Genomic DNA, 56,618 nt, shown 5'->3' with positions numbered 1-56,618 from the left:
ATGACTTGCTCGGTTCCCTCGACGTCGCCGCAGCTCAAGTAAGGCGTGACCGCGATGGTTCTGCGATCATGGTCGCCGGCTGCCTGGCTGAACCGGCCGATCTCCGCTTCGCCGGCGTTCGGCGATATCGTGCAGCGGTTATTGCCCCAGAACGAAGGCTTCTCGGCGAGGAGCTCGGCCGGCGTGTCCTTGCAGCGCCATTCCAATCCCGCTATGCCCGCGTCCGCCGCGGCTTGGCAAAGCTCTTCCGGCGTCAAATCCGGCGCGGCCACGGTAAATATCGATAATTTCGGCATGATCTCCTCGTTCAGCTCCTTGTCTTGGATAATGCTTCCCAAATCCCGTTCAAATACGCGGCGCCAAGCGCCCGGTCGAAGAGACCGTAGCCCGGCCGGCCTTGCTCGCCCCAGATCATTCTGCCATGATCCGGACGAAGCGGGCCTTCGAATCCGGTGTCATGCAGCGCTTCGAGCACGCGCGTCATATCGATGGAGCCGTCCGAAGACAGATGCGCCGATTCCTGGAACGAACGCGGCCCTGTCCGTAAAATGTTCCGCGTGTGCGCGAAATGCAGCTTGCCGAGCGAACCGAAGTGGCGGATGATCGCGGTCAGGTCGTTCGCCTCGTTCGCGCCGAGCGAGCCGGAGCAGAACGTGATGCCGTTCGCGGGACTGTCGACATGCTCCGTGAGGCGGCGCAGCTGCGCCATGCTGCTGACGATGCGCGGCAATCCGAAGATCGGCCACGGCGGATCGTCGGGATGAATCGCCATCACGACGCCGGCTTCCTCCGCGACGGGAATGATCCGCTCCAAGAAGTAAGCGAGATTGTCGAACAGCACGTCCTCCGTTACGTCGGCATAAGCCGCGATCAGTTGCCCCATCTCGTCCTTCGTGTAGCTGGCATCCCAGCCCGGCAGGGACAAATCGCCGTTTACCGGATCCATGCGGGAAATCGTCTCGTCCTCGAAGGTAAGCGCCGTAGAGCCGTCGGGCAGCACATGCGCCAATTTCGAGCGCGTCCAATCGAACACCGGCATAAAGTTGTAGCAAATGACGGGAACGCCGGCCGCGCCCAACCTGCGTATGGTTTGACTGTAATTTTCAATCAAGCGGTCGCGCGAAGGACGTCCCAGCTTGATGTCCTCGTGCACGGGAACGCTCTCGACCACGGCGAGCCGAAGCCCTGCCGATTCGATCGTTTCTTTCAGCGCCAGAATCGATGCCATCGGCCACGCTTCGCCGACGGGCACGTCGTACAAGGCGGTGACGATACCGTGCATCCCAGGTATTTGGCGGATATTTTGCAGCGTGACGGGATCTTCTTGGCCAAACCACCGGAACGTCATTTTCATGCGGGCAGCACCTCTTATTTCGATATTGTGAAGGCTTTCATTTCCTCGCTACGTATAAGATCAGACTCATTGTAGCATAGCCTTGCCGGAATGCATTCGACTCCCGTAATGAGATTAACCACAGTTAAATGAATAGGAAGATTCGGTTGTTTGAATCAAGGCGGTCCGCTCCGACGACGAAAAGCCGTCCGCGAATCATTGCGATTCGGCGGACAGCCTGTTTGCTTCGGCATCTTCAAGCCTTAGAGGATGATGAGCCCTTCAGGGGACTTCGTTAATGCGCGGCAGCCGTCGTCCGTGATCAGATAGCTATTCTCGATACCGACGACGCCGCGGCCCGGGAACGTAAACTTCGGTTCGACGGCGAGCACCATGCCCGACTCCAGCGGATTGCCGAATCCGTTGGCCAATACGGGCCATTCGTCGACCTCGAGCCCGATGCCGTGCCCGAGGAATTTGACTTGATTGCTGCCGAAGCCCATAAAGTGGTCAGCCAATCCGGCATGCGCGGCGTCTTCCAGCGAAGCCGCGTATATCGCGTCGCATGCCGTTCCGGGCCGCATCATCCGTTCGGCATGCCGGACGATGCGCTCCGAAAGGGCATATGCGTTTGCCAGCTCATCCGCGAGGCTGCCGATAACGGCCGTCCGCGTCTGATCGATGACGTAGCCGTCGATGCAGCAGCCGATGTCGATCAGGATCGGTTCGTCGCGCCTAATCGCCCGCCGGCTGGTGCTCTGCGGAGCTGCCGGGCCCAGGCCGAGCCCGCCGGCCGGTCCGTCGAATGCGCTCGGCACGGCCGCCGCCGCGCCCGATCCCAGCATGCCGGTCATGATCTCCATATTATAGCTGCGCGTCCGCATGAGACCGATATGTCCGCGAATGCGCATCTCGTATTCGAGACGGGCCATCAGCTCCAGCTCGGATACGCCTTCCTTCAGCATGGGAAGCGACGCTTCCAGAGCTTCCGCCACGACCCGCGCGGCCGCTTCGATCCGGCTGACTTCCCAGGGCGACTTGATCATCCGCACGCCGCGCATCAACGCGGATCCGTCGGTTAACGCGGTGCCCGCGACACCGCCCGAGACGGCTTCGGCCAATCTTGCATACGTCGAGGCCGGCAGGACATCCATCTCCGTGGCGATGTTTAACCCGCTGCCAGTGCCGTTGCCTCCGCCGAATACAGCCGGATAATCGCTTGCCAGCTGCGCGCGGAAACCGCGCAACGACGTCAGCGCGGCTACCGCGATCGCCGACTCCCGTCTCGCCCGCTCCAGGCTGCGTCTTACATAGAATACAGGTTCGCCGGCAGCGGGAACGAACGCGTATCCCGCCTGCATCGAGCCCGTGAAATAATAAAGGTCCACATGCTGCGTCACGAGAAAGGCGTCGATGCCCGCCTCGAGCATTCGAGCCTGCAGCCTGCCTATCCGCGCCAAAACTTCTTCGCTCGCAATCGTTCCGATCTCCATGTCCTGCACCGCTCTCGCCCCTCGCTTCTGGTTCTGCTTTCACCATTACAACAAATGACGACGGACCCGTCAACCAGGACGACGGATACCTCCGCTCCGTCCAAGGGCGTTCCGATCGCCTGCGAAGAAGCCAAGCGCCGAAGCTCGATGGAGAAAGTCCTTGTCAACCCGCACTAGACTATGTATTATCGATAAAGTTGCGCAATTACGGTTACTTGGAGGCTACCAGCACGATGAAACAACGGGAAATCGGCATTAACGAAAGGCCGCCCCTCGGTCAGAGCTTGATGCTCAGCATCCAGCATTTGTTCGCCATGTTCGGCTCGACGGTGCTCGTGCCTAACCTGCTCGGCGTCAATCCGGCGATATGCCTGCTGATGAACGGGATCGGCACGCTGCTTTATCTAGGGATCGTCAAAGGAAAAATACCCGCTTATCTCGGGTCAAGCTTCGCCTTCATCGCCCCGGCCGGCGCCGTGATCGGCAATCATGCCGCGCATGCCGACGGCTATGCCGCGGCGCTCGGCGGCTTTATCGCAGCTGGCGTCGTATTCACCGTGATCGCCTTGATCATCCAGGCGGCAGGGACCGGTTGGATCCATGTTCTGTTCCCGCCGGCCGCGATGGGCGCGATCGTAGCCGTCATCGGGCTCGAGCTCATTCCCGTCGCCGCCGGCATGGCCGGCTGGATCAAGTCCCCCGGCGCGGCGGCTGCGGACGCGTGGACGCCCGATTCGTCCGCGATCACGATCTCGCTCGTTACCCTGCTCGTTACCGTGCTCGGCTCCGTGCTGTTTCGCGGCTTCATGCGCATCATTCCTATCCTGGTCGGGATCGCCTGCGGCTACCTGCTCGCTTATTTGATGGGCTATACCTCGTTTGATGCCGTGGCGGACAGCGGATGGCTCGAAGCGCCGACCTTCACGCTGCCGACCTTTGAATGGGCCGCGATTCTGACGATCGTGCCCGCGTCGCTCGTCGTCATCGCCGAGCACATCGGCCACTTGATCGTGACCGGCAATATCGTGCAGAAAGATCTGTCCAAAGACCCCGGGCTGCATCGCTCCCTGCTGGGCAACGGCGTATCGACCGTCATCTCGGGCTTTCTCGGCTCCACGCCGAACACGACGTACGGCGAAAACATCGGCGTGCTCGCCATCACCCGCGTCTACTCGACCTTCGTGATCGGCGGCGCCGCGGTCTTCGCCGTGCTGCTGTCTTTTCTGGGCAAATTCTCGGCGTTAATCTCCGGGATTCCGCAGCCGGTCATGGGCGGCGTCTCACTGCTCTTGTTCGGCGTCATCGCCGCCTCCGGTCTTCGCATGCTCGTGGAGTCGAAGGTCGATTACAGCAAACCGACGAATTTGTACCTGACGACCGTCGTGCTCGTAACCGGCTTGAGCGGCGCCAAGATCACGATCGGCGACTTCTCCTTGTCGGGCATGGCGCTCGCGACGGTGACCGCGATCGTGCTCAGCTTGCTGTTCAAGTTGTTTGAAATCACGCGGATGTCCAACGATACGGAAGCTTCCGGTCATTGATGCTTAACCTCCTCATCCCGCGGGGAAGAAAGAGGCCGAGCGGTTAATCCGCCGGCCTTTTTCATGCGCTTCGATGACGGCAGTCAATTCGACGTCAGCTCCGCCGTGCCTTTGATCGTCCACTCGATCGGTTCGATGACGGCAAACGCGCGCGGGTACACCATTCTGGCGATGAGAACGACGCCCGGACGATGCAGCGTCACCTCGTAATCGTACGTGTCGTTCCGGTACGTGTACGGAAACGATCGGTCATCGTTGATGACTTGAAAATCCACGATCTCCACCCGTTCCTTCCAATACGTGCCCGGCAGCGGTCGGCCATCCTCGTCGAGCTGCAAATTGCGCTGCAAATACAAGCCCGCTTCCGCGCGGGCGGCCGTTGCGTCGATATGCAGCCTTCCGTCTCCCAATGCGGCGGCATCGACCTGCTGGGCGGCGGCATGGGCAGCCCGGTTGACGGCATGCTTGCCTTGAAACAAAGCCGCCACGGCCATCTCCTCGTCCGTTTGCAGTGCATGCAGCAGCATCCAAACGACGGCCATCAGCATCACGAGCACAAGCTTGTACATGGTCGCGAATTCCTTTCCTGTGGCTCCATCAAACGACTCTATCTGGCCGAATCGGCTAATCGGGCACGAATTCGCTCATCTTCGTGCCCGCCGCCTGCAATCTATCCTCGGCCGATGGCGGTTCCACGCCGATCAACCGGTCGATGTTAAAGAGTCCTTCGACGGGATAACTCGCCGTCACGGACAGCGGCGCTCCCCGGGGAAGCGGCTGAGCCGGGTTCATCGCGTCCGCCCCGTTATCCGAGGTGACCTCGAACGCGATCGATTCGGGCTTCAGGCCGAAGGAGGCCAGCCGCTGCTTCGCTTCCTGCAGCATCGCGTCGTCGATGTAGCCGTAATCGCCGCTTGCCCCGACTTCCAGCAGATAGTCCACTTCTTGCTGGAGAACGGCTTGCCGCACGATGAGCACATGTTTGTAAATAGGTGAAAACAAGAACCAGCACATCATCGCGGCAAGCAGCACGAACACGAGCAGGCTTTTCACGGGCTCATCCTCCGAATGCCGTCGCTCATATGGCCGCCGGACCGCTCCAGCTGCCGGTTCATCCCTTCGTCGCCGCCCGTCACTTCGCTATACACCATGATGGCGACGATAATGAGCAGCAGCGTCATGAGCAGGGAACGCATCGCGTCGCCTCCTTTGTCGAATGCGGATCGGCTTACGGGGTAAGCAGCGTGCTGATCTTCGTGTTGGCGGAATCTCCTTGCGACTGGATCTGGGCCTTCGTTCCCGTCGTATCCTTGGCGACGATGGCATTGAACAGCAGAATGACGACGACCAGCATCATCACGGTAATCAAAATATTGCGCATGCGCGATCACCTCCTTAATTGAGTGATTGGAACAGCTTTTGTCCTTCCCGAACCCAAGGAAAGATAAAAATCTGAAACGTGTACAGAATGGGAATGCCGGCCAGCACGAACAAAAAATACGACGTCGATTCCTTCCGGCTGTCCTTGGCGAGCTCCAGCTTCTCCTTGTAGTCCTGGATGCGCTCGCGAAGCAGCTCGTAATACTGCTCGCTCTCATGCAGGCGAAGCGAATCGACGGTCTCGACGAAGCTCAGCCCTTCTTCCGTGCCGAGCCTCAGCTTGAACCGCCGCAGCGCGCCCTCCGCGTCGTGGTACCATTCGCCGAGCAGCGTCTGCAGATCGCCCCGCATCGTGCGGGTAAACGGCAGGCAGCGCATCAGCTTCGTATGGATGTGAAGCGAAGAGCCCGCCAAATAGAGCAATTGATTGCTGATTGTATAAATCTCCTTGGTCATCCGTTCCGCGCGCGTCCTGCGAATCGCTTCCAGCCATGGTTGATCCCAGAGCAGCAGCAGAACAAGCACGGCCAGGGCCAGCGGAGGCGCGAAAGCCGGCAAAGCCGCGAGATGCAGCTTCATGGCGCCGTATACGACCGCGGTCCAGACCGGCGTTCCCGCGAGGACGATTCTGCGGAACAGCAGGTAGACCGCCGCGTCGCCCGTGAATCCGCAGCCGGCCAGCAGCCGCTCCCGCTCCTTGAAGACGGCGGAGCCGCGGTTCAGTCTCGCTGCGCGAAGCCAGCGGTCGCTTACCGTATGCGTCCGCCATTTCAATAACGCCAAATGCGCGAACCGCGGCCGCTTGAACGACACGGCTTTAAGCAGCGAAGCGACAAGCACGATTCCGAGCGCATACTGAACGGCGAGCGCCGCCCACATCAAGGCGATGCCCAGTTCGTTGTTCATCGGAGGCAGGCTCCTTTCACATTTTTTTGCGGGAAAGCCATAATCCCATGACGAAGGACAGGAAGATCATGACCGCGGCGTTCAGCAGCATGTTCCGCCCCCCGGGATCAAGCACGTAATACTTGTAGGCATTCTCCGGATTGTAGTGAAAATTGATGCCTACGAACAGCAGCAGAAACAGGATCGGCGAGAAATTGGCCAGACGGATTTCCAGGAGCTTGTTGCGATCCTGCTGATTGGTTCTGCGCGCCTTGCGCATATCCGTGATCAGATCCTTCAAGTTAGCGGCGATCGGATGGCCCTCCGCCAAGCCCGCCCGCACGATATTGATAAAATAGTCCGCCCATACATGGCCGAGCGACGCCGCGAATATTCGGAGACTCGCCTCGTCGTCTCCGCGCACCGAGATGTTCCGATATAATTGCTCGAAAACCGCCTGCATGGGGCCGAGCATCCGCTTCTCCTCCACCGTGCGCTGCAGCGCCGTGCGGATCTGCCTGCCCCCGCTCACCAGACAGCATTGGTAGAACAGTTCGATAGCCGGCAGGAAATCGATGCGCGTCTTCATTTGGCGATGCACCTGCATCGTGCGGAGCAGCATATACGGAAGCGCCCCGAGAACGCCGCCCAGCAGCAGCAGGCCCTTCGCGCTTCGGAAAAACATCGCGCCGAACGCCGCGCCGACCAAAAACAGCATCAGGCTGAGCACGACGACCGAGCCCGGCCGCAGGCTGATTTGAAGCGACTCCAGCAGCTCCGACAAATGACGGTACGCCCGGTCGAACCGCTGCAAATATCGGGACAGGCGCTCCTCGAACCGCTGTTCTTTGCGGTAGCTGAGCCTGCCGATTACCTGCTGGCGCTGCAGCCATAGATCCAGCAGGCTGCGAACGGCGACGAACAGCGTGCAGAACAAGGCCGCGGCGAACGTATACAAGCCGAGCTGCATCATGAGGCGCTCCACGCTCCGTTCTCCAGCAAGCCGGAAGCGGCAGCGCCGCCGATGCTTAATCGGCCGTCATGATCTAGTTCCGGCCAGGCAGCCATCCCTTCCTCCCGCGCGCCGGAGTCCAGCCTGGCCAGCGACGCCTCGGAAGGCGGACGGGGATATCGCCATTCCCCAGCTTCTTCATCGAATATCGCCCAATCCCTCACGACCGGCCCTCCGTTCTCCCAGCTGATCTCCGCCAGGCGGACCAAGCGGCGCTTGCCCCCGGTAAAACGCATCTCGATGCCGACTTGCGTGACGTATTCCGCGATCCGCTTCGTTAACCGTTCCGGGTTCATGCCTCGGCCGTCCAGCATGCACATGTCCGCGATGGCTTCCGGCACGTCTTCCAGCGTATTGGCATGCAGCGTCGTCATGCTCCCCGCGTGTCCGCGGGTACAGGCACGGACGTAAATATTCGCGTCCTCGTCCCTTATCTCGGCATGGATAATCCGCTGCGGGGACTGCCGGAGCGCCAGCTTGAACGCTTGGACCGAGCGATGCAGCGCGTCTTCCTCGTCCACCTCGTACTCGATGACGTTCTTCGCCGGAAAATCCCGCTGCAGCATCAGCTCATGCCGGCTTTCGATCGTGACCAGGCGCTCCTCGTCCGGCATCTCGCCGATCAGCGCCTTGATCAGATTCGTCTTCCCGGAGTTCGTCGGACCGATGATGACGACATTGAACCTGGCATGCAGCACCGCCAGCAGCATCATTCGGAGTCTGTCGCTGATCGTGCCGAAGGCGGGTTCGCTCAGCTGCGCCAGCCGAAACCGGCGCACCGTATAGAAGCGCAGCGTAAGCGTCGGCTTCGCCGTAAAGCCGAACCCCGTCATCGTGACCCGCGTACCGTCGCGGAGCATGACCTCCGCCCATCGTTTGCGCGGATTGATGCGGTCGTTGTTATACAGCACGAGATTCTGCTGAATCCGCTCCACCTCGCGGAGGGATTCGAACGCATAGGCGGACGGAAGCGCGACGCCATCCCTCACCTCGAATACCGCCGTGCCCACGACTTGAATCTCCTCCAGCCCTTCCCGCTTGCGCAGCACAAGCTCGAGCACGTTCATCCCGATGACCTCGGCGAACAACGCCTCCGCCAACGTCGCGTAAGGATGGCGATAGTCCGGAAGCTCGTGGATGCGCTGACGCAGCAGCCGGTCGGCGATCACGGCCAATATCCGCTCCCGATCGTCGGTATAGCCCAATACGGCGCGGTTCAAGCATTCGTTGTATTCCCGCCGCTCTTCCTCCGTCTCGCCCCGCGGCTGGGCCAGATAGGTCCTGACGTCCTCCGCCAGATGGCGGAAATCCCTCAGCGGATCGGCGCTCATCGCGGACAGCGGCGCGTCATGCCGCTCTTCCTCCGCCCACAGCTTGGCCGAATAAGCGGCCGGCGAGAAGCGTCCTTCTTTCTTCATTACGAGCTCACCCCGCCGCGATGCGTCAGCAGCTTCTTGTACCAAGGCTGCATCACGATATTCCGCTGACGCTTCAGACCGTATGCTTCGGCGATCGCCTTGGCCGGCCCTTGCATTATTTTCTTCCCGCGCTCGTCGTCCGCCAGCCATTCGTCAAGCGTTCCGCTGTCCAGCTGGGCGAGCAGCGGCTCGGTCAAAGCGAGCTCGCCCAGAAGCGGCACGCCGAGCTCATTGCAAATGTCTTTCACGTGATATCCTCCCTTACCCCAAGGCGGTTGAATGACAAGTCCTTGAAACGATGCCGCCGGTATGCCGTAGAGCGGCGAAAGCTGCTTTACCCACCGCTGGCCGTCCTCTTGAAAGTGGGACAGCGCGCCCGTCGTGACGACGATGCGCATACTCGCCCGCCGCAAAGCGGACAGCGTCGCGGCATTATCCCAGTACGCGCCGACATCGGCCACGACGATGTCGAATGTCTGCGCCGCGACCGCAAACAGGTGATCGATTTCCTCCGTGGCGTAAAATTCCGCTTGGTCGCGCAGCATGTTGCCGAACAGCACGTGCACGCCGGGCAGCCTGCGGGAACGATGCACCGAGCGAAGCAGCTTCTCCGGATACAGCGACTGCGTGGCCAGCTCCGGACGCAGCGAATCCAAAGTCACGGCCGGCTCGTCAACGCCGAGATACCGGTGCGTCTTCGCGCTCTTCAGATTGAGGCAAAGAAAGCCGACGGAACCTCCGCTCTCCTCTGCGATCCGGCAAGCCGCGGCGAAAGCGGCCGCCGACGTTCCGATATTCGGCGTCGTGCCGACGAACGCGATCATCGGCGCTCCCTCCGCGGCGGACTCGTCGGTCCGGCTCATGGCGTTCCCTCCTCCGGCGCAGCGCCGACGTCGAGCGATTCCGGCGAGTACGCGATCACGACCTTGCTTTTGCCGCCCTTGCAGAGGGAGTCCAGCTGCAGCCACTGCTCCTCCGTCAGGTTCAGATTGATATAGTCGATCATGCCGTTGGCATCGCGCCTGGACGCGTACATCGCTTCTTTATCTCCGTTCGCCATCGACTTCAAGCTGGAATCGTTCATATCGTCGATCTCCACGTTGCCCGCCGTCTTGACGGAAGCGACAGTGACGGCTTGCCGGAACAGCCGCTCCGATTGAACGGAATCGCCGGACGCGTAAACCATCACTTTATCGCCGGCCCGAATGCCGTTCGACACCGACAGGACATAGTCGCGCGGGATGCCGAACGTCGATTGGCTATGGGTCGGCAGCAGCCGGAACTTATCGACCTTCCACCGCAGCAGCGGTTCGTCCGCGCCAAGCGGAACGACGACCTCCATGCCGCTCAGCTCGTCACGGCTTAACGCCATGCCCTCGGAATACGACGCTTTGGCGATCGGCTTCATGCCCAGCATATCCGGCGTCAGCCGTTCGCCCGCGGAGACGAACCGCATGGGAACGACCACGTCGACCGTCTCCTGGAACTTCACCTGCCGCAGCTGCAGCACGTAGACGCCGTATACGAGCAGGGCCGAGAGCAGCGCAGCCGTCACGGAAATAAGGATATTTCGTTTTCTGTTCATGCCCATCCCTCCGCAGCAATCATTCACATGAGACAAAAAAAAGAACGCATGCCGGGCATGGTGCCCAAGCTTGCGTTCTTCGCATAGCGGTTGCTATTGATCTGCTCATATAATGTTGACCTCATAATAGCAGACATTATTTTAGCTGTCTACAAGAAAATGTCATTTTCTGTCGTCAGATTCTGACTTCCGCCTGAATCTGCGCGTCCCCGGCGCGCCTCAGCTGCTTGCTGTATTCGACGAGGCCGATCCGGCAGCGCGCGCCGATCGTCACATGCGAGCCGCGCACCACATCGGCCGTCGTATTCTCCAAGTAGACATGCTCCCCTTCGATCAGCTCGGCCGTCAGTGTCACGTCCCCCTGTCCGGAAAACAGCTGCTTCAGCCCGCCCCACTTACTCTGCCTTACCCGGATTCGCTTGCCGCCGATTTCCTTTGCCCTGCAGGGACCCCATGTCCGGATATCCACCTCGCCGGCGTGCAGCAGCCCGTGAATATGAAAACCGCCGCTGGAATCGAACCGCTCGGCCTCGCATTCGCCATGCGCGTCGAGCTGTCCTCTGACCCGTATCGTACGGGCGCGAAGGCTGCCCGAAATATTCAACTGGCCCAGAATATCGACCTGGTTGCCCGTCAAATCGCCATGAACGACGGCTTCCCCGATTTGCCGGTAATGCCCGATTTTCAAGGCGCCCGTTACGTCTATCGTGCCCATGCTGCGCATGGAATCGCTCTCCAGCGGTCCGAAGATCTGCGCCTCGCCCATGATCCGCACGTTATGATAGGTGCCGCCATGCGTGGAACCGCTCCCGGTGATTCTGATGTTGCGCTTCATCGTCGCATGCATGCCGATTCCTCCTTACATTTGGATTTGGCAACTCGTGCGCACCCGCGCCTGCGGATGCACGACCAATTCCGCGCCGTATTCCACGCGGTCGATCTCGCAGCCGGGTCCGATGACGACGGTCCTGCCGCGGACGGTTTCCGCCGACGTCTCCTCGAGGTCGACGATATCCGCTTCGATGACGCGGACGCGCGCATGCGCCTGCCAGCCGTCCGGGAGCAGCGACTCGATCAGGCGTCTCACTCCGCCTTTGCCCGCATGCTTCACCGTAATGCGCTCCGCTTTGATGCCTTCCGCCTGCAGCGGTCCTTCCAGCATCATCTCGATCTGCTCGCCCGTCAGCCAACCGTCGACGATGAGGGCGCCTCTGGCCTTGCTCTGCTTGATCTCGCAGTGCCCCTTCACCCTCACGTAGCCGTTCATTGCGAAGCGATCGGCCTGCAGCGGCCCGTTGACGGTGATCTGTCCTTCCAGGTGGGCATCCCTCGCCTGCAATCCTCCGTGACAGGTCAGCTTGCCGTTCGCGTCCAGCCGTTCCTCCGCGCGGATGCCGCCCGCCGTCGTCATGCCGCTCGCCTCGAAGCCGAAGCAATCGATCGGACCGTTGATTTTGCAGACGCCCTCCATTTTGACATTGTAATATTCTCCGCCGGCAGCATTGCCGATGCCCGCGATTTGCAGATCGGGACGACTTGTCGTTCTCATAGCGCATTCCTCCGATATTGGCGTTCTTATGATTCCATTATGCGCTTCGTACGTATGGGAAGACAGCGGCGGGAGAAGGAACTTGCGCTCCTCCCCCAGACGGATGGAACCGCGCGCCAGTGCCGGACATCGGCAAATGAACACAAAAAAGAGCCCCCGCAAGGGCTCGATTGCCGTTCATTTCGTAAAAGAGCTTAAAAATCGATAAGACCGACGCTGATCTGGAGCGCTTCGTCCACCTTGCGCATCGTTTCGTCGTCGAGGTGCGTGATTTTGTCGGTGAGCCGCTGCTTATCGATCGTCCGGATTTGCTCGAGCAGCAGCACGGAATCCCGGTCGAATCCGTGGGACGCCGCGTCGATCTCGACATGCGTCGGCAGCTTCGCCTTCTGGATCTGGGCCGTGATGGCCGCCACGATGACGGTCGGACTGAAACGGTTGCCGATATCATTTTGAATAACCAGAACAGGACGCACGCCGCCCTGCTCGGAACCTACGACAGGTGACAAATCCGCAAAAAACACATCGCCGCGTTTAACGATCAAGCTTACACCCCGCTTACGAGTCGGCCGAGCGTGTCGCCGGCATCTTCCTCCGCTTGAAAAGCTTCCGAAGCCATTACCAGGTTAATCTTGGCCATCTCCAGATAGCCCCGCTGCATTGAATCCCGAATCTGACGCTTCTTCCGTTCAATCAAATACAGTTTCATAGCCTGACGAATAAATTCGCTTCGGTTCGAGTTTTCTTTGGCGACGATTCCGTCGACTTCCTCCAGCAAATGATCCGGTAAACTGATCATAATCCTTTTGGTATTTTGCAAATTGGCCACCGAACTCGCACCTCCAAAACATTTCCAGCAAGGTGAAACGGCCGCCGCCGTCCTTAAGAAGGCGAAACGCGTTTCATCCCGGAGCAATATAAGCCTACAGACAGGAAAAAAAGGCTTATATTTCAAAAAACAGTAACAGTATGTCATTGTTTGGTCCGTATTATACACCCTCATATGTATGCAACCCGTATATCAAGTATGCTGCATCCACGTGTACCTACGAAGGCCCCAAACAGTATTGGCTAACTTACATTATTCGCGCTTAGACGATAAAATCCTCTTGCTCCAATCAAATCTTGCGCATGAAATTTATTCCTTCGCGCGCAGCAACGGATTCGACGCGGCCGCGATCTCCCCGCCGCGCTTGTAGACGCGCGGCACCCGGGCCGCGATCATGCAGGTCACTTCGTAATTGAGCGTGTCGAGCTTCTCCGCCACTTCTTCCGCCGTCACGACGGCATCGCCCTGCGCGCCGATCAGCACGACTTCCTCGCCGTTCGCGACCGGATGCCCGGCCGATACCGGATCGAGCGCGATCATGCACTGGTCCATGCAAATCGTGCCGAGCACGGGCACGCGCCGCCCGCGAATCAGCACTTCCGCTTTGCCCGTCAGCATGCGGCTGAACCCGTCGGCATACCCGACCGGCAGCGTCCCGATCAGCTCCTTGCCCGAGGTAACATACCGCGTGCCGTAGCTGATGCCCCAGCCCGAAGGCGCTTCCTTGACCATCACGACCTCGGTCTTCAGCGTCATGACCGGCTTGAGCGCGATCCGGCTGTTATTCACTTCCGTTGACGGATAAAGGCCGTACATGCTGATGCCGAGTCGCAGCATGCCGCCGCCCATCTCCGGCGTATCGATGCCCGCCGCGCTGTTCGCCGCGTGGATGATCGGAATCGTTAACCCCTCGGCCTTCAACCGTTCGACAACGGCGCCGAACCGTTCGTGCTGCAACCGCGTATAGCTCTTATCCGCTTCGTCGGCCCGCGCGTAATGCGTGAACAAACCTTCCACATATAAGTTCGGAACCTGCATCGCCGAGCGGATGAAAGGAATCGCCTCGTCCGGCAACCGGCCGAGGCGTCCCATGCCCGTGTCGATCTTCACGTGAACCGCGAGCTTCTTGCCGTTGCCCGGCAGCGCCGCGGCCGCTTCGACGATATCGTCGCGGAACAGCGCGATCGCGATATCCGCCTCGCGCGCGATATCCAGTCCCTCCGGCGGCACGTAGCCCAGCACCAGAATATTCGCTTTCACGCCCGCCTGCCTGAGTTGAAGCGCTTCATCCAGGAAGGCGACGCCGAGGAAATCGACGCCGCAGCGTTCCGCTTCCCTTGCCACTTCGACGGCGCCATGGCCGTAGGCGTTGGCCTTCACGGATGCCATGAGCAGCATGCCCTCCGGAATGGCCGCGCGAAAAGCCATCAAATTATGCTGCAATGCATCCAGCGATATCTCCGCCCGAGTCGGGCGATAATAGTCAGCCGTTGTCAACTTGCCCCACCTTCATTTCCAAAAAGTAAACGCCCCCCAGCGAAGATGGGCAGGCGTTTATCTCAAAATCCAAGCATGCATAAGTTTCACCTTATCTGACGCGCTTGCATTTCTCCGGAATGAAACGGGCCGCGCCGCCGAAAATCGGACAGTGCGGACCGTTTCACCTTGTTTACCCCATAACCTTTATGTTAACCGTTCGCGCAAGGGGCTGTCAATGAATTGACGTTCAATCGCGGCGGGCAAGTGTTGGAAACCCGGTATTCAAGCCGTTATTTGGACATTTCGCCTTGGACGGACTGCGCGACTTTGGTCATCTCTTGTTCGGGCATATTCGCGCTCGTAATCCGGAATTCCGTGCCCTGGTAGGTCCATGTGAGCGTCTTCTGCTCGTCGCCGCTGAGCAAGCCGTAGGTGAAGCCCAAGTCTTTCAGCTCGCCTTTCACCGCGGATACGGCGACGTCCCTCGGCTGCGTCTCGATCAACGTGTAATCGTAGGTTCCGGAGTAGCGGATCATGATGCCCGGGTTGCCGCCGAAGACGATGCTTTGATTGTCTACCTCCGACACGCCGTCCGGGAAGTACGTCGGATCCATGCCCGTGAAAGTGCCTTCGGCATTGTCGGCAGGCGCAATCGCGCCGTCCGAATCGTCGTTCGCCGCATTCTCGTTCGAGGCATCGCTGCCGCCGTTATTCGCGTTCGTGCCGGCGTTTTCATCCGGATTGTCGGCGTTCGCGCCGGCATTGTCCGTATTCCCGCTCGTCGCTTCGTTATCCGGATTATTGGCGTTGCTGCCGTTGTCCGGCGACGCGGATGCATTGTCGCTGCCGGCGTTTGCGTTGCTGCCGCTGTCCGGTGACGCGGATGCGTTGCCGCTGCCGGCGTTTGCGTTATTGTCCGCGGCGTTCGCATTGCTGTTGTCCGGATCCGCCATCGTCGGCTGATCGCCGCCCGCGGCCGGGGTGCCCATGTTCTTTTGCGTATCGAAGACGCTCTTCTCGAGCTTGGAGCCGAATTTGAAGGAATCGAACTTGACGGAAACCATGACCGCGTTGTTGGCGTCGCTGACCTCCACCTTGTTCGGGGCGTAGTCGGATTTGTTCAGCCAAATCTTCTGCCGGGCCAAGGAGCCGTTCTGGTAATTCGCCATGACGTCGAACACATACGCGTCGTTGTCGATCGCGAACTGACGGGAGTTGTCCAGCAGGATGCTTTGCACGAGCGTCTGGTACAGGTACACTTGGCCTTGATTGGCCGGCCAGTCGCTTTGGAAGCGGAACACCTTGTTCAACCGCGGCGTAAGCACGAACACCCCTTCGTCGTTGCGGAGCACGATTTGGGTGATGTCCTTCTTGGCGTTCGTGAGCGCGATCCGGTAGTACGACGGCTTCTGGAAGGAAACTTCCACTTGGTACTCGAGCGGCTGCTGGCCCGTAAACAGCGTCATGGTGCCTTTGCCCGTATAGCTGTCCAGACCGCTTAACGTTTTGTCCAATTCTTTGACAACCGATTCCGCGTCCTTAGTCCCGCAGCCTGCGAGCACCGCCGTGAGGCAAAGCAAGATCGCTGCAATGAAACTGAATCGACGACGCATGAGATCAACCCCTCATCACAATTTTTAAACGTATCCGGAGGTGTACGGAGCCGGGTGCGGATATCGCGCACGGGCCGCGTACGGGGACAAGAGCCGTTTACGCTTGACTTGTACAATGTTTATGAGGGGACTTGGCCGAATATGCAGACAAGTTGCGGCTTGGACGATTTTGCTTCGCAATCGGACGTTCCGCGCTCGGGCATGGCCTGTTATGCTAAGAGGAGCCGTCATACGACCAAAAAGGAGCGTGCCTTCCCGATGTACGACTTCATTGAAACGTTCAGATCCGATTTAGAGACTTATTCGCCGGACAGGCTGAAGCGCGTCGCCAAACCGGGCGGCTGGTCGCTCGGGCAGCTGATGGACCATATCGTTGCCGTGGCGGACGAGTATTTGGGCCACGTCGCGACTTGCGCCAGGACGACGGAGCCGCAGACTTCCGGCAAAACGGAAGCCGGGGAAGACGTGTTTCGGCGCCGCGCGTTTCCTCCCATTCGCATCAAGCTGCCGGATACGCCGGAATTTTGGCCGAGCAACGATCGGAGCAAGGAATTGCTGCTGGCCGAGCTGGATCGTATCGGACGCGAGATGGCGGCTTGGGAGCCGCGGCTTGGCGCGATCGATCCGGAGATGAAAGTGCGGCATGGCGGCTTCGGGTGGCTGAACGCCCGCGAATGGTTCGACATGATCGGTTTCCATTCCCGCCATCACTTCAGGCAGAAGGCCGAACTGGAAGCATGGACCGAAGAGATGGACGCCTAGAAAAAAAGCCTCCTTGCTCACGCGTACGGCGTGGTCAAGGAGGCTTTTTTCTACTTCATGGCCGCGGCCGTTCCGCGCGAAGTCCGGCTTGTTAGATACCGGCTTCTACGGAATCCGAAGACGCGGGCAGATGCGTCACGACGACCTGGTAGGTCGTGACTTTGCTGCTGATGATCGGTCCCTTTCCCGCGCCGGGACCTGGAGAAGGGCTTCCATGGCCGCCGCCGTGAGCGGGCTCCGCTGCAGCCGCATGCGAGCTTGCACCGTGCGCCGGGTTCTGCGCCGTCTGTTCTCCCTTGGCTTCCGCTCCGTCACCCCTGCGGGCGTGGGCATGGCGGAAGGAATCGCTGTTCGTCCATGCTTGGAATGCTTCTTCGTTCTCCCAAGCCGTGCACACACGCACTTCCTCCGTTTCTTCCGTCAACGGGGCATGCAGCACGTCCATGCGCACGAATCCCGGGAACGTGTGCACGCTCTTCGGCGAGCGGAATCGTTCCAAGATGGCGTCCGCGGCGCCGGCCCTGATTTCAAATCGGTTCTCTACAATAATCATCGTCGATAGCCTCCTTAAGTACTGCTCTGCTACGCGCTCTCTGCCGCGCTCACGCGTTTGGCGATGCCGCACGGCAAATAAACCGGTACGCCGTCATCGTAATACACTTTCGCCTCAATGCCAAATACCTCGCGAAAGAACTCGGCGCGAAACAGCTCGGATGGAGCGCCTTCCCGCACGATCGCGCCCTGCTTCATCGCCACGATGCGATCGCAATAGCGAGCTGCCTGATTCAAGTCGTGCAGCACCATCACGACCGTGATGCCTTGATCTTGGTTCAGCCCGCGGATGAGCTCCATCAATTCCAGCTGATGCGCGATATCGAGGTACGTCGTCGGCTCGTCGAGCAGCAACAGCTTAGGCGTCTGCGCCATGCACATGGCAAGCCACGCGCGCTGCCGTTCGCCGCCGGAGAGCTCCTGCAAGTGACGATGCTGAAGCAGATCCATGCTCGTGACCCGCAGCGCCCAATCGACCACGTCCTCGTGCTTGCCCCGGCATTCCTCGTACCATTTCAGATGGGGATTGCGCCCTCTGCGCACGAGCTCGCGCACCGTGATATCCGTAACCGGCTCCTGCGTCTGCGTCAACATGGTCATCTGACGGGCGATCGTCTTACTGTCCAAGCCGGCCATGTCCCGGCCGTCCATCTCGACGGTTCCGCCATGCGGCGCCGACAATCTGGACAACATCCGGAGAACGGTCGATTTGCCCGATCCGTTAGGCCCGACGATGCCCAGCCATTCGCCGGCGGCCACCTCGAGGTTGAAGCCGTTCACGACGGAGTTTTCCCGTCCGTAGCCGTACTTGAGATCCGAAGCCGTCAATGCCGGAATCGCCGTCATCGCTTGATCCCCCTTCGCAGCAAGTAGAGAAAGAAAGGCGCGCCGAGCAGCGCCAGCAGAATGCCGACGGGGAATTCGATCGGGTCGAACCAGCTGCGCGCAGCCGTGTCCGCCGCAATGACGAGCGCCCCGCCGCCGATCGCGGAGATCGGCAGGAAAATCCGGTAATCGTTGCCGACGAGCAGCCGTACGATGTGCGGTACGACCAAGCCGACGAAGCCGACCATCCCGACGATACTGATCGCGGCGCCCGCAAGGAACGTCGACAGCAGAATAATCAGCAGCCTCCCGGCTTCGACCCTCCCACCGAGCAGCTTCGCGGCATCGTCGCCCAGCACGAGCAGATTTGCCGTTTTGATCAGAAACGCGGAGGCGAGCATACCTACGACCGTATACGGAAGCAGCGTGTCGAAATGCGGCCAGCTTCTGCCGTTCAAGCTTCCGGACATCCATGGCAGCACGGACTGCACCTTCTCGCTGTTCAGAATCATGAGCGCGGTCATCCCCGCGCCGAGCAGCGAGTTGACGGCGACGCCGGCCAGTATGAGCCGAAGCGGCGAAGCGCCGCCCTTCCAAGCGAGCGCATAGACCGCCGCCGCCGCCGCTAACGCGCCGAGAAACGCGGAGATCGGCAGGTAGGCGATATGCTCCGGAAACAAAATCATGATGACGACCGCCGCAAGGCCGCCGCCGGACGAAACGCCGATAATGCCGGGATCGGCAAGCGGGTTGCGAAACACGCCCTGCAGGAACGCGCCGGCGACCGCAAGGCAGACGCCCGCCAAGAGGCCGGTCAAGACGCGAGGCAGCCGCAAATTCCAGACGATCTGCCTCGCTTCCGAATCGGAAGCGTGCAGCAGCGACGTCCATACATCCCGCGCCGGAATCGAGATCGCGCCGGACATCAAGCCCGCGAGCATCGCGGCCAGCAGCAAGGCGAGCATGCCGACCAGCACCGCGACCCTGCGGGCATTGCGAGAGAGCGCAGCTTGCAGCGCTCTCTCTTTGCCAGTAACGAGTGTCGTCATCGATTTACTTGACCTGCATCAGCAGGCTGTTGATCGTCTGGATCGCCTGCGGTGCCCGGATGCCGGGGTTCGCGGCGAACAGATCGGAAGGCAACACCTCGAAACGGTCGTTCTTCACGGCTGACAAACTCTTCCAAGCCGGGTTGGTCTCGAACTGTTTCTTGAAGCTTTCTTTCACTTCCGCGGCATCGCCATGGGTGATGAACAGGATCAGGTCCGGGTTGGCCGCTACGATGCGCTCCAAGCTAAGATCCGCGTATTGAGGCATGGAGTCGATGCCTTTGAAGCCCGAAGCGACGTTCTTGCCGCCGGCCAGCTCCAGGAAATTGCCCGGATAGCTCGCAGGCAGCGCTACGACGAAGCTGCCCGGAGCGCCGTAAACGATCAGCGTCTTCGGCTGCGCGCTCGGCTTCTTGAGCGACGCGACGTCGGCGTTCATCTTGGCGATCAGCTGCTCGGCCTTCGTCTCTTGGCCGAGAATGCGGCCGTACAAGCGAACGGAGGCCTGAATTTCCGTGAACGTATTATGCGAGTTGAACATGACCTGAGGACCGAGCTTCTCGATCGTCGCTTGCTGGGTTTTGAGCGCCGGGCTCGCGATGACGAGGTCCGCTTTCAACGTCGCCAGCTTCTCGAATTCGATGCCGTGGGTGCTTCCGACTTCAGGCACGGATGCGGCGGCCGGCGGGTAGACCGCGCCGAGCGCGGTCGAACGGCCGACGACCTTGCTGCCGAGCGCGTAGATGATTTCCGTGTCGGACGAGGAAAGCGTCACGATCCGTTTCGGTTTCTTCTTGAGCGTGAACGGCCCCGTGCTCGTATTCACCGTCAGCGTGCTGCTGATGGCCACCGTCGCGGAGGGCTTGCTGTAAGTCACCCATTTGCCGAAGGCTTCGGAAACGAGCCGCAGCGGCACGTAGGTTTTGCCGTTCACGATGACCGGAGCGGCCTCGAGCGTTTGAGCCGCTCCGTCTATGTAGGCCGTGCGCGAGCCGACCGTCAGCTTGACGGATACGCCGCCTTGCGCCGCGGATACCGCTTTGTTCGCGGCATCCCAGCTTGCTTTGCCCCCGAGCGCGGCGACGATGCCGCCGTAAGGAACGAGCGTGCGCCCGTTGACGATCGACGGAGCGGCGTCCAGCGATACGCTTTTGCCGTCCAGCGTTACTTTGATCGGCGCGCTTGCCGCGCTTGCCGTATAACCCAAGCTGGCAGCCGGCGCCGCTAGCACCGCGGCCGCCAACAGCCCTTTAGATAAACCTTTCCATAACACAATACCAGCCCCCTGAACGATAATGAGAATCAATATCAATTAGTACATGCACAATATTAATCGATAATGATTCTCATTGTCAATGATAAAATGGTAAAAAGATCCGCGGCCTTTTTCGCCCTGGTTGGCTCAAGGAAATCCGTGCGCCCGCGAACGTGCCTAACCTGCATAAAACATTCATGAAAATGCATAATTATAAATTGACTTCTGCATATCCGGTGTATAATATGAATATTAATATCACTATTACGAATAATTATTCATATCTGCGAGGTGCTTGAATTGAACCATTTTCTATCGCTGCAAGAACTGAACCGAGACGAACTGACGACGATCATCCAGACCGGCATCGCCATCAAACAACATCCCGAGCGCTATGCGAACGCCTGCGACCGCAAAGGCGTCTTGATGCTCTTCCAGAAGACGTCGACCCGGACGAATCTCTCGTTCCAATCCGGCATCAACCAGATGGGCGGCTATGCCGTGCCGATGGATTGGAATTCCAGCAACTTCAGCATTTCGCCGATTCGCTACGAGGCCCGTTACGTGTCGCGCAACATCGATTTCATCGTCGCCCGCCTGAAGAAGCATTCCGAGCTGCAGGAGCTGGCCGCTTACGCGACCGTACCGGTCATTAACGGCTGCTGCGAACGCTACCATCCTTGCCAGGCGCTGGCGGATCTCATGACGATCTACGAGGTGTCCGGCACCTTCTCGAACATCACGGTCACCTATGTCGGCATTCTGAACAACGTGGCGAACTCCTTGATCGCAGGCTGCCTGACGCTCGGCATTCGCCTGCTGCTCGTCGCCCCGATCGTGAACGAAGCATCATGGGACGGCGAGCTGATGGACCGCGCCATCGGAAGCGGCCTCGTCGAGCGCATGGATTCGCTGCCCGAGGCGGCCGCCCAATCGGACTACGTCTATACGGACACGTGGATCGACATGGAGCATTTCCATAGCGCGGACTATCAAGCGGTCAAAGACTTCCGCATGAAAACGATGCTCCCGTATCAACTGAACAGACGCGCGCTGAACGGCAGCACGCCTTACATCATGCACGACATGCCCATTCACCCCGGCTTCGAGATCGAGGAAGAATTGATCGAATCCGCAAGCTCGGTCATCTACCAGCAGGCGGAGAACCGGATGCACGCGCAGAAGGCGCTGCTGCTTCACTTAATGGCGCAATAACGGGCTGGCGCGGGTACGGAAGATGACGATATCGCAAAGGTCGACGGCGGCGCCCGCGGAATAATCGAATGCGTACGTACCGCTCTTGACGCGGGTTCGGTTTGCCGCTATAGTATTCGTAACCATTACCAAAAAACGATATTCCCAAGGCTATGAATGGAAAGAGTAATTGCGAACTTCGATGGTCCAAGCGAGCCGGCGATTGGTGAAAGGTCCGGTACGATCGAACGCAATGAATGGCTCCGTTCGCTTCGATCCGAACGCCGATCCGAGGACCGGCCAGTAGGCGTTGACGGCAAGTCCCTCCGTTATCCAGGGGACGCATGTTAGTCGTTTTGACATGTGCGAGTCGCGACTTAACCGTCGAATTCGGGTGGTACCGCGGAGTCCAACACTTCGTCCCTTTTGGGGATGGAGTGTTTTTTGTTTGGTCTGCAACCAACCATTCGAGGAGGTTAGGCGTATGAAAAGAGTCATATCGGGCATCAAGCCGAGCGGGGAACTCAACATCGGCGGCTACGGCGGCGCGCTGCATCAATACGCGAGGATGCAGGACGACTGCGAATGTTATTTCTTCGTGCCGGACCTGCACGCGGTCACCGTGCCGCAGGATCCGCGCCAGTTATACCAGCGGTCAAAGGAAATCGCCGCTTTCTACGTCGCCGCCGGCGTCGATCCCGCGAAAGCGACGATCTTCGTCCAATCGCATGTCGCCGCGCATGCCGAGCTGAACTGGCTGCTGGAGACGCAGGCGCATTTCGGCGAGCTCGGCCGCATGACGCAGTTCAAGGACAAATCGCACGGGAAGGACGCCGTCAGCTCGGCGCTGTTTACCTATCCGGTGCTGATGGCGGCCGACATCCTGCTCTATCGGGCGACGCACGTGCCGGTCGGCGACGATCAGAAGCAGCATCTGGAGCTGACGCGGGATCTCGCCGAACGGTTCAACAACCGGTTCTCTCCCGTATTCGCTCTCCCCGAGCCGATCATCCCGGAGATCGGCTCCCGCATCATGGGTCTCGACGATCCGTCCAAGAAGATGAGCAAGAGCAATCCGAACCCGAACAGCTGCGTGCTGCTGCAGGACGATCCGGACGTCATCCGCAGGAAGTTCGCCAAAGCCGTCACGGACTCCGAGGGCGTCGTTCGGTACGACTGGGAGCGTAAGCCGGAGATCAGCAACCTGATCGAAATCTACGCTGTCTTCTCCGGAGAAGGCGTCGCGGCGATCGAACGGCGCTTCGAAGGCGTCGGCTACGGCCAATTCAAGCGGGAGCTTGCCGAAGCCGTCATCGCCAAACTGGTGCCGATCCATCGGCGGTTCCTCGAGCTTGTCGACTCGGATGAGCTTGTCGGGATATTGAAGGACGGCGCGGAGAAGGCGGCGGCAACCGCGAACGAAACGCTCTTGAAAGCCAAACGGGCGATGGGGCTGTACACGATCGGCTGAAACCCCTTCGCGCAGCTTAGCCGGATTGCTCAACCTCCGGCATTCGCGCCGCTCGCCCGGAGCTATCCGCGCGACACGTACTGCGCACGTCCATCCTTGGTTGTAATCCCATCTCTTCGCTGACTATAATTGTCAGTCGAACTTTGGTAGGATGAAAGAAATTCACGAAGACAGGATGTGTGCATATGAGCAATTTCGGCCTTTCCGGCAAAATGATCGCGCAGCCCGGCAAACGGGACGAACTGGCGGCAATTCTGATGGAGGCGGCGTCCGGAATGGATGCCGTCGCGGATTGCCAGGTCTATATCGTCAGCGTGCTGCCCGAGGAACCGGACGCGATCTGGATTACCGAGGTTTGGGACAATGCCGAGGCGCACCAAGCCTCGCTCGCGCTGGAAGCGACGCAGGCAATGATCCGGCGCGCCAAGCCGCTTATCGCCGGCTTCGAACAGCAGATAAAGCATGTTCCTCTCGGCGGCAAAGGGATGACCGCGCGATAATCGCGATTTGCGTCTCTTCTGTTCGATGGCCAGCCCAAAAAACGAAGAACCGCCCTGCTTCCGAATTCGGAGGCAGGGCGGTTTGAATTGAAGCGCCGCTAATCTTGAAGTGCCGCTAACGGTTTACCTACCACGGCCGGTTAAACATCGATCTGTGTTCGTCGCAGAATACGCGGAATTTGGCCAACAGCTTGACCATCCATTCCGGGGCGGACGATTCGTCCATTCCCTCCATGCTGCGCAGGATTCGCGCAAAGGAGTAAAGTCCGTTGAAGCGCCCGAACTTCGCAAACGACGCTTCCGCTTCCGCACCGACCGGCCGGACCGACTCGTAGCCGGCGAGGAAGGCGTGCAAGATCCGCTTCGACTCGGGCGCCGTGAAATCCTCGAGGTCGCCCAGCGCCGCGGATATATCCGCCGCGTACCAATGCATCATCGCATCGTCGAAGTCGATGGCGCTGAACCCGGCCTCCCCGCCCCGGTCGAAGACGTTGTCCGGCTGGAAGTCAAAATGAATCAATCCGGCGAGCCGCCCGTCCTGCGGCAGCGTCTCCAGCCAAGCCCGCACCCGGTCGCATTCGAGAAGCGCCGCTTCCTCCTCCGGATACCGATCCAACACATCGCGTATCCAGTCCAGCACATCCCGCCAGCTCCACCGGACCGGCGAGTCCGCTGCCGGCACGTAACGCGCCGAAAGCTCGTGCAGCCTGGCAAGCGACCGGCCCCAGCTTGCGCATTGCTCGTCCGTCATCCGGTCCAGCGGCACATGAACGCCTTCCGCTTGCTCGAACGCGACGGCGTAATAGATGCCCTGCGTTTCGTCCTCGATCGTTTCGATCCATTGCCCGTCCGCGGACATCACCGGCGCCGCGACGGGATACCCGTTCGCCGCCAAATACCGAACGTAGTCGAGCTCGGCTTCGATCTGAGGCCCCGAATGGTCGCTCGCATGAATAAACCGCAAGAACCGTCTCCGGCCTTCGCATGCGAATGCATATACAAAATTGCTGCTCGCCCGCCAGTAGCGGAGCGAGCCTTCGTCGTGCTCCCATCTCGTCATAAGCTTCCGCGCAGGGCGATCGTCTTGCAGCCCCCGCAGCATATTGGTCAACTTCATCATGCGTTGCTCAGCCTCCCGCGGTTTGCCCGGCGAGAGGTCCGTTCCTGTTATCGGATCGTCCGACCTCTCACCGGCATTTGGATTTGCGTGTACATAGACAAACATCATCACTCCTTCGCTTGGAATTGGTCGTAACGGATTTGGGATCTTGTCGCTCGGACGCGTTTCGCGCCCGAACAAAGTATACCAGCATCTGGAATCTGCCGCCAGCCAAATAAGCGCAGCCGCGAACGAATCGAACGTTCGTCGGGACTGCGCTTCTCATTTGCGGCTGTCGGTTCTGGCCGAGCCGGCTCCATGGCGGATGGACATGCGAGCGTCGATGCGTCGTCCCGAATCGCCGCTGGCGATAAGGGAATGCATACCGCAGTCCGGCAACCTTCGGCGAAGACTACTCGCGGCCTGCAGCCCGGCACCCCCATAGAAGCTACTCGCGGCCCTCAGCCCGGAATCTCCAGCCGAGCCTACTCGCGGCCCGCAGCCGGAAGCAGCCTGCGCAGCGCTTCGGTGATTTCCTCGCTCCGCCCAGGCTCCATGTGAAACCGCGCCGGCGTATTCTGGAACAAGACGATGGACCAAGCCCCGTCCCGCTTCACCGCCGTCAGCGCGTGCTGCGCGTTCAGCTTCGGATCGATGTCGTCCGCCCCGTCCGGAACGAGGCCGGAATAGGCGCGCAGGATTGCCGCGCCCGGCGCGACCAGCTTAACGGACTTGACGATTGCATAATAAGCGGGCGTCTTGTGATGCGCGAATATCGGCGCGAGATGCGCGGCCACGCCATGCCGGCCGTAAGCCTCGCTCCCGTCGAACCCGATCAGCTCGCAATCCTCCGCGAACGGGGCCGCCATTCCTTCCGCGCTGCGCTCGTTCCAGCCAGCCAGCATCGTTTGGTACAAGCCGACGACCTCGATTTCATCCGGCTGCAGCAAATCGTCATGCGCGCCGCTCATTTCCGCATAATGTTGTAAGATGTAAGCCAATTTCGAGGATGACATTCGCATTCACTCCCGTACGTTTGATTTTGTGTTACGCTGTCAGTACTGATTCTAGCAAGGAGAGCCGATTATGCCAAATGATGCCTTACCTCGTCCGCGGGGCGAGAAACCGCGCCGGATCCTGTTTACCGGCGGCGGATCGGCGGGTCACGTCACCGTCAATCTGGCGCTGATCCCCATGCTGCAGTCCCAAGGCTGGAATGCCGTCTACATGGGCTCCGACGCCGGCATCGAGAAACAGCTCATCGCCAGGTTGGACGATGTCGATTATTACCCCATCTCGACGGGCAAGCTTCGCCGCTACCTCGATCCGCAGAACGTGAAGGATCCGTTCCGCGTCGCGAAGGGCGTCTTCCAAGCGTTCCGGTTGATTCGGAAGCTGCGTCCGGACGTCGTGTTCTCCAAGGGCGGATTCGTCTCCGTGCCCGTCGTGCTCGGCGCTTGGCTGAACCGCGTGCCCGTCATCATCCACGAATCGGATCTGACGCCCGGGCTGGCGAACCGCATCGCGAATCCGTTCGCGCGAAAGGTCTGCGTGACGTTCGGCGAAACCGTCGAGCATATCAAGGGGGACAAAGCGGTCCACGTCGGGCCGATCGTCCGCCGCGAATTGCTTCGCGGCAGCGCGCTGAAGGGACTGCAGTGGAGCAAGCTGCTTCCGGGCAAGCCCGTGGTGCTCGTCATGGGCGGCAGCTTGGGGTCGCGGCGCATCAACGAAGCGGTGCGGCGCAACCTGCCGGAGCTGACCAAGACGTACCAGCTCATCCACCTCTGCGGCAAAGGCGAGCTGGACAAGAGATACGACGGCGTTCGCGGCTACCGGCAATACGAGTACGTGCACGAGGAGCTGCCCGATCTCATTGCCTGCTCGGAGCTCGTGATCTCGCGCGCGGGCTCCAACTCGATCTTCGAATTTCTGACCCTGCGCAAGCCGATGCTGCTCATACCGCTGTCGAAAGGAGCCAGCCGCGGAGATCAGATCCTGAATGCGGAATCGTTCCGGAAAGCCGGCTACTGCGAGGTGCTGCAGGAAGAGGAATTGACGGATGAAGCTTTCCTCGGCGCGCTCGCCCGCCTGTACGCGGAGCGGGAAACCATTCGAAGCCGCATGCGGCAAAATGAATTCAAAGATCCCGCGGGGAGCATCGCCGCGCTGATTCAAGAAGCCAGCCGTAAATAAGCTGCCGCTTATGAATAACGCCGTCCTCGCCGCATGCAAGCGGCGAGGACGGCGTTTTTTGCATGCGCGGATTGCCGGTCGGACGGCCGGATCATCCAACGTATTCGAATCGGGACGCTACAGCCCTTCCTGCGGTCTCGTGTTGGTTCTTGATAAAGAACGTCACAGACCGGAAGAGAAAGTACGCGTCGCATGAATCGCGCCAGGAACCTTCGCGAGACCGAACGCTTTCGCGCGCCGACGCATCGCGATGAAAAGTCCGGCGGCCCGTCCGCGCGCTTGCTTCCATTTGTCCCGTTGGCTGGAAATAGAACCCGTTTACACCATCGAACATAATGTGGTAATGTGATAGCAAGAGGCACTTTATTGCGTAGAAGCGTCTAAGTGCGAAATTCATGCGGGGAGTGTTTCACATGGCAGACTTGGCCGAACTGAGAGCGAACATCGACGAGATCGACCGGCAAATGATCACGCTGCTGGCCGAGCGGTTCAAATACACCGAAGAGGTCGGTATCTACAAAGACCAGCATGGGCTGAGCGCCCAGGATCCGTCCCGCGAAGCGCAGCAGTTCCAGAAGCTCGCGCTGTATGCCGAGCAAAGCGGACTGAACCCCAGGTATGCGGAACAAATCTACCGGCATATCATGGACCTCGTCATCTCCAGGCATCTGGAGCTGAAGGCGGTTCAGAAGTAATTGCATTCCATATTTTGTATTCATGCTCGCACGACGTAATCTTCAATCCATCATCTCGCTGTGTCCGAACAGGGCAAAAAGGGCCGTTTTCGAAGCTTGTTGGCTGCGGAAACGGTCCTTCTGCGTCTAACCGAACGTGCGGAATTGTTGAAACCGCTGTCATGTAGTATCCTATTCGCGAGTCCGATAATTCGGGAACACGCTCCGTTCCCCCGCAAGGAGCATGAGCCAAGCATGAAAATGACCATCACCTACGAGCATGACGTGCCGATCAACGCCTTTCAATGGACGCCCAAAACGTACCGGCAGCCGCTCCATGCCCATGCCAGCCTGGAGATGGGCCTTTGCTTGTCGGGCACGGGGACGTTCTATTTCGGCCGCAAGCAGTATCAGGTGCGGCAGGGAGACCTGTTCCTGGTCAACAACGAGGAGCTCCATATCGCCCAGTCGGATCCGGGCGATCCGAGCCGTTACCTCTTCCTGAATTTCGACAGCTCGCTCCTGATGGCGGAGGATCCCGCCCTGCTGCTGCCGTTCTCCTACCGTTCGGCGAATTTCGATAACCTGATACCCGCGGATTCGCCGCTCGCGGCGGCCGCCGCCGCGTGGATGCTGACGGTCGAACGGGAGCTGCTAGGCGGCGAACCCGGATATAAAGCGATGGCCAAGAGCGCCCTTATCCAGCTGTGCGGCCTGCTGCTGCGGCATTACCACGGCGGGCTCAGCGCCTCGCGACAGCTCTCGATGACGCAGTCGGCGAACCAGACCAAGGCGCTGGCGCAGCTGGTGGAGCAGCGCTATCGCGACCCGATCAGCCTGCGGGATGTCGCGGATGAGCTCGGAATCAGCGTGTCCCGCGCAAGCCGCGTGTTCCACGAGACGACGGGACGGCGCTTCGCCGATTACGTCGCGATGCTGCGGGTGCAGGAAGCGATGCGGCTGCTCGCAGGAAGCGACAGGCAGGTGGCGCATATCGGCTTCGAATGCGGCTTTCAGAGCCTGGCGACGTTTTACCGCGTGTTCAAGGAATCGACGGGCATCTCGCCGGTGCATTACCGCCAGACGCTCGGGCTGGAAGCGCCTGATTCCGGCCGCGGCCCCGATCCCGCAAATAGTGAGAGCTTCGCGGCGCGTTCCTGAGAAGATCGGCGCCCCGTTGTCCCTTACAATGAAAGCATCATGTACGGGAGAGGACTGTTGCAGTGATGGCAGGCTGGGATTCGTTGTTTCAATTGGTCAAGGAAGAAGTCAAGCAGCGCGGTGAAGAAGGCTGCGACGTGACCGGTTACGCGGAACGCGTGGAAGCGGCGGGAAGCGACGAGGCGGAATTGATGCGGCTGTACGGGGAATTGACGGCGCTTCCGATCGCCGCGGATTATCCGTACGCAGAACCTTCGGAGCTGGACGAGATCCGGGCGCAGCGGCCGCCGGCGGTCGCCGGCGCCTCGCCGGATCTGACGGTCGCCGAATGGCTGGACAAGTTCAACGGCGCATGGCTCGGAAGATCCGCGGGCTGCGCGCTCGGCAAGCCGCTGGAGTCTTCGCCGTTCATGGGCGGCTCGGGCGGCAGATCGGGCTGCGCGAACGTAAAGCTGTGGTTCGAAGGCGCGCAGGCCTGGCCGATCCAAGGCTACACGCCTCTGGAATCGGACAGCGTCCGGGCGCATCCGGATCTGCACATATCCGAGTGGTGCAAAGCAAGCACGCGCGAACATATTCAATTCATGGAGACCGACGACGATATCCGGTATACCGTCCTCGGACTGATCATGCTGGAAGAGAAAGGCCCCGCCTTCGACTCCTGGGACGTCGGCAGGCTGTGGCATGAGCGGCTCAGCTATAATCAGGTATGCACCGCGGAAACGCAAGCCTATCTGAATTTCGCGCAGATCACCGCGCATATGCGGCGCCATGAGACGGATGGACTGACGCCGGAAGCCAAGGATTGGGTGCGCACCTACCTCAATCCGTACCGCGAATGGATCGGCGCGCAGATCCGCGTCGACGGCTACGCCTACGGCGCGGCCGGGAACCCCGAGCTGGCCGCGGAGCTGGCTTGGAAGGACGCATCCTTCTCCCACGTCAAGAACGGCATCTACGGCGCGATGTTCTGCGCGGCCATGATCGCCGCGGCGTTCGCGGAAACCGACGTCCGCCGCATCGTCGAGATCGGGCTCGGCGCGATTCCGGCGAACAGCCGGCTGGCCCATGACATCAAACTCGCGGTCGGCATCGCCGACTCGGCGGACGATCAGGTCGAGCTCACGCAGCGCATCTGGGATGCATTCAGCCATTACCATCCCGTGCATACGAACAACAACGCGGCTTTGTGCGCGGCTGCGCTCATTCACTCCGGCGGCGACTTCGAGAAAGGCATTACGACCGCCGTGCTCGGCGGCTGGGATACGGATTGCAACGGCGCGACCGTCGGCTCCGTGCTCGGCGCGATGCTTGGCGGCAGCGCCCTGCCCGCCTCTTGGACGGCGCCGCTGAACGACCGGCTGTACGCCGCCGTGAACGGCTTCCATCCGATCGCGATCTCCGAATGCGCGCGACGCAGCTACGAGACGTTCCGCAAGCTGCAGGCCGTGACGGTCTAAAGCCCGCGATCGCGAAAGTGAAACCGTAATCGATAAATAATAATCCGGAGTCAACCGATGGCATCCGTGCCGTGTCCGGACTCCCCGCGACACGAAAAAGCAGCAGTCGGGCATTAGGCGGTAGATCGCCGCATGCTCGCTGCTGCTTTATTGTCTATATCCTTGGCGGTTGCTAGGATTGCGATTTCGCGTCCGCCGGCGACTTCGCGCCCTTTTCCTTAATCATGCGGTTCTTGCACATCTCGCGGATTTCCTCGTGCAGCTGTCTCGCGGATTTGCCTTCCGTCGAGATACCCAGACGCTTGGCCGTGTCTTGAAGGCGCGCCATGCGCTGGGCCTTCTTCGCCGCCATGAATTTGTCCCATTTGGCCGGATTCGCTTCTTTCGCGGCCTTCAGTTCCTTGTGCAGCTGTTCGGCGGATTTGCCTTCCGTGGCGATGCCGAAATACTGCGCCGCTTCCTGCATGAACTCCAGCCTGCGGGCTTTGCGTTCCTCGCCTTTATGGCCATGGCCGTTGCCGAAACGCCAGTGATCGCGCTCTTGTTCATGCTGCGCCTGCAGCTGCTCCGACGAAGGCGTGGACGCCTGGGCAACTACGGGCATCGCGGTCAGCAGAAGCGCCGCGGCCGTGCCGAGCGCTGCCAATTGCTTGCGCCATGATGGTTTGTTCATCTTCTGTCAGCTCCCTTCGAGGGCCGTGGTTCGACCCATTCTGAGGTAGCTTGTCCATCCTTGCGCGTTTTTATCCAACAAAACCCAATTTATTATCGTTCCAGCCGGGCGAGCTTGGCCAGCAGCTCGTCCTTGTCGAAATGCTCGCCGATGAACACCGCCACGTCGTGCACGTTCCCTTGCGGCGTGATCCGGATAAACTCGGTTTCGCGGTAAGCGAATTGGAACAGGAACCGGCTGTTGGTATCGGTGAACGTCACGATGCCCTTGGCGCGGTATACGTCCTGAGGAAGCCCGTTCAGTAATTCCTCGAAGTCGTGGCTGTCGATCGGACCGGCAAAATAATGCGTCAGCGTCATGACATGCGCATGCGAATCGTGGGCAGCGTGATGGTGACCACGGCCATGCTCATGGTTCGCGCGGTCCTGCGAATGGCCCCCGTCATGATCATGGACTTCGTGATCATGCTTATGATCATGCGTGTGATCCCCGTGGTCATGAGCGTGGTCGCGGCCGCCATGATCATGCTCGTGATGGCGGCAGTTGGCGCCGCATACATGGCTGCCTTGAGCGGCCGCCGAGGCCGGGCTCGATTCGAGCGCCGGCTTTGCTTTGCCGTCTCCCGGATCGAAAATCGCAAGATCGATCACGCTGCGAACCGTCACCGTCAGCGGCGCGAAGGCGTTCAGCTCCCGCACGAGCTGCTGCACCTCGACGAGCTCGTCGGGCGACAGCTTGTCCGCCTTGTTCACGACCAGATCGGTCGCGCAGCGAATCTGATCCTGCATCAGCTTGTACGTCCGTCCGCCGCGCTTGCTGCGCGCCAGCAGCTCCGGACCGTCGACGACGGTCGCGATCGTGCGCAGATCGATGCGCATGATCAGCGCCGCTTCCGTCACGGCGTCGATGATTTCCATCGGATTCGCCGCGCCCGTCGATTCGATCAGCACCACGTCCGGCGCGTGCTCGTCGATCAGCTCCTTCAGCTCCAGGCCGAGATCGCCGCGGATCGTGCAGCAGATACAGCCGCCCAGCATCTCGGCCATCGGCACGTCGCCGTCGATGAACTGCCCGTCCAGGTTGACGTCGCCGAGTTCGTTCATGACGACCGCGACCTTGACGTCCTGCGCTTTATAATAATCGACGACCTGATTCAGGAGCGTCGTTTTGCCGCTTCCAAGAAAGCCGGACAACAGGTGCACGGTAACCGCGCGTTCGTTTGCCAATGTCATTTCGATCCTTCCTCCCTCGTTCTACCATGCGGCCAAAGACACGACCGCAGCTCGTATTCTTCAACGCAAGTTAAACTTGCCCCATTATACCGTCCTCGCCGCGATTTTAACAGATGCGCCGAAAAGGGTGTTATTTCCCGGCCGGGCCGCATATTGTTCATGGAATGTGAACCTTGGAGGGAGGGCGTGGCCAACATGGAGCAACGTGCAATACCGGTGGTGGTCTTGAGCGGCTTTCTGGGCAGCGGCAAAACCACGCTGCTGCTAAGGCTGCTGCGGCAGGCCAAAGCAAGCGGTCTGCGCGCGTCCGTGCTGATGAACGAGATCGGCGCGGTCGACGTCGACGGCAAGCAGGTGAGCGGCGAGGCCGCCTATCAGCTGATGGAGCGCATCACGGAAGGCTGCCTCTGCTGCAGCAAGAAGAGCGAGCTCGCGGAGTGCCTGGAGCGGCTCGCGCTGATGCGGCCCGACGTCATCGTCATGGAGCTGACGGGCGTCGCGAATCCCGAAGAAATCGTGGACGCCATGACCGAGCCGGCCATCATCGACAAAGTCGCGCTGCACCGCATCGTCACGGTGCTGGATGCGGAGCATGCGCTCGATTACAATAGCATCTTCTCCTCGGACCGCGAGCTGATCCGTACGCTGCGCCGGCAAATCGAGGTCGCCGATATCATCGTCGCCAACAAATTCGACTTGATCTCGAACCGCACCGCCGACAAGATCCGCGGGCTCGCGCAGAGCCGCAACGCCTCCGCCCGGTTCGTCAGCGCCGTGCGGTGCGAGCTGGACGCCGCCGTCATCCTGGACGGCATCGCCGCCGCGGGAGAGCGCCGCCAGCCCGTGATCTCGGGCATGCGGGCTTCGGCCGCCGGCATGCGCGGCCCGGCCGGCACGGCAAGGGCGGCAAGCGCTTCGCCGCAAGCGATGAGCGGGCCGGCCGGCCCCCGGCCGCGCACGGAGGCGGCTGTCCCGCCGACCGGCAGCGAGCGGGGAACCGCGCCGCACGCCGCGCGCGTCTCCGTCAAGCCCGCGACCGGCGGCTTGACGGAGACCAGGAGCGACTCGCCGGCGTCAGCAGTCAAAGCCGAGGACGCCTCGGCCGCCGCAATCGCGAACAAACCCGTTGCAGGCTCGTCGTTCTCCCGCATCCGGACCGCCGCCATCTATCCGGATACGGACGGCGGCGCCGTTACCCGCCGCCAATTCGAAGCCTTCGTCGGCGGGCGCGGCAACGGCTGCCTGCGCGCCAAGGGCTATATGCCGTACGGCAAGGACGGCTCCCTGATGCTGTTCCAGCTGGCGGGCAAGCGGCTGGAGTGGTCGCCGAGCGCGTATGGCGGCGCGCCGTACTTCGTGATGATCGGAATCGATCTCGACGAGGCGAAGATCAAGCAGGAGTGGGAGCGGCTTGCGCGCAATAGAGGCGAGTCGAATCGGTTTTTGGAATAATGGACGTTCTTGCCCATAGACAATATAGCGAGATAGCGAGGTCGACCGCCGGTTGGCCTCTTTTCGTTTTTCGCTGATCGGCAGCGCCTCCAAGCCCGAAAATTTCATGGACGATGCATCCGCGCCGCGGTCCGATCCGCCCCATTATTTCAAGCCTAGCCATACCGTCCCGCGCCGCCTGCTCCCGTCAGGCCGACGGCGATACGGAATTTGATGGAGGATTTGGCCGAGCCGCATGGAACTACTTATAGAACGACAACAGCCACGAGCTGCACGAAGGAAGGTTCATATGCCGGTCAAACTCGTTTATTTCCTGTTCTTCTATGTGTTTTTCTACATGGGCAACGCCGTCTACGGCACATTCATTCCGCTCTACTTTCAACATGTCGGCTTCACGCAATCGCAGATCGGCACCCTGCTCGGGCTCGGGCCGCTGATCGCGATCCTGGCTCAGCCGCTCTGGGGCTTGTACAGCGACCGCGCCAAAACGAAAAACAGCGTCCTGCTGCTCTTGCTCGCCTGCACGGGACTTTCGGTGCTGCTTTACCCGCTGACCAACCAGTTCGTGCTCCTGCTCGTGTTCATCTGCATCTTCACGTTCTTCCAGTCGTCCATCTTCGCGCTGAGCGACGCGGTCACGCTGGAGGCGCTGGACAAGCGCGGCAGGGGGAATTTCAGCCTCATCCGGCTTGGCGGAACGGTCGGTTTCGCGATCATGTCGATCGTGTTCGGCGTCATTGCCGAGAATCGGATCGATCTGCTGTTCGCCATTTATGCCGCCATTCTGGCGGTCTGCTTCCTGCTTGCCCTCCGTTTTCCCGCGATCGAAGGCCACCAGGCAAGCAGCCGCAAAATGTCGGTCTGGGTGCTGTTCAAAAACCGGAGGCTGATGCTGTACATCGGGGCGAATTTCGTTTTCCAGGTCACGCTGGGCTATTATTACGCCTTCTTCCCGCTCTACTTCAAGGAGCTTGGAGGAGACAGCGCCTGGCTCGGCTGGTCGATGGTCATCTCGTCCATCAGCGAGGTGCCGTTCCTGCTGCTGTCGAGCCGGATCTTCAAGCGCGTGCAGACATGGCATATTCTGCTCGGCGCCGGAGCGGCCGCGGCGCTTCGCTGGTACCTGTTCTCGGCGATCCACAGCGCTGCCTGGCTGCTGCCCGCCCAAGCGCTGCACGGGCTGATCTTCATCGTCTTGTCGGTGACGTTGGCCAACGTCATCAACAAGGAGGTCCCGAACGAGCTGAAAGCGAGCGGACAAACCTTGAACGGCCTGTTGACCTTGGGCGTCGCCCGCATCATCGGGAGCTTGGCCGGCGGCGTGGCCAGCGAAGCTTTCGGCATGCGCAGCATGTTTTTGTACAATTCGATACTCGCCTTGGTCTGCATTCTCGTATTCGGGATCGTCTTTCAATTACAGCAGGGCAAAGACGCGGCGATGTCGCGCATCTGAGTCGCGACCGGAGATCACAACCGCATGCCAGGCAAAACGCCCCGTTCGATAACAATCCAAAGAACCCCCGTCTCCGCATGAGCGGAGCGGGGGTTTCTTCGTCTATCGCCGCGAATCGCGATCGCTTGATCCGCCTCCTTATCCCTTCAGGCGGGCAAACAATACATACGAGTAAACGACCGGAATGAGCGACGTAACGAGGATGGCCGCGAGGAACACGACGATCGGGACGGCGCCGTCGAAGAAGGCGGCGATCAGCGATACGAAGCCTCCGAGTATCATGAGCGGACCGGCGACCCGGCGGGTTCTCCGCCACGCTTCCTCATTGGCCGGCGTCAATCAAAACCTGAAGTACGCCTTCGCGTTCTCGTAACAGACGCCCTCCACGATCTCGCGAAGCAATTCTTCGTCGTCCGGCGCCTCGCCCTGTTCGACCCATTCGCCGAGCAGGTTGCAGAGGATGCGGCGGAAATATTCGTGCCGCGTGTACGACAGGAAGCTGCGGGAATCCGTCAGCATGCCGACGAAACGGGGCAGCAGACCCATGTTGCCGAGCGACTTCAGCTGCTCCAGCATGCCGTCCTTCGTATCGTTGAACCACCAGGCGGAGCCAAGCTGGATTTTGCCCGGAACGCCGCCACCCTGGAAGCTGCCGATGAGCGCCGCCAGCACGTTGTTGTCCGTCGGATTGATCGAATAGACGATCGTGCGGGGAAGCCGGTCCGACTCGTCCATCCGGTCCAGCAGGCGGACGAGCGGTCCCGCGACGGGGCTGTCGCCGATGGAATCGAAGCCCGTATCCGGGCCGAGCGCCGCGAACAGACGGGCGTTGTTGTTGCGCTGCGCGTTGATGTGGTACTGCATCGACCAGCCCAACTCCGCGTAGAGGCGGCCCAGGAACAGCAGCGTATACGTTTTGTACTTGCGCTCTTCTTCGAGCGTCACGCCTTTCCCGAGCAGCGCTTTCCCGTAGATGGTCGCCGCTTCCTCGCGCGTCGTCTCCGCCCACGGCACGTAATCCAGCGCGTGATCGGATACGCGTCCGCCGACGGCGTGGAAATGTCTCGCCCGCGATTCCAGCGCTTGCAGCAGATCGTCGTACGACGCCAGGTTGCGCTGCGCCGATTCGCCGAGCTTCTGCAGATAACCGAGAAACGCCGGACGGTTGATTTCGAGCGCCTTGTCCGGACGGAAGGAAGGCAGCACGCGGAAGCCGAGCTCGGACGCCTGCGACGCAAGCAGCACGTGATGCTCCAGCGAATCCGCCGGATCGTCCGTCGTGCAGACGACTTCCACCCCCGCGCCGCGGATGAAGTCCTGCACGGCGAAGCCGCCGCCCTGCAGCTTGGCATTGGCCTTCTCCCAAATCGCGGGCGCGTTCCGCTCGTTGATCAGCTCCTCGATGCCGAACAATCGCCGCAGCTCCAGATGCGACCAGTGGTAGAGCGGATTGCCGACCGTCATCGGCACGGTGCGGGCATACGCCAGGAAGCGGTCGTAGTCGCTGACGCCTTCGCCGCCGGTAATGTATTTCTCCTCGACGCCGTTCGCCCGCATCGCCCGCCATTTGTAATGATCGCCGTACAGCCATACTTCGGTCAGGTTGGCATACGTGCGGTTCTCGTAAATCTCCTGCTGGCTCAAATGACAGTGATAATCGATGATGGGCATGGCGGCCGCATAATCGTGGTACAACCGTTTGGCCGTCTCGTTGCGCAGCATGAAATCGCGATCCATAAACGCTTTCATAATCGGGCAGACACCGTCCTTTTTCCGGAATATTCACTCTCAGCATACCGCAACATTTGCGTGCATTCTCGGCTTTTCTTGCCGAATGCCATTTATAATTCACCTATTTTGCGCTAAACTCGACCTATCGGGAAACGGAGGCGCAGCCATGAAGCTCAGACCGGACCAGCCCGTCACCTTCGGCGACGAGGACCGCGATTTCTATATCCAGCAGGTTCACCGGACCAAGCCGTTCGGGCGAACCAACCATTATCATCCGACCTACGAAATTTATTATTTGGCGTCGGGAGAGCGGGTTCACTTCATCGATCAACGGACCGTGCGCCTGAGCGCGGGCGATCTCGTGCTCGTCAGCAAGCATGTCGTCCACAACTCGTCGGACATCGGCCCGCCGGAGCATGAGCGCGTCGTCATTAATTTCAGCGACGCCTTTCTCGGCGCCGGCCATCCGCTCCATGATCCGCTGCTGTTCGAGGCATTCGCGCGCCGTTCGGTCCTGCTCAAGCTGAATTCGCAGGAACGCGTCTTCGTGGAGCAGCTGCTGGGCAAAATGGTCGCGGAAGCCGCCCTGGAGCGGCCCGGCCGCGAGCTCTACCTGCGCGTGCTGCTCACGGAGCTGCTGCTCTTCGCCGCGCGGCACCCGGTCGACGAACGGCCGGAGACGCCGGACCAGCAGAGCCCGCTCCATCAGAAAATCACCGAGATCGCCGCGTATATCAACGGACATTTCGCGGCGAAGCTGATGCTGCCGGATTTCGCCAGGCGGTTCTTCGTCAGTCCGTATTATCTGAGCCGCTCCTTCAAAGCCGTGACCGGGTTCACGCTGATCGAGTACGTCAACCTGACACGCATCCGCGAGGCGCAGCGGCTGCTTCGGGAGTCGGAGCTGAAGATCATCGCCGTGGCCGAGCGGACGGGCTTCGAGAGCGCCGGGCACTTCGACCGGATGTTCAAGAAGCTGACGGGCACGACGCCGCTTCAGTACCGGAAGCTGAATCGGCTGTAACCGAGCTTCGAAGCTGACAGGATTATGTCATTTAAATTGACATTGGAAACCCTATTCATCTAGCCAAGGCTATGCGATTGCGCTATAATTTTCGAATACGGGCGATTGGTTTGCTGAACGGGGAAGGTCGGGATGCCGTCGCACCAACCGACCTGCCAATGAAAAACACTCCGCCGATGAATCGAGGTGCATCCTAGCATGAGTCCGCGTTTGATGGTAATCGTCAGCATCTTCTTTATCGGATACGGAATCGTCGATATTTTGTTCGTGAACGTTATCCTCGGCGTCGTCCTGCTTCTTGTCGGCGTCTGGATGAACTACAACGCCTACAAGAAACGCAAGGCGGCGCGCCAAACGAAGGAATAGCGCCGTCGCACTCGCGCGAGGTGCCGAAGTCAACGCCAAACAAGCAGTCTCCCTCGTGGAGACTGCTTGTTTGGTTTGCGACGCCGACGCGCCGGCGCTGCGTTCCTAGCCGCCTGCTGCCCTGTTCGGCTGGCTAGTTCAACAGCCGAAGCATCTGCACGACCGGACGTCCGTCGCCGCTCAGCCTGATCTCGCGGCTGCGAAGCTGGGATGATCCGTCCCCGTCGAGGAATATGCCGTTCGCGAGCATGCCCGCGCCGATTCTCTCCACGATCGCGGACCGGAAATCGGCCAGCGTTCCTTTCGTCGTGCTCACGATCAAGTACAGGCTGCCGGCGCTGTCGTATACGGCCGCCGAACGAAGCCGCTCATCCTCGATGTTCGGCGCCCGCTCGGCCTGGACCCGCTGCAGCCAAGCATCGTCCCGGTCCAGGCTCATGCTGATGCCGCCCTGCGCCCAGTACCGGGAACGGTCCGTCACCTGCAGCTCCGCCTCCCGGCTGGCCGTCTGCACGCTCAGCCGATCGGTCGCGCCGTCCCAGACGAGCGTTCCGCGGGCGTATTTGGCATTGACGTCCCCTGCTCCGTAATACCCGGGCGCCGCATTGACGGGCATGCCGTCCGCGACCGCGATGCTGAGCAGCGCGTCCTGGTAGAAGAACCCGCCGTTCACGCCGTAATACGGACCGGTCGTTACATTGTCATGGATTGCAGCCGGCCGGACGTTGCCCGGTTGCGTGACCATGTAATGCAGCTCCATCCCGTTCGTGGCCGTCGCTTGGCCGGACGCATAATCATGCGGCATGTTCAGCTCCTCGTCCCGGGGCTGTCCGCCGAACGGGCGGACGAGCAGGAAAGCCGCCGCGCCCAGCAGGAAGGCAAATGCCAGGCCGCCGCAGATCGCGGGCAGGAGGAGCGATTTTTTCGGTTTTTCCTCCGTGAGGGTCGGTTCATTCGTCATGCCTTCGCAACCTCTTCGCGCTATCGCGTGGAATGGTGTTCCTTTCCTCCATTGTAAAGGAATCGCGCGCGTAAAGGAATTGCGTTCCGATCACGAACGGCCGGCGATTCCGCGAGACGCGTGCTTCTTCACGGCTGCGCATGCAGCAGGCGATAGAGAATCATGCCCGCCTCTGCGCGGTTCAAGGCGGCGCCGGGGTCGAACGAGCCGTCGGCTCTGCCGTCCGCCAGTCCCGCTTGCGCGATCGCCGCGACGGATCCTTTCGCCCATGCCGGAATCGCCGCTTCATCCGAGAATGTCACGCCTTCGCCGGAGCTGCCTGTCGCCTTCGTCGCTTTCGCCAGCATAACGGCCATTTCGGCACGGGTAATCGGTTGGTGCGGACGGAAGCTGCCGTCCGCATAGCCGGTGACGACGCCTGCTTGAACGGCTTTCTCCACTGCATCCGCCGCCCACGCGCCGATCTCGTCCCCATCGGCGAAGTCGACCGCGGCAGCGTCCGGCTGCCGATCGCTCCACAGGAGGTTAGCCAGCATCACCGCAAACTCCGCTCTCGTCACGGCTTTCGCCGGCTCGAACAGCCCTTCCCCCGTGCCCTGCACCAGCTGCTTCGCCGCAAGCTCGGCAATCGCCGAGGCCGCCCAATGGCCGGTCGGCAAGTCTTTGAAGGATGCCATGATTTCAAGTGCCGCGTACGCGCTGAAGTGCGACAGGTCCGCCGTAAAGACGCCGTTCGCATACCGTCCGCCCGCGTATTGAAGACGGCCGTCTTCTCCGATAGCATAGACGCTCGCAAGGCTTTCGTCCATCGGCGTCTTCGCCGCGATCGCGATGCGAACCGGCTTCCCGAACGCCTTCAGCGCGGTCAACGTGCCGTCGGCTTTCTTCACGCCGAGGCTGAACGCGTAGATTCCGCTGAGCGCCGTCATGTCCGCCGAACCGCCGGACTGCTTCGCTTTGTCGAGCAATGCCTTCGCCTGCTCCGCCGACAGCGCCTCGGCCTTGAGGACGATCGTCCCCTGCTTCAGTTCGTCCGCCGTCACCAATGCCGCCAGTTGCTTCAGCACCGCGGACGGAATCGTCACGCCGAGCGCGTCCAATTGCACCGTGAGCTCCGCGCCGTCCGTAAGCCCCGCCGCTTGCGGAGGAAGCTGAATTTCGCTGACGTCGCCTTTCGCGACAATCGTAACGCTGCCATCCGCCGCGCCTCGCATCAAGTCCGAAGGCGAGACGACATAGACGCCGTTATTCGGATTCGGCGCAACCGGAGGCACGTAACCGCTGGCCGGCGGATTCACCGGCGGTTCCTCGGCCGTCTTCACGACGATCGTCCGCTCCTTCAAGCTTGCCCGGCCGCCTTCGTTCCAGACGACGAGCGTCACCCGGTACGTGCCTTCCTTCTCGTACGTATGCGTCGGGCTGACCTCCGTGGAAGGTACGTCCTCGCCGAAATCCCACAGATTCTCGACGATCGTCCCGTTACCTTGGGAGTCGTTTTCGAACGTTACGGCGGTACCCGGCTCCACGGTCTCCGGCGCTGCGAAATCCGCGACCGGCTTCATATCCGCGAAACCCCGGGTTTCCAGCTGCGTGTCCGTGCCGTTGCCGCTGACCGTATTGCCGCTCCATTCCAGGTTCTGCGCGCTGTCCGGGTACGTCTCGATCGTCGGTCCGGCGTTGCCCGTGATGACGTTATTGACGAAGCTGATCCGGTCGACGCCCGGCGCGCCCGTCACGTCGATCGCTTTGCCCTCGTTGTTCACGATCCGATTGCTGTCGAACGTCAGGTTTTGCGAGTTGCCGTGAATCCGTACCCCGTAGCCGTCGTAATCCGTGTAAGCCGCGCGGTCGTCGTCGGCTTGCGTATTCTCGAAGCTGTTCTTATAGAAGTATTGGAACTGCTCGGTCTCGCTCGCCCCGTCTCCCTGCAGCTGCATGCCCCACATGATCATGTTGCGGACGCTGTTATAGCCCCAATATTGGTAGCCCGGACCTGGGGATTGCTGCAGGCCGACCTGCTGACCGCCGTCGACGGTATTGTCGCTCGTCACCGTATGGTCGGACATGATCTCGAGGCCGATGCCGGCGACGGAATCGTCCGTCGCATGGACGGTGTTGCGGCGGATGGCGTCATAGCTGGAGCGGACCACGCTCAGCCAGTGATCCACCTGATTGTCCTCCACGAGCGCATGGTTGACGTCCGTATGAAGCTCGATGCTGAGTCCGAAGTTGAATTTGCCGGAGCCCGTGACTACGTTATGCCGCACGATCGCGCCTTCGACGCCGTCATTGAGGAAGATTCCGCCGCGTCCCGTATCCGCGATCGTATTGCGTTCGATGACGGGATAGTTCGCGTTCCACCCGTTGCGGATCGCCGCGCCCCATTCGGAGCCCGTTCCGATGTTGCTGAAATCGTTATCCGTGATTTTGACGCGGTCGGTGTGGGCGATCAGGATGCCGAAGGGACCGAAGCCCGTCGTCGCGCCCAGGTTCTTGATGCGGTTGTCGTGAATGTAGTGCCCGCTGTTCTGCACGACTTCCGGTGTCGGATCGGAAGTAATGCCCCCGGCTACGTTGGCGTTGCCGTTGCCGTCGAGCGTCAGGCCCGCCACTTCGACGTTGTCCGTCCCGTTCAGGGACAGCATGTACCCCGCGGCGGCGCTGTCCGCGGCGTACTGGACGATCGTCGCGTCGCGGCCGTCGCCGATCAGCTTGATGCCGGACTTGGCTTTAACCGGCGCGGAGATGATATAGGTCCCCGCCGGAACCTGCACCGTGTCGCCTTCCGCCGCGGCGTCGATGGCCGCTTGGATGCCTGCCGTGTCATCCAGCGCGTCCGTACCGTCCGCGCCATAGTTGTTAACGCTTACAACATTCGGGGCGGCTGAAGCCGGGGCTGCCGGCCATGCGGGAAGCAGCAGCGCCGCGGCGCTCAGCATGCCGACCAGCTTGGCGCTCCGCTTGCGCGCGAGCTTGCTTGTCGTTTTCTTCATAAGTTCCTCCTTGATTGGCGATTGAAATAGGCCTCATGCCTAATGATGCGGAATGCACAGGCGGAAAAACACTGTGTTTAACGAGCATTTGTCCGCTTCGGAACTGTAAAATCCGCGATTTCCTATGAATTCGCCTGTGAATTCGCGTTGTTCGCGACGATGCGTGACCTTGCGGCTCGGATCCCCGGGAAACCGCCGCTTGCCGGACATAACAAAACAGTCCGGATGAACGCGCTCGCGTTCATCCGGACTGCCTTCGCATGCCATTCCTCAATCGTCATCGGGTCGGTTCCGAGAAATGCCAGCATACCCCTGCCGGATCGATCAGATGCACCTCGCGCTTGCCCCACGGATAGACCGTCGGTTCCTTCGTCCGCATGCCGCCGTATGCCCCGCTTTGCTGCATCGCCTGCATTCGTGCCCACCACCCGTCCAGATCGTCGACGACCAGCTCCAGCATGAACTGATCCTGGAACGCTTGATCGTGAAAGTTCTGCAGGAAGAACTCTTGCTCGCCGATGCGGAATATGCTGAGCGAGCCGTCGGCGTACGTCTTGCTGAAGCCCAGCTCCTCGAAGAACCGCTGCGCCAGCTCGTAATCCGCGCCCGACGGAACGAAGGGCCGCAATTTATGCGCGTTCATGCTCCGCCTCCTTGGAGGGCCAGATGTCGCCGAACCACTCGAAGGCGAGCTTGCCCGAGATCTCGTGATCGCCCTCGAAGCGATCGTAGGCCAATTGCGGCTCCGCGGCCAGCAGCGCATAGATGGCCTTGAGCTTCTCGTGCGCCTCGTCGACGGCGTGCAGCGGGAAGATCGGATCCCGCGTGCCCGCTTCGATCAGCAGCGGCCGAGGCGCGATCAAGCCGAGCAGATCCGGCATTTCCGCGAGACGCGACAGTCCGGGAACGAAGTTGTCGATGCAATGCGGAACCGCGAGGATGCTCGCTTGAAAGGTATTCGCGAAGCCGCTCACGGCGGCGGCCTTGATCCGCTCGTCGACCGCCGCCGCGAACGAAGCGACCAAGCCGCCGCCGGATATGCCCATGCAGCCGATCCGGTTCGCGTCCACGTCTCCGCGCGCGAGCAGGTAATCCACGCAACGCAGCGCCTCGAATACGCGGTGGCCGGCCATCGTCTGCCCCATCGCCAGCAGATTCGTCGACAGCCGGTAGCACGAATCCCCGCGTTCGGCGTCTTCGGCAAGCTTGCGGTCGCCGAACCCGAGCAGCTCGGGCGCGACGACGAGATGCCCGCGAAGCGCCAGCTCGACGGCAAAATTTTTCTGGTAGCCGCTATCGCCGGCTTTGTCCGTGCCGTCCGGGTTCAACCCGACGAGATCGCGGCTCCCGTACCCGTGTCCATGCAGGGCGATGACCGCTCCGCGTTCCCGGTCATGGGCTTTCGGCACGAGGACGTAGACGGGCATCGTCAGCGTGCCGAACGTAGCGATGCTCACCCGCTGCCGCGTATAGCTGCCGCAGTCCACGGATTCCAGCAAGACGGGCGACAGCTCGCGGCGATCGGCCGGCACGGCAAGCAGCTCGATGAAACTTTGCCGCAACCGCTTCTGCCAAGATTTCCATTCTTCCAGGGTTCCGGCTTCGAAGCATTCGGCCGGCGGAACGCTTTCATGGAGATGTTTCAGGTAATCGTCGGGATGCCACATCGCGTGATTCCTCCTTGGACGCGTAAATGCGCGTTCTCGTTATGTAGCTTGTTCGCGGCCGGCGGCCGAACTCCTTCCCCATGGCGGGAATAAAAAAGAGCCTTCCCCGGCCCTTGCGGCGGGGAAGGCCTTCTCTCGGACCGCCCGTTATTGAACGGTCTTGTTATACGTCGCGATTTTCTCCGTGATCGCTTTGGCCGCGTCGTCGAGCGCCGCCTTCGGATCCTTCTGTCCGCCGAACGCTTCCTCGATGGCGCCTTCCACGATTTGGCGCGCTTCCGGGAACACGCCCATGACGGCGCCTTGCGTCGCCGGAATCAGCTTCGTCGCGTGCAGTTGATCGACGGCCGTCTTGAACTGCGGATACGCCGTCATGTTGTCCTTGACGATCTGCTCGTCGTAGGCTTTCTTCGTGATCGGGAAGTAACCCGTGTTGATATGCCACTTGGCCTGCGTGTCCGGCTGCGCCAAGTACTTGATGAATTCCCAAGCGGCCTTCTGCTCGTCGGCCGGCTTGTTGTTCATGATCCACAAGCTCGCGCCGCCGACGACGACGCCTCCGTCCCCTGCGCCTTCCGGCTTCGGCAGGAACGCCGTGCCGACTTCGAACTTGCCCTTCGCGCCGTCGACGATGCCGCGCAGCGACGCCGTGGAATCCAGCGTCATGCCGACTTGTCCGGCCAGGAACGCTTTTTTCGTGTCGTCGGTTTTGCGGCCCAGGTTAAGCGCGGCCTTGCTGTCGACCAGGTCTTTCCACCACGTCAGGGTCTTCACGCCCGCATCGGCGTTCACGAGCGATTCGGTCGCCGTATCCGTCCGGCCGTTGCCGTTGTTGTCGTACTCCGCCCCTTGATTGGCGAAGAACTGCTCCATGAACCAGCCGTAGATCGCGAACGAAGCACCCGTCTTGCCGTCCTTCGTCAGCGCCTTGGCGGCGTTCGTCACTTCCTCGTAGGTCGCGGGAGGTTTCTCCGGATCGAGGCCTGCCGCCTTGAACATGTCCTTGTTGTAGTAGAGGATCGGATTGGACGTATTGAACGGCATGGAATACAGCTTGTTGTCGAACGTATAGTAGCCGAGGATGTTTTCTTCCAGATTCGAAACGTCGTAATTCTCCGAATCGATGAAATCCTGTACCGGCGTAATCGCCTTGGAGTCGACCATGAACTTGGAACCGATTTCGTAGACTTGAATGAGCGACGGCCCCGATTTCGAATCCAGGGACGCTTTCATTTTATTCAAGCTGTCGTCGTAGGTGCCTTGGTAGACTTCTTCCACTTGAATGTCGGGGTGCGACGCGTTGAAGTCCGCCACGAGCTGGGTGACCGCTTTGCCAAGCTCGCCGCTCATGGAATGCCACCAAACGACTTTGACCGGCTCCTTTTGCTGATTCGCGGCCGCGTTCGCTTGCTCGTTCGCCGCTGCCGCTTCATTGCCGCCCGCCTGCGTCGTATCGGCGGCTTCCGCGTTGGCGGCCGTATTGGACGGCTTGTCCGCGTTGTTTTCGCCGTTCGCCGCGTTATTGCTGCCGCAAGCAGCCAGCACTGCCATCAAACCTGCCATAGCCACAGGCAACCCCGCTTGTTTCCATGCTTTCATTCTCGTTTCTCACTCCCGTTGTTTCGTATTTTTATATGGATGCACGTCCGAAGACGATTCCCCCAAGCTCTGTTCGAACCAGCCGGTTCGTTCGGCGTACGATCAGCCTTTGACGGCGCCCGCGGTCAAGCCGCGCACGAGCTGTTTCAAGCCCAGCGCGAGCAGGAGCAGCGACGGAAGCAGGACCAGCGTCACGCCCGCCAAGACGAGATTCCATACGGTCACTTCCTGGAATTGCAGCATGCTGATGCCGATTTGAACCGTGCGTTTGGCATCGCTGTTGGTGATCAGGAGCGGCCACAGGTACATGTTCCATGCGCCGAGGAACGCGTACACCGCCAAGGATGCCAGCGCCGGACGGGACAGCGGCAGCACGACGGTCGTAAAATGCCGGAAATGGCCGCAGCCGTCGATCCGCGCCGCCTCGAACAGCTCGCGGGGAAGCTGCAGGAAAAACTGCCGCAGCAGGAATACCCCGAAGCCGGAAGCGAGAAAGGGCACGGTCAACCCCTGGTACGTATCGAGCCATCCCCAGGATTTAACTGTCAAATAATTCGGGATGATCGTTACTTCCCATGGAATCATCATCGTCGAGATGAACGCCGCGAACCAGAAGGCTTTCCCGCGGAAAGCCACGTAGACGAACGCGTAAGCGGCCATGCCCGCGGTCAGCACTTGTCCGATCATGACCGCCGCCGAGATGAGGAGGCTGTTCAACAGAAACGTCTGGAGCGGCACAAGCTCGAGCACCGTCCGAAAGCTGCCGAGGTAAAGCTGAGACGGGAACAATTTCGGCGGGTATTGCGCCGATTCATCCGGCGTCATGAAAGAAGCGAGAATCGTATACGCGACGGGATAGACGACCGCGATCGCGGCAACCAGCAGCACGAGATACTGCGCGAGCCTCCGCGTCATTCGGGGAGCCCGCCCTGAGGTCAGGACGTCAATGGTAGTGCACCTTCCTCTCGAATCGGAATTGCAGCAGCGTAAGCAGCATGATAATGGCGAACAACACCAGCGACAGGGCGCTGCCCGTGCCGAATTGATAGTTGATGAACGCTTCCTTGTAGATGGAATAGACGAACACTTCCGTGGATCCCGCCGGCCCGCCTTTGGTCAAAATATTCATTTGTCCGAAAGACTGAAAAGCGTTCATGACGGATACGACGGACAGGAAAAACACGGTCGGGGACACGAGCGGGACGATGATCTGGAAAAAGGTGCGGAACGGGCCCGAGCCGTCGATACGCGCGCTGTCGAAGACGTCGTCGGCAATGCCCTGCAGGCCGCTCAGCAGCACGATATATTGAAAACCGGAGTTCATCCATACGGTCATGATCGAGATGGAGACGAGCGCCCATGCCGGGTCGGTGAGCCATTGAACGGGCGTCATGCCCAGCTTCGTCAGGAAATAATTGAGCGTGCCGGTCGTCGGATGGTAGAGCATCATCCAGATGACGGAGGCCGTGCTGACGGACAACGCGACCGGCAGCGAGAATACGAATCGGAACGCGCGCATGCCGCGAAGCTTGCCGTAGGTCAATGCCGCGAGCAGCAGTGCCGCGAGCAGGCCGGTCGGCACGGTAAGCGCCGTGAATTTAAGCGTGACGAGCAGGCTGTTCCAAAATGCGTCCGAGCGGAACAGCGCGGTGAAATTATCAAGTCCGACGAATTCGGCCACGCGGCCCCGGGGATCCGTCAGGTAGAAGCTCAAGTAAACCGATTTCAATAGCGGATAGAACAAGAAAACCGCGAACAGCAGCAGCGAAGGAGCAATGAACAAGTATCCGACCGCATTTTCCTTCCATAAGGACGGCAGCATGCGTCTTGCCCGTCGCGTCTGGCTGTCCGTCCGCCGTACGGCGAGACCCGCCTCCGTCGAATTCATTGCAGCCACCCTCTCCGTTTGGTTTCTCCAGTAGCATAAGCATGGCATGTTCGGGAAGTGTTTTCATAAGGTGAAGAAATTGTTATATATATCCAACTTTAGTAGTATTAAGTATTTACGTATTGAAAATTTCCATGAAAATAGGACGCTATCCTTTCATGATCGGTGCTATCCGGCAGGAGGCGGATTGAGGAGCTTGCGCCTGCGGTCGCATTAGAGCTGGGTTGGGGTTGAAGTTGAGTTTTGGAGGTGGGGTTGGGAATTAGCTTAGGTGGGGGGGTTGGGAATTAGTTTTGATGGCGGGGTTTGAGTTTACAGCGGAGCCGGAGCTGACGCTAGGGCACCTCGGCTTGGTTTTAGGCCGGCCTTAACAATTGAAACAGCGACAGCTAAGGACGAGAACGCAACGTCCTTGACTGCCGCTGACCCAACGAACCAACGTTCCGCGTTAATTTAGCGCAGGGATGTAGCTATCCAACTGCCGGCCGAGAAGGTTATTTTCCGCGGATGAAGCGAGCGGTCTCGCGATCGCTTACTGCGTTAAAGGACTCCCCTTTTGCGATGCTGGGGCGGTAGTGTCCGAGTGTCAGATTCGAATGCCGTACAACGAACTACCGGCTTGTTCATACCATGCGCCATACCGATTTTGGGACTCTCCTGGACCGCTGAAGACATGCTCCCGGTATTGGTACCATGTCCAACTGAAGTAGGTATCTAGGCGTTTATCCGCTTGGGTGAAATAAAGGTGCATAGCGCTATCTCTAGCCCTGTATGCGACCGTTCCGTCCGGCCACAAGTGCTCGATGTCAAGGTGCACGTCCCTAGAAAACCACCAAGAAGTTTGAAACACCCGCTTATCCACGCCTTCCGGCGAGCGGACATACAGGGTCCAATTATTTTTGTCTTTTTCATATTTGGTATATGCAATCCAACCATTATTAATGGCGTAGTCGCCTGTATCCGGCCAAGGGTTAATCGCTAATGTGGTACGCTTGCCATCTGAGCCGATCACACGAGTCACCCACTTCAAACTTGAATAATTATTAATCACCATGAGTTCCCGGAAGATGATGTTTTTACCGTCTGCTAAAGGTTGAGATAAACCCAAATTTTGCTGATACCACCGACTTACGAGGCTAGGAGATCTTGACGCGAGCTTTGTCAACGTGCCGTCGGGAAGTGACTTGTACAGATCGTTTCTAGTCGAGTAAATGATGGCTCCATCCGGTGACACCGTATCGTCAAAAATAAGCGGACGCGACTGTCCCGATGCCAAATCCACGACTCGATCGGCTAGCTCCGCAAAATTCCCTTTTACTGCGGTAAGAGCCGCATCGCCAAGCTGTCGAACCTCGCCGTCCTTCCAGTACAGCGAGACAGCTTTGTTGAGCACACGGTCTCTAAAGGAATAAACGATGCCTTCATCGGATAATTGCACTTGACCGATAGCAAAATCGGACGTGGCGGCATCGTACACCTTTACTTCGCTTTTGTCCGTACGATTGTACAGCCAGAGCACCTTATTGCCGGTTTCTTGCCAGACGATACGGGTTTGGTCGAAGTCTAAGATGGTTCCGTTGAATTGGTAAAGCAGCTGTTCGCTCGCCTCGGCAGCGGTTGCTTGGACAGGCAAAAGCAGCATAAGGAGCATAAATCCCGAAGCCAGCAGCATGAATCGTCGTTTCATCACGTTATCCCTCCAAATGGCGATCTACCATTAATCTAGCATAATATTCCAATATGCGATTCTACTGAATGTACTACTACCAATTTACTATTTTATTTACATAAAATGTAATTTTTAGACTAGATACCTATGTTGCTTTTCTATCGTTTGTTTAGAAACTCGTTTTCTGACCGGTCGGTTCATCTGCTCGCCAAACGAAAAAAAGCCGGCAAGATCGCCGGCTGTTCTCGTATTGAATCCCTATTACGCTTCCACCTGATAGGCTGCCTTGAGGTCGGCCAAACCTTTCGCCGCCACGTCCTCCGCCGTCATGCCGCCGAAATCGGCGATGAAAAGCTCCAAGGAGAGGAAGCCTCTGTAGCCCGAATCGTACAGCTGCCTTGCCAGCGCAGAGGACGGGGCGACGCCTTCGCCGGGGAAGACGCGGTCCGCGTCGGTAATCGTTTCCCGCGGCGGATCGGCCGGGTAATCGTTCACGTGGAAGATCCCGATGCCGCTGCCCTCCACCCGCTTCAGATCCTCGATGCTGCTGCCGCCGGTGTACATATGGAACGGATCGACGAGCAGCTTCGATCCGGCGACGCCGCTTTCCCGCTGCACGGTTATGGCTTCGTCCAGCCGCGAGAGCGTACTCGCGCGTCCCCAGAATTCCAGGTACACGTCAATGCCGATCTCGCGTCCGAGCGCCGACAACCGGGCGTAGTGACGTGCCATCTGGCCAAGCGGAACGTTCGCGACGTCTCCGAAGGGAGGCGCGGCCACGGCTTGGCAGCCGATCTCCGCCAGCATGCGCATCTCGCGCTCCGCTTGGGCGAAGCCCTCTTCGCGAACCGATTCGTCGCGGTCCGCCCATTTGAAGAATGCGATGGCGTTCGCCAGGATGATGCCCGATTCCGCCAACGCCTCGCGCAGCCCGCCGGTCGTGCCGCCGTCCCGCAGATAAGCCTCGATGTCTCTCACCCACAGTTCGATGCCTTCGTAGCCGGCCTTGGCCGCTGCGCGCACCTGTTCCAGCACGTTCAATTCGAACGGGAACAAGGTCGACGCGTTTAATGCCGCTTTAAATGGAAACAAGCTTCTCGCTCCTTCTTATACGATTGGCGCCGCTGCGGCAAACGGCACGGGCAGCGCCCGGCCGTCCTCGCTGCTCTGCAGCGCCAGCTCGATCAATTGAATGGCCAGCCGCGCTTCCTCCGGCTTTACTTCCAGCTCCGCTTGTCCTTGAATATGCGCCATGACGTTCCGGTAATAATCGACGTAGGAGCCGGCGATCGTCTCGACGACGCCCTCCACGTGCAGGCCGCCGACGGAGGTATTGATCCTGCCCCACCGCTCCCGGGACTCCTTGCCCCAATTGCGCACGGCCGACGGCTGCGCGCCGGCGATCAGCGCCGCTTCCTGCGGGTCGATGCCGTGCTTGACGAAAGATCCCTTCGAGCCGTAGAGCGTATAGCGCGGGGACGACTCCCGCACGAACTTGGACGACTTCAAGCGCACCTTCAGCCCGCTCTCGTACAGCAGCGCGACGTCGAAATAATCATGCGCCTCCGCGCCTTCGCGCTGCATGCGGACATCGCCGGCAATGGAAGACGGCAGCCCGAACAGGGTAAGCGCCTGATCCATGAGATGCACGCCCAGGTCGTAAAACACGCCCGTTCCCGGCAGATTTCCCTCGCGCCAGTTGGTCGAACGGAGCACCGGATCGAAGCCGTCCCAGCGAAATTCGGCTTCCATGACCTCGCCCAGCAGGCTTTGGCAAAGCAGCTCGCGCAGCGTCAGGAAATCGCCGTCGAAGCGACGGTTATGGAAGACGGAGAGTACCTTGCCCCTCTCCTTCGCGAGCGCGATCAGCTCGTCCGCTTCCTTCGCGGTTGGCGTGAACGGCTTCTCCACGACGACATGCTTGCCGGCCAACAACGCGTCCTTGACGAACGAATAATGATCCGTGCTCGGCGTCGTCACGACCACGAGATCGATCGTTTCATCCGCGTAAAGCTCCTCCGCGCCGTGCACAACCTCCACCTCGGGGTAACGCGCCTTCGACTTGGCGCTCCGGCGTTCGACGACCTTGGTCAGCTCCATGCCGGGAACCGATGTAATGACCGGGGCATGAAACACGCTGCCGGCAAAGCCGTATCCGATCAAGCCGACTCGGATCGTCCCGCTCATTTTGCGACGACCCCCATTCGGCTCAAGTTGTTATAGCTGATGGCGATGCTTTCGAAGGCCGCGCGACGGCATGCATCCTGCTCCACCACGAGCCATTCCGTGCCGATTTCCTCCGCGACCGCAAGGATTTCGCCGAAATCCAGCACGCCTTCCCCGACCTCCGCGAAGAACCGCTCCTCGCCCGGCTCCATGTCCTTCACGTGCAGCACCGGACAGCGTCCGTTCAGCTTGCGCAGGTATTGGGCAGGGTCCTCGCCGCCCTTCTTTGCCCAGTACACGTCGAGCTCCAGCTTGACCAGCTCGGGATCGGTTGCGCCCAGCAAGATATCGAGCGCGGATTCGCCGTCGAACTGCTTGAACTCCCAATCATGATTGTGGTAGAGAAACTGCACGCCACGCTCGCGGCAAGCGGCGCCGATGGCGTTGAACGTTTTCGCCGCTTCCAGCACGGCTTCGCGGGATTCGAACTTGTACGACATGGCCACGTAACGGCCGCCGAACAGGTCCAGAAAATCGATCACCGCATCCAGGTCGTTCGTCAGCTGCTCCAGGCCGGCATGGCAGCCCATCACTCGCAAGCCCAGACGGTCGAAATGCGCCTCCATTTCCTCCACCGTCACGCCTTCCGGCGGCGGTCCCGCTTCCACGGCTTCATAGCCGATCTCGGCAACTTTCGTGTAGCTGCCCAGAAAATCGTTTTTCAGTTCCTCGCGAATGGTATAGGGTTGTAGCGCAATCGGAAATTTCATCGTTCTCGCAACCTTTCTGATTGGAAAGTGGGCGTTGCTGGGTGAATCACGCAACCTACGGTCGATAGGGGTCTCCACTCGCTGCTGTAGATCGGATTTCTTTGATTAGGCAAACCATTTAACGGTTGAAATCCGACTACAAAGGCGATCGCTCACGCTGTTCCGACTCCCTATCGACTCTCCGGTTGCATGATTCACCTGAAATGTACTCACCTCAATGAAGCAGGGTATCTTACTTCCGGCGAATGCTGCATTTCCTTCTCGCGAAGGAAACGCAAACCAATCGCTGAGCCTATGCTCCCGTAGCCGGCGAATGCTGCATTTCCTTCTCGCGAAGGAAACGCAAACCAATCGCTGAGCCTATGCTCCCTAGCCGGCGAATGCTGCATTTCCTTCTCGCGAAGGAAACGCAAACCAATCGCCTTGGGCGAATGCTGCATTTCCTTCTCGCGAAGGAAACGCAAACCAATCGCCTTGGGCGAATGCTGCATTTCCTTCTCGCGAAGGAAACGCAAACCAATCGCCTTCAATCGCCTTAATCCAACAGACCGTACATCAGGCCAAGCGGCAGCGCGGCCGGTTGTTCGCTGCGGGGCTCGATGGGAATATGGCGGCCTTCCTTGGACGAGGCCAGGATGGCCAGCTGGAGATCGAGCACGTCGCTCGCCAACGCTCCGCTTGCGCGATGCTTGCGGCCGGTGCGGATGGCATACGCCATGTCGGCGATGCCGATGCCTCTGCTGTTCTCCGCGAAGCCGTGCGAATACGGGAACGCATGCGTTTCGCCATTCCGCTGCTGAATCGTAATGGCGCCGTGGAACATATTCGGATCCGGTACGTGGAGAATCCCCTCCGTTCCGTAAATCTCCAATCTCGGCGTGTAGCCGAAGCTTTCTTTGGCCGCCTGCAGGGTCGCCGTAGCGCCGTTCGCGAAGTCGAGCATTGCCGACACATGCATCGGCGCTCCGACCGGAACCGTCTCGCCATGGCGCGGAGACCGCGGATTGGTGACCGTATGCTCGCGCTTCACTTGGCCGGCCGATCCGCTTACGCTTCGCACGGGTCCGAGCAGGTGAATGAAAGCGGTTAAATAATAAGGCGCCATATCGAACAACGGATCCCAGCCGAACTGCAGGTAGTTATGGAAATTCGGATGCATGCCGTCATAAGCGTTTCCCATAATGATCAAGCCGCTTGCCGCGTACGGCGTCCCGATCCAACCGTCCTCGATGATCTTCCGGCTCGTTTGCAATCCGGCGCCCAGGAACGTGTCCGGCGCGCAGCCGACCCGAAGTCCCTTCTCCTCGGCCAACGCAAGCACGCGGTCCGCATCTTCGCGGTTCAGCGCAAAGGGCTTCTCCGTATAGACATGCTTGCCGGCGTTCAAAATTTGCAGGTTCACTTCCGCATGCACCTGAGGCGCGGTCAAATTCACGACGATTTCGATCTCGGGGTCGTCCAGCAATTCCTGGACGGTGCAGGCCTTCGGAATCCCGTATTCCTCCGCCCGTTTACGGGCCATCTCCGGCATCAAATCCGCGACGGCGGCAACTTCAAGGATACCGAATGTTTTCGTGCAGTTTTCCAGATAGATCCCGCTGATGACGCCGCAACCGATTATGCCGATTTTCGTCTTCTGCATCACACTCACCTTTCATCTGCGTATTCGTATAAACAATTCCGCTTTCGGACGCTTATTTCCTTCCCGCAAGCGGAAAGTCTTTCCTTCCGATGGCGAGAAACCGCGTCGGCGCTACGAAAATCAGTGAATTTTTTTCTGTGATTAAAGGTTCGTTCGAAAACGAACAGCCCGGCGTCCAAACGGCAATTCCGGCGGCCATCTGACGGAGGACGCGAAAACACCGCCATGGCGCTGGCCCTGACGGTGTTTTGCGGTTGAGCAGTATTCGGTTTGCCTTTAAACGGGACGCGCATGTCGATCACATCTTGCTCGATCGTCGAATCGATGATTTCCGTCCGCAATCGCATCCCTGCCCGCAAGATTCCGTCCCAGGGATTCCTCCACGATGATCGCATGTTCGGAAAAGGTGTTCACGCACCCTTCCACCTCGTGCCGGTTAAAAATGCCTCGATATAAGCTAACACAATCTCTGGCAGCGCCAAGTTAAGGTCACGAAGGCTGGACGGTTGGCCGAATAATCATTTCGTTGATACTCGTATTGTCGGGTTCGTTGATCGCAAAGGCAATCGCTCGGGCTATGCTGTCCGGCGATATTGCGACTTGATTCATTTCGCTCACCCAGCCCTTGACTTCCGGACTCGTGATGGAATCGGTTAATTCCGTAGCCGTGATTCCGGGCGAAATGATCGTCGTCCGAATATTGGAGGCCGGCGATTCTTCCTGACGCAGTCCCTCCGAGATCGCTCTGACGGCAAATTTCGTGGCGCTGTACACGGCGGCGGTCGGGTCAACCCGGTAGCCTGAGACCGAGGAAACGGTAATGATATGTCCCGACTTCTGATCTCTCATCGTCGGCAGCACCGCCGCGATACCGTATAAAACGCCCTTTATGTTCACGTCGATCATGCTGTCCCATTCTTCAATTTTCAATTCGCGCAGATAGGATAACGGCATAATGCCGGCGTTATTGATCAAGACATCGATTTTCCCGAATCGCGCTATCGCGTATTGGGCGAGATGTTGCATCTCCGTCGCCGATGCGACATCCGTTTTGACGTATACGGCACTGCCCCCGGCTTGATTGATATGCTCCGCAATCGTCCGTATCCGCTCTTCTCTCCTCGCCGCCAACACGACCTTTGCGCCGTATTTCCCAAGCAGCAGCGCCGTTGCTTGTCCGATGCCGCTCGACGCCCCGGTAATAATCACGACTTTCGATTTTACGTTCTCCATCCTGCCTCACTCCTAGGTTTTCGATTATTGCCTCTCTATTCGGTCCGCAATCTCAAATTCATTGTACCCCTAGTAATTTGACAACAGCCTGTCATATTATGAATCGGGCCGTGAGTTTTACGGGTTCCAATTTGTTCCCCGTCTCGGCTAAATAGCAAATTAAAAAGCCCCGGCTCAAATCCCAAGCGATCGGAATTTGTACGGAGCCTCGTTCAGTAGTAGAAATAGATCGTTCATTTGGCCGATAACGGGAACGGTCCAGGCTTATCCCCATGAAATACGCGAATATCCCCTGCTATGCGCCTTGTCCAACGAATGTCTCGGATCATATTCATAATGGAATGCGAATTCGAATTCAATATGAAAGGGAGTGCATGCTGGAGATGGCGGTCCGTGCCGTAAAGCTTAGCAAGAATAGATTGCACCATAAGGCCGCGAGAAAGTGTCCGAGTCCCGGCACTAGCATTCAGCTCACCATTCTGCAAACGATTCAGCAAGCTCAGGCACAGTTACAAGCGCAACTGCAAGCCCAGCTGCAATTCCAAGCACAACTGCAGGCGCAATTGAATGCGCAGCTCCAAGCCGAAGTCCAGTTCCAAGCGCAAGTGCAAGCCCAGGTTCTGAACTTCGAGCAGTCCCAACAGCAAACGCAACTGCAATTATTCGCCCTCGTGCAAACCCACATTCAGCAGCAGCAACAGCAATTGCAGCAATTGCAAAATCAACTCGATGCTCAGCAGCAGCAGCAACAACAGCAGCAAGTCGTCAATGTCGATCCGACTCCGCCACCGCCGCCGCCAACGGTAACAGTCTGACGAGCCTGCACTTCAAATTCGCAAAACTTCAGTCAGTTGGCGCAACCGTGCCGGAGAAAAGGAGAAAGTTCGTTTCAGGGCTATTCTTCCGGCAACACCTCTGCAAGCAACGTGGGTTTTTGTTTAAAACGAAAAACGGGGCCGTAACGGTCCCGTTTCCTTGGTATTGCCGGCTTTTGCAAAGCGTCTTGCATCATGCCGCCCATCTTGGAAGTAATTGCATAGGCATTACATTGACTGGCCAAGATATCATTTATTGCTTAACAAAATGTATATAGGAGGTATTGTGACACATGGTTTTATTCGGCAGTCAAGGCGAAGAACTTCTCACGGAGCTCTGGGCGAAAGTCTATAACCTTCCGCAGGACCTCGACGCGATCGACCGTCTCTGTACCGAAGATGTCATCCTCTCGAACCCTGACGGAGACGTAGTGGGCCGATTCGCGTTCAAGGAATGGGCGCGCACCTTTACTTCGAGGATCCGCGATGTAAGCATGAAGAGCCTCGACATGTTCAGCAGCGCGGACGGCACGCGAGTCGTATCGCGCTGGGTCGTTACGGGATTCAATCACGGGATGCTCGGCTCGGAGCCCGATGATCGCCCGATTCAAATCTCCGGCATCGCGGTATGGGAAGTTCGTGATGGCAAGCTCGCGCACAACTGGGTTGAACGAAGCGCATATGAACTCTCGCAGCAGCTTGCGAAGCCTGTTAAGTAACAAGACTACGGAAGCAGCCATAGCTCTCCGTCCAGCATCATGCCCGGCGGCAGCGGTGAATTGTGCAGCTCCCGGAAATTTATGCGTTACGTCGTTCTCGTGTCGTGTACAAAGCCGCAACCCATCCATAGCCCATGCTGCCGTAACGGCGGGCGGTAAATAATACGGTAACCTTGTACTTACTGGACATTAGCCCCTTTCTGACAATAGCCCATACACGATACCCTAATCGACATATACTGCGATGTAC

General features: G+C 59.6%; 57 protein-coding genes (1 of these 57 running past the window's edge). 15 read left to right on the top strand and 42 right to left on the bottom strand.

Annotated elements, in window-relative coordinates:
- The 3 genes from AC50YL_RS26730 to AC50YL_RS26720 form a co-directional block, all read right to left on the bottom strand.
- Nucleotides 1-296 carry the beginning of a sugar phosphate isomerase/epimerase family protein gene (locus AC50YL_RS26730; RefSeq protein ID WP_494835990.1) on the bottom strand. 580 nt of this gene lie to the left of the window's left edge, so 296 of the gene's 876 nt are visible here — the first part of the coding sequence; it begins with the start codon at nucleotides 294-296; its stop codon lies off the left edge, out of view.
- Nucleotides 297-307: 11 nt separating this feature from the next.
- Nucleotides 308-1,354: a mannonate dehydratase gene (uxuA, locus tag AC50YL_RS26725; protein WP_494835989.1), complete on the bottom strand. Its 1,047-nt coding sequence runs from the start codon at nucleotides 1,352-1,354 to the stop codon at nucleotides 308-310.
- A 242-nt stretch (nucleotides 1,355-1,596) separates the two neighbouring features.
- Nucleotides 1,597-2,826 carry a M24 family metallopeptidase gene (locus AC50YL_RS26720; protein WP_494836034.1) on the bottom strand — a complete coding sequence of 410 codons (1,230 nt, stop codon included), beginning with the start codon at nucleotides 2,824-2,826 and terminating at the stop codon, nucleotides 1,597-1,599.
- Nucleotides 2,827-3,059: 233 nt separating this feature from the next.
- Between AC50YL_RS26720 and uraA the strand changes: the two genes are divergently transcribed.
- Nucleotides 3,060-4,367: a uracil permease gene (gene uraA / locus AC50YL_RS26715; RefSeq protein WP_494835988.1), complete on the top strand. Its 1,308-nt coding sequence runs from the start codon at nucleotides 3,060-3,062 to the stop codon at nucleotides 4,365-4,367.
- Nucleotides 4,368-4,450: 83 nt separating this feature from the next.
- On the opposite strand, the gene AC50YL_RS26710 is transcribed toward uraA, so the two are convergent.
- From AC50YL_RS26710 to AC50YL_RS26640, 15 genes are all read right to left on the bottom strand, one after another.
- A complete protein-coding gene (locus tag AC50YL_RS26710; protein ID WP_494835986.1) occupies nucleotides 4,451-4,936 on the bottom strand; it encodes a hypothetical protein in 486 nt (161 codons plus the stop codon).
- A gap of 55 nt (nucleotides 4,937-4,991) precedes the next feature.
- Nucleotides 4,992-5,420: a hypothetical protein gene (locus AC50YL_RS26705; protein WP_494835985.1), complete on the bottom strand. Its 429-nt coding sequence runs from the start codon at nucleotides 5,418-5,420 to the stop codon at nucleotides 4,992-4,994.
- Nucleotides 5,417-5,563, bottom strand: a complete 147-nt coding sequence (locus tag AC50YL_RS26700) for a hypothetical protein (RefSeq protein ID WP_494835983.1) — start codon at nucleotides 5,561-5,563, stop codon at nucleotides 5,417-5,419. The genes AC50YL_RS26705 and AC50YL_RS26700 overlap by 4 nt, the downstream gene beginning before the upstream one ends.
- Before the next feature lie 32 nt (nucleotides 5,564-5,595).
- Nucleotides 5,596-5,748, bottom strand: coding sequence for a hypothetical protein (locus AC50YL_RS26695; RefSeq protein ID WP_494835981.1), 153 nt, complete (start codon nucleotides 5,746-5,748; stop codon nucleotides 5,596-5,598).
- Between the two features lie 14 nt (nucleotides 5,749-5,762).
- On the bottom strand, nucleotides 5,763-6,653 hold the full coding sequence (locus tag AC50YL_RS26690; RefSeq protein ID WP_494835980.1) for a hypothetical protein: 891 nt from the start codon (nucleotides 6,651-6,653) through the stop codon (nucleotides 5,763-5,765).
- Between the two features lie 16 nt (nucleotides 6,654-6,669).
- Complete coding sequence (locus tag AC50YL_RS26685) at nucleotides 6,670-7,617, bottom strand: type II secretion system F family protein (RefSeq protein WP_494835979.1); 948 nt, start codon at nucleotides 7,615-7,617, stop codon at nucleotides 6,670-6,672.
- Complete coding sequence (locus AC50YL_RS26680) at nucleotides 7,602-9,062, bottom strand: ATPase, T2SS/T4P/T4SS family (RefSeq protein WP_494835977.1); 1,461 nt, start codon at nucleotides 9,060-9,062, stop codon at nucleotides 7,602-7,604. The genes AC50YL_RS26685 and AC50YL_RS26680 overlap by 16 nt, the downstream gene beginning before the upstream one ends.
- On the bottom strand, nucleotides 9,062-9,925 hold the full coding sequence (locus AC50YL_RS26675; RefSeq protein ID WP_494835975.1) for a CpaE/TadZ family protein: 864 nt from the start codon (nucleotides 9,923-9,925) through the stop codon (nucleotides 9,062-9,064). The genes AC50YL_RS26680 and AC50YL_RS26675 overlap by 1 nt, the downstream gene beginning before the upstream one ends.
- Entirely contained in the window at nucleotides 9,922-10,647 is a 726-nt protein-coding gene (locus AC50YL_RS26670) for an SAF domain-containing protein (RefSeq protein ID WP_494835974.1), read from the bottom strand. The genes AC50YL_RS26675 and AC50YL_RS26670 overlap by 4 nt, the downstream gene beginning before the upstream one ends.
- 175 nt (nucleotides 10,648-10,822) lie before the next feature.
- The gene (locus tag AC50YL_RS26665; protein WP_494835973.1) at nucleotides 10,823-11,494 is read right to left on the bottom strand and encodes a polymer-forming cytoskeletal protein; all 672 of its coding nucleotides are present in this window, start codon (nucleotides 11,492-11,494) and stop codon (nucleotides 10,823-10,825) included.
- Between the two features lie 12 nt (nucleotides 11,495-11,506).
- Nucleotides 11,507-12,196 (bottom strand): hypothetical protein, encoded by a 690-nt coding sequence (locus tag AC50YL_RS26660; protein ID WP_494835971.1) that lies wholly within the window; start codon nucleotides 12,194-12,196, stop codon nucleotides 11,507-11,509.
- A 194-nt stretch (nucleotides 12,197-12,390) separates the two neighbouring features.
- Nucleotides 12,391-12,741, bottom strand: coding sequence for a type II toxin-antitoxin system PemK/MazF family toxin (locus AC50YL_RS26655; protein WP_125664969.1), 351 nt, complete (start codon nucleotides 12,739-12,741; stop codon nucleotides 12,391-12,393).
- Nucleotides 12,742-12,743: 2 nt separating this feature from the next.
- Entirely contained in the window at nucleotides 12,744-13,025 is a 282-nt protein-coding gene (locus tag AC50YL_RS26650; RefSeq protein ID WP_090644307.1) for a CopG family ribbon-helix-helix protein, read from the bottom strand.
- 309 nt (nucleotides 13,026-13,334) lie between these two features.
- Entirely contained in the window at nucleotides 13,335-14,522 is a 1,188-nt protein-coding gene (gene alr, locus AC50YL_RS26645; protein ID WP_494835968.1) for an alanine racemase, read from the bottom strand.
- A gap of 272 nt (nucleotides 14,523-14,794) precedes the next feature.
- On the bottom strand, nucleotides 14,795-16,117 hold the full coding sequence (locus tag AC50YL_RS26640) for an outer membrane lipoprotein-sorting protein (protein ID WP_494835967.1): 1,323 nt from the start codon (nucleotides 16,115-16,117) through the stop codon (nucleotides 14,795-14,797).
- A gap of 258 nt (nucleotides 16,118-16,375) precedes the next feature.
- On the opposite strand from AC50YL_RS26640, the gene AC50YL_RS26635 reads away from it, so the two are divergent.
- Nucleotides 16,376-16,879 (top strand): DinB family protein, encoded by a 504-nt coding sequence (locus AC50YL_RS26635; RefSeq protein WP_494835966.1) that lies wholly within the window; start codon nucleotides 16,376-16,378, stop codon nucleotides 16,877-16,879.
- A gap of 91 nt (nucleotides 16,880-16,970) precedes the next feature.
- Here AC50YL_RS26635 and AC50YL_RS26630 read toward each other — a convergent pair whose 3' ends face one another.
- The 4 genes from AC50YL_RS26630 to AC50YL_RS26615 are packed head-to-tail and all read right to left on the bottom strand — an operon-like array spanning nucleotide 16,971 to nucleotide 20,578.
- Nucleotides 16,971-17,432 (bottom strand): antibiotic biosynthesis monooxygenase, encoded by a 462-nt coding sequence (locus AC50YL_RS26630; RefSeq protein WP_494835964.1) that lies wholly within the window; start codon nucleotides 17,430-17,432, stop codon nucleotides 16,971-16,973.
- 29 nt (nucleotides 17,433-17,461) lie between these two features.
- A complete protein-coding gene (locus AC50YL_RS26625; RefSeq protein WP_494835963.1) occupies nucleotides 17,462-18,277 on the bottom strand; it encodes an ABC transporter ATP-binding protein in 816 nt (271 codons plus the stop codon).
- Nucleotides 18,274-19,305, bottom strand: a complete 1,032-nt coding sequence (locus tag AC50YL_RS26620; protein ID WP_494835962.1) for a FecCD family ABC transporter permease — start codon at nucleotides 19,303-19,305, stop codon at nucleotides 18,274-18,276. The genes AC50YL_RS26625 and AC50YL_RS26620 overlap by 4 nt, the downstream gene beginning before the upstream one ends.
- Before the next feature lie 4 nt (nucleotides 19,306-19,309).
- Nucleotides 19,310-20,578, bottom strand: a complete 1,269-nt coding sequence (locus AC50YL_RS26615; protein ID WP_494835960.1) for an ABC transporter substrate-binding protein — start codon at nucleotides 20,576-20,578, stop codon at nucleotides 19,310-19,312.
- Nucleotides 20,579-20,851: 273 nt separating this feature from the next.
- Between AC50YL_RS26615 and AC50YL_RS26610 the strand changes: the two genes are divergently transcribed.
- From AC50YL_RS26610 to AC50YL_RS26600, 3 genes are all read left to right on the top strand, one after another.
- Nucleotides 20,852-21,775 carry an ornithine carbamoyltransferase gene (locus AC50YL_RS26610; protein ID WP_494835959.1) on the top strand — a complete coding sequence of 308 codons (924 nt, stop codon included), beginning with the start codon at nucleotides 20,852-20,854 and terminating at the stop codon, nucleotides 21,773-21,775.
- A gap of 463 nt (nucleotides 21,776-22,238) precedes the next feature.
- On the top strand, nucleotides 22,239-23,225 hold the full coding sequence (trpS, locus tag AC50YL_RS26605; RefSeq protein ID WP_494835958.1) for a tryptophan--tRNA ligase: 987 nt from the start codon (nucleotides 22,239-22,241) through the stop codon (nucleotides 23,223-23,225).
- A 185-nt stretch (nucleotides 23,226-23,410) separates the two neighbouring features.
- Nucleotides 23,411-23,725 (top strand): putative quinol monooxygenase, encoded by a 315-nt coding sequence (locus AC50YL_RS26600; protein WP_494835956.1) that lies wholly within the window; start codon nucleotides 23,411-23,413, stop codon nucleotides 23,723-23,725.
- A 127-nt stretch (nucleotides 23,726-23,852) separates the two neighbouring features.
- Here AC50YL_RS26600 and AC50YL_RS26595 read toward each other — a convergent pair whose 3' ends face one another.
- Entirely contained in the window at nucleotides 23,853-24,845 is a 993-nt protein-coding gene (locus AC50YL_RS26595) for a phosphotransferase enzyme family protein (protein WP_494835955.1), read from the bottom strand.
- 464 nt (nucleotides 24,846-25,309) lie between these two features.
- Nucleotides 25,310-25,840, bottom strand: coding sequence for an SgcJ/EcaC family oxidoreductase (locus AC50YL_RS26590; RefSeq protein WP_494835954.1), 531 nt, complete (start codon nucleotides 25,838-25,840; stop codon nucleotides 25,310-25,312).
- 70 nt (nucleotides 25,841-25,910) lie between these two features.
- On the opposite strand from AC50YL_RS26590, the gene murG reads away from it, so the two are divergent.
- The 4 genes from murG to AC50YL_RS26570 all read left to right on the top strand — a co-directional run bounded on the left by murG (nucleotide 25,911) and on the right by AC50YL_RS26570 (nucleotide 30,315).
- Nucleotides 25,911-27,020, top strand: coding sequence for an undecaprenyldiphospho-muramoylpentapeptide beta-N-acetylglucosaminyltransferase (gene murG / locus AC50YL_RS26585; protein WP_494835953.1), 1,110 nt, complete (start codon nucleotides 25,911-25,913; stop codon nucleotides 27,018-27,020).
- A 413-nt stretch (nucleotides 27,021-27,433) separates the two neighbouring features.
- On the top strand, nucleotides 27,434-27,715 hold the full coding sequence (locus AC50YL_RS26580; protein WP_494835952.1) for a chorismate mutase: 282 nt from the start codon (nucleotides 27,434-27,436) through the stop codon (nucleotides 27,713-27,715).
- A 234-nt stretch (nucleotides 27,716-27,949) separates the two neighbouring features.
- Nucleotides 27,950-28,855 carry an AraC family transcriptional regulator gene (locus AC50YL_RS26575; protein WP_494835951.1) on the top strand — a complete coding sequence of 302 codons (906 nt, stop codon included), beginning with the start codon at nucleotides 27,950-27,952 and terminating at the stop codon, nucleotides 28,853-28,855.
- 65 nt (nucleotides 28,856-28,920) lie between these two features.
- Nucleotides 28,921-30,315 (top strand): ADP-ribosylglycohydrolase family protein, encoded by a 1,395-nt coding sequence (locus AC50YL_RS26570; protein WP_494836032.1) that lies wholly within the window; start codon nucleotides 28,921-28,923, stop codon nucleotides 30,313-30,315.
- A 172-nt stretch (nucleotides 30,316-30,487) separates the two neighbouring features.
- On the opposite strand, the gene AC50YL_RS26565 is transcribed toward AC50YL_RS26570, so the two are convergent.
- Nucleotides 30,488-30,988, bottom strand: a complete 501-nt coding sequence (locus AC50YL_RS26565; RefSeq protein ID WP_494835949.1) for a hypothetical protein — start codon at nucleotides 30,986-30,988, stop codon at nucleotides 30,488-30,490.
- A 92-nt stretch (nucleotides 30,989-31,080) separates the two neighbouring features.
- Nucleotides 31,081-32,220, bottom strand: coding sequence for a CobW family GTP-binding protein (locus AC50YL_RS26560; protein ID WP_494835948.1), 1,140 nt, complete (start codon nucleotides 32,218-32,220; stop codon nucleotides 31,081-31,083).
- A gap of 195 nt (nucleotides 32,221-32,415) precedes the next feature.
- Here AC50YL_RS26560 and AC50YL_RS26555 point away from each other — a divergent pair, with 195 nt between their 5' ends.
- Both AC50YL_RS26555 and AC50YL_RS26550 read left to right on the top strand, forming a co-directional pair.
- A complete protein-coding gene (locus AC50YL_RS26555) occupies nucleotides 32,416-33,672 on the top strand; it encodes a CobW family GTP-binding protein (protein ID WP_494835947.1) in 1,257 nt (418 codons plus the stop codon).
- Nucleotides 33,673-33,961: 289 nt separating this feature from the next.
- Nucleotides 33,962-35,125, top strand: coding sequence for an MFS transporter (locus AC50YL_RS26550; RefSeq protein WP_494835946.1), 1,164 nt, complete (start codon nucleotides 33,962-33,964; stop codon nucleotides 35,123-35,125).
- A gap of 138 nt (nucleotides 35,126-35,263) precedes the next feature.
- Here AC50YL_RS26550 and AC50YL_RS26545 read toward each other — a convergent pair whose 3' ends face one another.
- Together AC50YL_RS26545 and uxaC are read right to left on the bottom strand one after the other, a co-directional pair.
- Entirely contained in the window at nucleotides 35,264-35,464 is a 201-nt protein-coding gene (locus AC50YL_RS26545) for an SdpI family protein (protein ID WP_494835944.1), read from the bottom strand.
- A complete protein-coding gene (gene uxaC, locus AC50YL_RS26540) occupies nucleotides 35,465-36,874 on the bottom strand; it encodes a glucuronate isomerase (protein WP_494835943.1) in 1,410 nt (469 codons plus the stop codon). It abuts the gene before it with no gap.
- A gap of 148 nt (nucleotides 36,875-37,022) precedes the next feature.
- Between uxaC and AC50YL_RS26535 the strand changes: the two genes are divergently transcribed.
- Nucleotides 37,023-37,880 (top strand): helix-turn-helix transcriptional regulator, encoded by an 858-nt coding sequence (locus AC50YL_RS26535; protein WP_494835941.1) that lies wholly within the window; start codon nucleotides 37,023-37,025, stop codon nucleotides 37,878-37,880.
- Between the two features lie 198 nt (nucleotides 37,881-38,078).
- Complete coding sequence (locus AC50YL_RS26530; protein WP_494835939.1) at nucleotides 38,079-38,246, top strand: hypothetical protein; 168 nt, start codon at nucleotides 38,079-38,081, stop codon at nucleotides 38,244-38,246.
- 133 nt (nucleotides 38,247-38,379) lie between these two features.
- Here AC50YL_RS26530 and AC50YL_RS26525 read toward each other — a convergent pair whose 3' ends face one another.
- From AC50YL_RS26525 to AC50YL_RS26460, 14 genes are all read right to left on the bottom strand, one after another.
- Nucleotides 38,380-39,207 carry a hypothetical protein gene (locus AC50YL_RS26525; protein WP_494835937.1) on the bottom strand — a complete coding sequence of 276 codons (828 nt, stop codon included), beginning with the start codon at nucleotides 39,205-39,207 and terminating at the stop codon, nucleotides 38,380-38,382.
- A 128-nt stretch (nucleotides 39,208-39,335) separates the two neighbouring features.
- A complete protein-coding gene (locus tag AC50YL_RS26520) occupies nucleotides 39,336-42,200 on the bottom strand; it encodes an S-layer homology domain-containing protein (protein WP_494835936.1) in 2,865 nt (954 codons plus the stop codon).
- 277 nt (nucleotides 42,201-42,477) lie between these two features.
- Complete coding sequence (locus AC50YL_RS26515; RefSeq protein WP_494835935.1) at nucleotides 42,478-42,843, bottom strand: VOC family protein; 366 nt, start codon at nucleotides 42,841-42,843, stop codon at nucleotides 42,478-42,480.
- Entirely contained in the window at nucleotides 42,830-43,867 is a 1,038-nt protein-coding gene (locus AC50YL_RS26510; protein ID WP_494835933.1) for a dienelactone hydrolase family protein, read from the bottom strand. Before AC50YL_RS26510 ends, AC50YL_RS26515 begins: the two co-directional genes overlap by 14 nt.
- A gap of 147 nt (nucleotides 43,868-44,014) precedes the next feature.
- Entirely contained in the window at nucleotides 44,015-45,466 is a 1,452-nt protein-coding gene (locus AC50YL_RS26505; RefSeq protein ID WP_494835932.1) for an ABC transporter substrate-binding protein, read from the bottom strand.
- Between the two features lie 102 nt (nucleotides 45,467-45,568).
- Complete coding sequence (locus tag AC50YL_RS26500; protein ID WP_494835931.1) at nucleotides 45,569-46,381, bottom strand: carbohydrate ABC transporter permease; 813 nt, start codon at nucleotides 46,379-46,381, stop codon at nucleotides 45,569-45,571.
- A gap of 28 nt (nucleotides 46,382-46,409) precedes the next feature.
- A complete protein-coding gene (locus AC50YL_RS26495) occupies nucleotides 46,410-47,354 on the bottom strand; it encodes a carbohydrate ABC transporter permease (protein ID WP_494835930.1) in 945 nt (314 codons plus the stop codon).
- A 586-nt stretch (nucleotides 47,355-47,940) separates the two neighbouring features.
- Nucleotides 47,941-49,041 carry a hypothetical protein gene (locus AC50YL_RS26490; RefSeq protein WP_494835929.1) on the bottom strand — a complete coding sequence of 367 codons (1,101 nt, stop codon included), beginning with the start codon at nucleotides 49,039-49,041 and terminating at the stop codon, nucleotides 47,941-47,943.
- 243 nt (nucleotides 49,042-49,284) lie between these two features.
- The gene (locus tag AC50YL_RS26485; protein ID WP_494835928.1) at nucleotides 49,285-50,115 is read right to left on the bottom strand and encodes a sugar phosphate isomerase/epimerase family protein; all 831 of its coding nucleotides are present in this window, start codon (nucleotides 50,113-50,115) and stop codon (nucleotides 49,285-49,287) included.
- 15 nt (nucleotides 50,116-50,130) lie between these two features.
- Entirely contained in the window at nucleotides 50,131-51,210 is a 1,080-nt protein-coding gene (locus AC50YL_RS26480) for an oxidoreductase (protein ID WP_494835927.1), read from the bottom strand.
- Nucleotides 51,207-51,959: a sugar phosphate isomerase/epimerase family protein gene (locus tag AC50YL_RS26475; protein WP_494835925.1), complete on the bottom strand. Its 753-nt coding sequence runs from the start codon at nucleotides 51,957-51,959 to the stop codon at nucleotides 51,207-51,209. Before AC50YL_RS26475 ends, AC50YL_RS26480 begins: the two co-directional genes overlap by 4 nt.
- Before the next feature lie 209 nt (nucleotides 51,960-52,168).
- Complete coding sequence (locus AC50YL_RS26470; RefSeq protein WP_494835923.1) at nucleotides 52,169-52,489, bottom strand: hypothetical protein; 321 nt, start codon at nucleotides 52,487-52,489, stop codon at nucleotides 52,169-52,171.
- A 5-nt stretch (nucleotides 52,490-52,494) separates the two neighbouring features.
- Entirely contained in the window at nucleotides 52,495-53,601 is a 1,107-nt protein-coding gene (locus AC50YL_RS26465) for a Gfo/Idh/MocA family protein (protein ID WP_494835922.1), read from the bottom strand.
- Nucleotides 53,602-54,090: 489 nt separating this feature from the next.
- Nucleotides 54,091-54,834 (bottom strand): SDR family oxidoreductase, encoded by a 744-nt coding sequence (locus AC50YL_RS26460; RefSeq protein ID WP_494835921.1) that lies wholly within the window; start codon nucleotides 54,832-54,834, stop codon nucleotides 54,091-54,093.
- Between the two features lie 272 nt (nucleotides 54,835-55,106).
- Between AC50YL_RS26460 and AC50YL_RS26455 the strand changes: the two genes are divergently transcribed.
- Together AC50YL_RS26455 and AC50YL_RS26450 are read left to right on the top strand one after the other, a co-directional pair.
- The gene (locus AC50YL_RS26455) at nucleotides 55,107-55,649 is read left to right on the top strand and encodes a hypothetical protein (RefSeq protein WP_494835920.1); all 543 of its coding nucleotides are present in this window, start codon (nucleotides 55,107-55,109) and stop codon (nucleotides 55,647-55,649) included.
- A gap of 293 nt (nucleotides 55,650-55,942) precedes the next feature.
- Nucleotides 55,943-56,368, top strand: coding sequence for an ester cyclase (locus tag AC50YL_RS26450; protein WP_494835919.1), 426 nt, complete (start codon nucleotides 55,943-55,945; stop codon nucleotides 56,366-56,368).
- Nucleotides 56,369-56,618: the final 250 nt, after the last annotated feature.

The organism is Paenibacillus sp. J22P277 (genome assembly GCF_059383675.1).
The sequence above is the reverse complement of the archived record's forward strand: the minus strand, read 5'-3'. Positions and strand labels throughout refer to the sequence as shown.

Bases quoted from the DNA above. Each gene is read 5' to 3' on its own strand.
- uxuA (WP_494835989.1), bottom strand. From the start codon at position 1,354: ATGAAAATGACGTTCCGGTGGTTTGGCCAAGAAGATCCCGTCACGCTG.
- AC50YL_RS26720 (WP_494836034.1), bottom strand. From the start codon at position 2,826: ATGGAGATCGGAACGATTGCGAGCGAAGAAGTTTTGGCGCGGATAGGC.
- uraA (WP_494835988.1), top strand. From the start codon at position 3,060: ATGAAACAACGGGAAATCGGCATTAACGAAAGGCCGCCCCTCGGTCAG.
- AC50YL_RS26710 (WP_494835986.1), bottom strand. From the start codon at position 4,936: ATGTACAAGCTTGTGCTCGTGATGCTGATGGCCGTCGTTTGGATGCTG.
- AC50YL_RS26700 (WP_494835983.1), bottom strand. From the start codon at position 5,563: ATGCGTTCCCTGCTCATGACGCTGCTGCTCATTATCGTCGCCATCATG.
- AC50YL_RS26695 (WP_494835981.1), bottom strand. From the start codon at position 5,748: ATGCGCAATATTTTGATTACCGTGATGATGCTGGTCGTCGTCATTCTG.
- AC50YL_RS26690 (WP_494835980.1), bottom strand. From the start codon at position 6,653: ATGAACAACGAACTGGGCATCGCCTTGATGTGGGCGGCGCTCGCCGTT.
- AC50YL_RS26680 (WP_494835977.1), bottom strand. From the start codon at position 9,062: ATGAAGAAAGAAGGACGCTTCTCGCCGGCCGCTTATTCGGCCAAGCTG.
- AC50YL_RS26675 (WP_494835975.1), bottom strand. From the start codon at position 9,925: ATGAGCCGGACCGACGAGTCCGCCGCGGAGGGAGCGCCGATGATCGCG.
- AC50YL_RS26670 (WP_494835974.1), bottom strand. From the start codon at position 10,647: ATGAACAGAAAACGAAATATCCTTATTTCCGTGACGGCTGCGCTGCTC.
- AC50YL_RS26665 (WP_494835973.1), bottom strand. From the start codon at position 11,494: ATGCATGCGACGATGAAGCGCAACATCAGAATCACCGGGAGCGGTTCC.
- AC50YL_RS26660 (WP_494835971.1), bottom strand. From the start codon at position 12,196: ATGAGAACGACAAGTCGTCCCGATCTGCAAATCGCGGGCATCGGCAAT.
- AC50YL_RS26640 (WP_494835967.1), bottom strand. From the start codon at position 16,117: ATGCGTCGTCGATTCAGTTTCATTGCAGCGATCTTGCTTTGCCTCACG.
- AC50YL_RS26635 (WP_494835966.1), top strand. From the start codon at position 16,376: ATGTACGACTTCATTGAAACGTTCAGATCCGATTTAGAGACTTATTCG.
- AC50YL_RS26630 (WP_494835964.1), bottom strand. From the start codon at position 17,432: ATGATTATTGTAGAGAACCGATTTGAAATCAGGGCCGGCGCCGCGGAC.
- AC50YL_RS26625 (WP_494835963.1), bottom strand. From the start codon at position 18,277: ATGACGGCGATTCCGGCATTGACGGCTTCGGATCTCAAGTACGGCTAC.
- AC50YL_RS26620 (WP_494835962.1), bottom strand. From the start codon at position 19,305: ATGACGACACTCGTTACTGGCAAAGAGAGAGCGCTGCAAGCTGCGCTC.
- trpS (WP_494835958.1), top strand. From the start codon at position 22,239: ATGAAAAGAGTCATATCGGGCATCAAGCCGAGCGGGGAACTCAACATC.
- AC50YL_RS26600 (WP_494835956.1), top strand. From the start codon at position 23,411: ATGAGCAATTTCGGCCTTTCCGGCAAAATGATCGCGCAGCCCGGCAAA.
- AC50YL_RS26595 (WP_494835955.1), bottom strand. From the start codon at position 24,845: ATGATGAAGTTGACCAATATGCTGCGGGGGCTGCAAGACGATCGCCCT.
- AC50YL_RS26590 (WP_494835954.1), bottom strand. From the start codon at position 25,840: ATGTCATCCTCGAAATTGGCTTACATCTTACAACATTATGCGGAAATG.
- murG (WP_494835953.1), top strand. From the start codon at position 25,911: ATGCCAAATGATGCCTTACCTCGTCCGCGGGGCGAGAAACCGCGCCGG.
- AC50YL_RS26580 (WP_494835952.1), top strand. From the start codon at position 27,434: ATGGCAGACTTGGCCGAACTGAGAGCGAACATCGACGAGATCGACCGG.
- AC50YL_RS26575 (WP_494835951.1), top strand. From the start codon at position 27,950: ATGAAAATGACCATCACCTACGAGCATGACGTGCCGATCAACGCCTTT.
- AC50YL_RS26570 (WP_494836032.1), top strand. From the start codon at position 28,921: ATGGCAGGCTGGGATTCGTTGTTTCAATTGGTCAAGGAAGAAGTCAAG.
- AC50YL_RS26565 (WP_494835949.1), bottom strand. From the start codon at position 30,988: ATGAACAAACCATCATGGCGCAAGCAATTGGCAGCGCTCGGCACGGCC.
- AC50YL_RS26560 (WP_494835948.1), bottom strand. From the start codon at position 32,220: ATGACATTGGCAAACGAACGCGCGGTTACCGTGCACCTGTTGTCCGGC.
- AC50YL_RS26555 (WP_494835947.1), top strand. From the start codon at position 32,416: ATGGAGCAACGTGCAATACCGGTGGTGGTCTTGAGCGGCTTTCTGGGC.
- AC50YL_RS26550 (WP_494835946.1), top strand. From the start codon at position 33,962: ATGCCGGTCAAACTCGTTTATTTCCTGTTCTTCTATGTGTTTTTCTAC.
- uxaC (WP_494835943.1), bottom strand. From the start codon at position 36,874: ATGAAAGCGTTTATGGATCGCGATTTCATGCTGCGCAACGAGACGGCC.
- AC50YL_RS26535 (WP_494835941.1), top strand. From the start codon at position 37,023: ATGAAGCTCAGACCGGACCAGCCCGTCACCTTCGGCGACGAGGACCGC.
- AC50YL_RS26530 (WP_494835939.1), top strand. From the start codon at position 38,079: ATGAGTCCGCGTTTGATGGTAATCGTCAGCATCTTCTTTATCGGATAC.
- AC50YL_RS26525 (WP_494835937.1), bottom strand. From the start codon at position 39,207: ATGACGAATGAACCGACCCTCACGGAGGAAAAACCGAAAAAATCGCTC.
- AC50YL_RS26520 (WP_494835936.1), bottom strand. From the start codon at position 42,200: ATGAAGAAAACGACAAGCAAGCTCGCGCGCAAGCGGAGCGCCAAGCTG.
- AC50YL_RS26515 (WP_494835935.1), bottom strand. From the start codon at position 42,843: ATGAACGCGCATAAATTGCGGCCCTTCGTTCCGTCGGGCGCGGATTAC.
- AC50YL_RS26510 (WP_494835933.1), bottom strand. From the start codon at position 43,867: ATGTGGCATCCCGACGATTACCTGAAACATCTCCATGAAAGCGTTCCG.
- AC50YL_RS26505 (WP_494835932.1), bottom strand. From the start codon at position 45,466: ATGAAAGCATGGAAACAAGCGGGGTTGCCTGTGGCTATGGCAGGTTTG.
- AC50YL_RS26500 (WP_494835931.1), bottom strand. From the start codon at position 46,381: ATGACGCGGAGGCTCGCGCAGTATCTCGTGCTGCTGGTTGCCGCGATC.
- AC50YL_RS26495 (WP_494835930.1), bottom strand. From the start codon at position 47,354: ATGAATTCGACGGAGGCGGGTCTCGCCGTACGGCGGACGGACAGCCAG.
- AC50YL_RS26490 (WP_494835929.1), bottom strand. From the start codon at position 49,041: ATGAAACGACGATTCATGCTGCTGGCTTCGGGATTTATGCTCCTTATG.
- AC50YL_RS26480 (WP_494835927.1), bottom strand. From the start codon at position 51,210: ATGAGCGGGACGATCCGAGTCGGCTTGATCGGATACGGCTTTGCCGGC.
- AC50YL_RS26475 (WP_494835925.1), bottom strand. From the start codon at position 51,959: ATGAAATTTCCGATTGCGCTACAACCCTATACCATTCGCGAGGAACTG.
- AC50YL_RS26465 (WP_494835922.1), bottom strand. From the start codon at position 53,601: ATGCAGAAGACGAAAATCGGCATAATCGGTTGCGGCGTCATCAGCGGG.
- AC50YL_RS26460 (WP_494835921.1), bottom strand. From the start codon at position 54,834: ATGGAGAACGTAAAATCGAAAGTCGTGATTATTACCGGGGCGTCGAGC.
- AC50YL_RS26455 (WP_494835920.1), top strand. From the start codon at position 55,107: ATGAAATACGCGAATATCCCCTGCTATGCGCCTTGTCCAACGAATGTC.
- AC50YL_RS26450 (WP_494835919.1), top strand. From the start codon at position 55,943: ATGGTTTTATTCGGCAGTCAAGGCGAAGAACTTCTCACGGAGCTCTGG.